Consider the following 57,671-nt stretch of genomic DNA (forward strand, 5'->3'; position numbering starts at 1 on the left):
CGGTTTTTCAAAGATATTTATTCCGATTGAAATGCCGAAGAAAAAAGACGAATCTGCAAAATGATGCAGATTCGTCTTTTTTATTTATCCCGTTATTCGTGGCCAGTAAGACTCCTACCTCAAAATTCGGCCGGAGAAAAGAAGTTAGGTGGGAGTCGGGCTGCCCGTAAATGCCCGATTGGTGTGGGCTAATAATCAGTGGGGGATGAACAAAACCCCATTGATTAAAGGTTCACTTTATAGAGTAATTGGAACTTCGGATACATTTTTTTCTACGAGACGCGCTCCTTTTTTTCGGGTATTTTCATCAATTGATGAAAATACAGATGAGGAAAGGATTGTATCCATTACTTGATTTACGACTTGTGGATCGACGGGTGTGATAGGCTTATCGATAGAAAAAACAACTGTTTTTCCATCTTGTTTCGCGAAAATTAATTCTAGTACTTGCATGCGTTATTCCCTCCTTTTCACTTATAGGTTAGAAAGATCTGAAGTGCTAACAAGTTGTACAGCGTGAAGTGATGATGCTTGTAAGGATGCAAGGGCACGAGCTACTTTGTGTACTTGCTCTAAATCTGCGTTTGTTTTAACGCGTTTGAATTGTTTGTTTTTGAAAATTGTTTTTCCGTTCTTATCTAATCCGTTGTTTAATACAAGACGTAAAGTTAAGTCCATTACGATTGTTTCAACTGCCATGTTTATCACCCCCTTTCACTTTATAAATAGGGTGCAGATGTCATGTTTTGGCGTGAAATTTTTTCTTTTTTTTGGTACTCTTAAAAGATTAAGAGAGGAGTTTTCGGAAGAATGAATCGTAAATGGTTATTTTGGATTCCTGTATTACTATGGATGGGGATGATTTTCTATTCTTCAGCACAGCCATATAAAAAGCAGGATATGCGCTCGGATATTGAACAATATGTAAATGTTGAGTTTGTGAAAGAGCATTTTTCATGGGTATCTATCGATTATGGTGGAGGTACACCTGTTAGTATTGCAAATAAAGGTGTGGGCGGATTTATTGAGTTTTTCCTTCGTAAAGGTGCTCATTTTATGGTGTTCTTTATGCTTGGTTCATTGATATATTACGCTTTTCATCGATCGGGTTATTCGAGAAAAAGATGTTTTATATACGCCCTCCTTTTCGTTGCCGGATATGCAACATTTGACGAAATCCATCAATGGTTTACGGGAGACCGTACACCAATGTGGCAAGATTCATTACTTGATACGTGCGGCGGATTAACGGGGATTATAATAAGTAATTGGTTTTGGAATAGAAAAAGGAGCTAACCTCATTTCGAGATTTGCTCCTTTTGTTTATCCCACATTAACGGGCAGTAAAAGCCCGATTGGTTCAACTAATCATCAGTGGGGGGGACAAAACCTCTACTGATTAATTATACACCAAGTAATTCTTTTAGTTCGTCTGTTGAAAGTTCAGTCATCCAACTATCACTTGTAATGACAGCGTTGTTTAGTGATTGTTTTCGTTCTAACATTTCATCAATTTTCTCTTCCAATGTTCCTGTTGTAATGAGTTTATGAACATGAACGAATCGTTTTTGACCAATGCGATATGCACGGTCCGTTGCTTGATTTTCTACAGCTGGATTCCACCAACGATCGTAGTGAATGACATGGTTGGCAGCAGTTAAGTTTAATCCTGTTCCGCCAGCTTTTAATGATAGGATGAAAATATCATACGTTCCGTTTTGGAACTGCTCGATCATCTTGTCCCGCTCTTTCTTCGGTACACTACCATTTAAGAAGAGGACGCGCTGACCGAATGTCTCTTCTAATACACTTTTTAGCATGTTCCCCATGTCGATATATTGAGTAAAGATTAAACAGCTTTCGTTTTGATCCTTTATGTTTTCGATGAGTTCCATTAACGTTTTTGTTTTCATAGAACGTTCGACGATGTTTTTCGGTTCTGTTTCTTTTAAATAAAGAGCAGGGTGATTACAAATTTGCTTCAGTTTATTCAGCATAAGTAATATAAACCCGCGACGTTCAATCCCGCTTAATCCTTCTACATTTTGTAATGTATCTTGAACAAGTTGTTCGTATAAGGAAGCTTGTTCACCAGTCAGCGGACAGTAAGCTTTCTGTTCTTGCTTATCTGGCAAGTTTAATGCGACTGTTTGATCTTTCTTCGTTCGACGCAATAAAAATGGTGAGATAAAACGTTGAACCTGCTGGATTTTTCCTTCATCTCGATCTTTTTCAATCGGTGTGACGAAGCGGCGCTGGAATTGCCCTAAGCTGCCGAGATATCCATGATTAATAAAGTCGAAAATAGACCAAAGCTCGGCAAGTCGGTTTTCCATCGGTGTCCCGGTTAAAGCGATTTTGTGATTTGCCTGTAAGTTTCGTACTGCTTTCGACTGTTTCGTATGTGGGTTCTTAATATTTTGTGCCTCATCCAAAATAACAGCGTCCCAGCATAACGAAGTAAGTTCTTCCTCATCAAGCTGAGCTAATGCATAAGATGTTAATACAACATCTGCCGATTGAAGGAAGTCTTTAAATGCTTCTCCCTTGCTACGGTTGCCTCCGTAATGTAATTGGACACGTAAATTTGGTGCGAAACGCTCAAATTCTTTTTGCCAATTTCCAAGGACGGATGTCGGCGCCACAATTAATGCAGGGCCTGTTTTGAGGTTGTTTTCTTTTGCATAAAGTAAGTAAGTAATCGTTTGAATACTTTTCCCAAGCCCCATATCGTCGGCTAATAATGCTCCAAATCCAAGTTTTCGTAAATATAATAGCCACTCTATGCCATGTTGTTGATACGGACGGAGTGTTGCGTTTAGTGAAGAAGGGACATCTACTTTTGGGATATCTCCAATGTGCAATAGCTTTTGGAATAGCTCTTCATAATATCCGTCTAGTTCAATTTCAATATCAGTAAACGGACTATCTTCTTCTACAATCTCTGTTTCGGCCGTATTTGATAAATGTTGCTGAAGGACATCTTTCATCTCTAGTCCGTATTTATCGGCACGATTCATTAGTTTTCTTACTTCCTCAATAAAGGCTGGATCTAGTCGCATCCATTGACCGTTTATGTTGAATAGACGTTTGTTTTGTTCAACGAGTTCGAAAAATTCACTTTCTGATAAATCAATGCCGTTCGTTGAAATGCGCCAGTCAAAATTAACGAGCGTATTCATGCCGAAGAAAGATTGCGTTTGTGCTGCATTTTGCTTCAGCTGTACACGTAATTTCGGTTTTGTAGCTTTTAAATTTTGCCACCATGATGGTAATAAAATTGTAATACCTGCTGCGAGTAATTCGTTGCTTGCTTCTGTTAAGAAGTTCCACGCTTCCGTTTCAAAGAGTTCATTTCGGAACGTATCATCTTCTTTTAACCACGGTACGAGCTTACTAAATCCTTCTTGCGTTTCCATAATACGTTCTTCATAATCGTGCCATCTTTTCGGTAAGGAATCGATGTTTTCATATACATATATGCGATGTGCCCCGCGCTTTGGTGTCACAATGGTCTCAAGCTTCCACATTTCAAATTCTTCTTGCGGTTCTTGCAGTCTTAGGCCAATTGTAAACGGAAGGTCATCTTCAATGTAACCAATTTTTCGAAGCCAATCTTCTTCATGTAGCGCTGCTTCCAACTGTCTTTTCGTAAAGTCATAATGTTCATATAGCCTTTTAGCATCTTCCCATCCGTCATTTGAACGGTTATCTTGTAAGATACTTTCATTGACTGCGGTCGAGAAAAGGGATGCTAATGTGTCATCTTCGATTGGTGTATTTTGAACTTTCCAAGATGGTTGCTGAGACCAACGTTCCATATCGGGTACGAAGCTACCGGTTACAAATGCATCCCATAATTCATTTGCATCTTTCGTAAGTGCTGTAATAGGGCCATTCATTTGAATATGTGCAAAGGAGTTCATCGGTTTGTTTGCGATGTATTCAAATGCTTGTGCGTTTGTTAGCATAACACCTTGTTTCCCTTCAAAGGTTGCTTCTTTTAGAAACGTGCCGTAGAAGGAAGTGGAGTGCCATGTAAATGCATTTCGTTTCCAACTTGTTACGGATAATGGAGTACCGCTGTCATCTTCTCCCCAAAGGAACCAACCTTGACTAACATGCTGGAGCCTAATTGTTACTTCAGTTTGATTGATCATCGATTAATTTTCCTTTCCGTAATTCCTCTTGTAGTGCACGCAGACGTGAATGTAGATTGGCGATGTGAATAATGAAAGCATCCCATTCATCGGTGCGCTTTAATCGTTTATATAATGTACGTAATTTCTTTAAGTAACGAACTGCACGTCTATATGATTTGCGATTACGCTCTTCAATTGCTTGGACAGCAGCAAGATGATAGAGAGGAAGTACTGCTTCTGGCGCTTCTTTTTCAATATCTTTCAGTGGTTCTTTCAACAGTTCAATTGCTTCAAATCCATATAAGAGATGAAGTTCTGCCCATGTGCGATACTGTTTTTTCGCGAGTACGTATTGTTCATAGTTTGCGAAACTATATGGCAATAGTTCTTGCAAAATCATTTCGAATCCAGCTTGTTCATTTGTATGTGTTGCATATGTTTCGTACATGATTACAAATAACCGAACGATATCTTTTATGAAGATTGTATTTTCGTGCTCGTGTATCGTTTGCTTTACTTGTTTATACGTAAAGGAAAGCCAGTTTTTCCCGCGATCCCACTGCATTGCATTTAATAGTTCTTCTAACCAATAGAAGTAAAGACTTACAACAGAAGCAGGCTGTTTTTTTAGTAAGTCCATTGCTAGTAGGTCTTCGTCATTTAAAAAGAGTAGATGAGAAGATGCTAATGCTTTGGAAAGTGGATTGATTTTCGAATCGATTCGTTTTTCTTCTTCTTGCAGTTGCTTTTTATTGTTTAAGAGTTCACTCCATATGTGACGATAAATGAAAAATCGCTCTTGTGTATAGGCGTCGGTGGAGAAGAATACTTCGTGAACGAGACGAGCTGTTTCTTGTAAAATCTGCTCAGACTCTGAAGGGATTGCTTCTGATTGTAAGTCCCGAACGATTGCTTCAACTTTATCTACAAATAGGCGAACGACGTTAACCGGTTGGTGGTAAGAATACGTTTTGTTTACTTCGAATGCTTGAATTTCTTCTAATAATTTTTGAAAGCAATAAAGTGCCGCGTGTAGCTTAAACAATTCATGTATCGCAATAACACGAGGGGCTTTCCGCTCGAGTTTCGTATAGAAGTCTGTAAAGATACTCATAAGAAAATACATTTGTTTATAAGTAAGCCGAGCTTGTTCTTTTTTAAATGATTCATATTCGTTTTCAAAATACGATTGCCAACTTTTATAATCGGTTTCTTCAAAAGCTGATGATTGCAATACTTGTCTTGCAGTTCGAATAGGAGGAAGGGAAGGTTTCGTATTATTTTTAAATAAAGTTAATACATCTCCTACTTGCCCGAAACTAGACGCTGCAGATAATAACACAGCGAGCATATGCTCACACTGTGTTGGTGCGAAACAATCGCAATAGCTTTCAGCGACATTACGAATCGGGATATGAACGCTATATACACTGCCTTCCGCATCTACAGTTCCAGATAGCGTATAGCCATCGAAATCAACGTTATAAACAACACCACTACGATATAGGTGCCGAGCTGTAGCGACATGTTCCTGATCAGCTTCTTGCTGTGGATCTAGTCCTTGAACGAACTCATTCGCAATCATCATAATTTCATCTTTCGTAATTGAGTGTTGCAGCATAATATTCCTCCGTACACATATTTCTTTCCTTTACCATTATAAACAAAAAACGCTCAAAACAGAAAAAATGAAATTTAGATTACATTGCTTGAAAATCATGGTAATATATAAAATGTTAATTTTATATATTACCATATCCGTATAGGAGGAGAATTGATTTGTCAGATTTACAGACGAAATTAGGCAGTGGAATGAATAAGTTACAAGAAGGAATAGAGCAAGGGAAGATGAAGTTGCAAGTTGCACAAGAAATTGCTCAATTGAAAAAAGGTATGCAAGTGCAAATGCAGAAAAAAGCAGAGATTTTATTAGAGCTTGGACAGCAGGTGTACGTTCAGTTAAGAGGAAATGGAGTAAATGAAGAGAGCTTAAAAGAAATGATTGCTCCAGTTCAAGAGTTTGATGTGGCGATTTATCAAGCAAGAAAACGCATTGTTGAGTTGCAAAAACAGCAAGGTGAAAAAGCTACATGTGAATGTGGTGGATTTTTATCAATGAATGATAAGTTTTGTGGTTCATGTGGAAAGCCTAATCCGATGTTAGCAGTAGAAAATGACGGTGAAATGGCAAATTGTATTGCATGTAATGAGGATATCGATGAAAACTCTACTTACTGTCCGGTTTGTGGAATTAAGCAAAGTGGGGAGTGAATAGAATGTATTGTCGCACATGTGGAAAACAACATGGTGAAGAGGTAAATTATTGCCCGAATGAAGGGAGTATGGAGATTGCGGGAGCTATAGATGCCATAACACTAGAACAAGATGCTGCTACATACTGCAAAGGTTGTGGTAATGAAAATGCTCAGCAAAATTTATATTGTCAAAAGTGTGGGCATTCTTTATTTGTTGTGAAGAAAAAAGAACAAACTGTAAAATTACCTACGATGGATGGTGCTCCTAAAGTTGAATTTACAGCAGATAAAGCTGTTTTAAAAACAGGTGTTATTGGTGGTGCTGTTGCAAGTATTCTCATGCTAATTGCTGGCTGGATTGGTAGTGTATTATTTGCTTCTATATTAAGTGAGATGTTTAGTAAATTTGCGAAAGAGTTAGAAATGCTGCCAAGCTTTTATGCAAGTGCGACTTCTACGTTGTTAAGTTACCATTTACTTGGTTTTACAGCCGGTGACGATAGTGAATTGATATTATCTTTATCTTGGCATACTCCATTTACATTATTATTAATCATTCCATTTATCATTTTCGCTGGAACAGGAATATGGTTAGGAAAACAGCGTGTTGCAAAAACGATTAAAGATCAAATTTTTATAGCAGTAACGGTTGGTATTATTTATGGCGTCTTTTTATTTATTATAAGCTTTGTAGCATCACAATCTTTTGCAATTCCATTCTCAGATGCAGGTAAGATTACAGTTGGTTATTCAACGGTCAAGTGCTTATTGAGTGGTTTTGTATGCGGGACGTTATTTACTTTAATAGGATTTATTGCTCATACAAGCAAAAACAATATGGCAGCAGCATTTCAAGAGTTAATGCCATATGGAGCGTCTGTTTATTACGGTATTTCAGCCATGATAAAAGGACTTTTCGTAACAGCAGTAGTGGTTTGTATTATGGCGTTAGTAAGTAAGGAAGACAGTATTGAACCATTAAAAGAAATGACAACTTCAAAAACTGAAAGTACATTATTAGCATTAGAGTTAACACCTCAATTATGGAGTATGGCTCATTTTGCTCCGTTAGAAGTTTCTAGTCCAGCACTTAGTAGGGAACTTACTGGAATAGGTAAGAAATCATCTGAGAACACATTATCGTTTTCATTTATATCAGGCATCTCTGTAAATGACGTAGAAGTTAGAGAGATAATGATTTCAAAAGGAGCGAATCAGGAAAGCCTTGCTGCATTTGATGAAGTGAATAACGTATTCCATTATGGTTTATTACTGCTTATTATTCCATTGTTCCTTATGTTTAGAGCGGGAAGAAAATTAGCGAAATTACCAACAGCGAATATGTATATCTCGTTAGCGGTATGTAGTGGTTCTTACACAATTATGATGATTGTAATGAACATCATTTCTAAATTCCAAATTGATGTTTCAGGAAATGTTATGAATTTATTTGGAGCAAGCGGTACTGTACTATCTATGCAAAATTCATTTGTATATTTAACTTTGTTTAGTTTTATAGTGACATATGCAGCGGCATTCGCTGGAATGAAATTAGCTAAAAAATAGGGGGAGAGCATGTTGAAGTTTTGTGGAACATGTAATAGGCAGGTTGCAGATCATTTGAACTTTTGTCCTGAGTGTGGAAATAAAGTCGAAGAAATTGCCGATAACAATGCCGCTTCATACGTGGAAGTACAAAGTGAGACAAAACCAGTGAAAAGTAAGAAAAATTTATTTTTGATTATTGGTTTCGTCATAATTGCGGCTTTATTATTTGGGGCATATAAATTTGGAGCATATAAGTTTTCAAAAGAAAAGCAAGTGAATGTAATGATTGAAGCATTCCAAAAGAAAGATATCGATGCAATTGATATGTTTGTGAAAGCGGAAGATCCAAGTTTAAAGATTAAGACAGAAGATATTAAGGCGTACATACAGTATTTAAAAGAGAATCCGTCTTATAATAAAGAATTACTCTCTTATTTACAGAAAGAGACTGTAGATCAAAAGTTAACACAAGATAAAGCATCCTTTAAAGATGGGCAAATTGTAGAAGAGGGAAAAGAGTGGTTCTTATATCCGAAGTATAAGTTCAGCATGAAATCTTATTATATGAGCGTTAGCACAACTGCAAAGAATGCTGAAATATATGTGAATGATAAAAAAGAAACAGCACTTTCTAGCGATAAAACTTCGAAAGAACTAGGGCCATACTTCCCAGGTACGTATGCTGTAAAGGCAACGGCGAAGACAGAACTTACTGAATTAGAAACAGAGAAAGAAGTAGATTTAGCAGATGAAAAGAGTGGAAAAGTAGAAGTGGATTTATCACTTGAAGGAAAGTATGTAACCATTTCTTCTGATGAAAGTGACGCAACTGTATTTGTGAACGGTAAAAAACGTGGGAAATTAACTTACGGAAGTTATAATCTTGGTCCTGTATCGACAGATGAAACAGTAGAAGTGCATTTAGAGAAAACTACTGATTTTGGTGTAATGAAATCTGAAAGCATTAAAGTGGGGGATCAAAGCACATATTATTTAAAATTCCCGAAAGAAACATCAAGCTCGGCAGTTGGTGAATTTGTACGAAATCATATTTATGATAATGTGCGCGCGATTGCATTAAATGATTTTAGTCTAATTGAAAATAATTATGATAAGAGCGGAAAATCGTATAAAGAAGACCGTGATTACGTACAATATTTACACAAAAAAGGAATTACAGAAGACTTATTAACGATGGAAATTCGTAATGTAGAGCGTCAAAGTGAAACGAAATATAAAGTGACGACATATGAAGAGTACCACATTCGTTACGGTGATGGATCTGTGAAGTTCAAAAGCTTTAATAATGAACATATCGTAACTGTGAATGGAGATGGCAAGATGCTGTATCATTCTCTTGGTGCAAATAATACGTTGAAATCAGAGGATATATCTGGTCCAACTCGCTAATAAAAAAGGCTATCTCAATTATAGAGATAGCCTTTTTTCGATTAAAAGCGCGTTTCCTTTAATATCGCTTGTACATATGGATCATGTATTATTTGTTCTATCATTGGTAACATGTTTTGTTCAAATGGAATGTCGATAGGAAATGGCTTTTGGGATCCTGGTTTTATCCCGTATTGTACAATTTTGTAATGTGTATTTCCTTCAGAGTTGAGCACAATTAATTTATAGCGATTGTCATCGTTTGTGAGTGAAAAGTCAATGGAAGTAGCGTCATATGTTACTTCATCTTTGTATATGTACGGTTTGGGGGTACCAATCCAGTCTACTTTTGCTTGTATATTCATCGGCATAGCCTCCTTATAGCTATTATAAAAAAATAAAAGCCAGCTCTCAACAAAGAGAACTGGCTTGTCATTTAGCAGTCATTGGTTATTTTAAAATTTTCACTTTAATAGTTTTGCGTCCCCATTTTTGAGCAGCGCTATCTGATCCAAGCAGAACGTCGATACGGTTACCTTTAATTGCACCACCAGTATCTCCAGCGATAGCTTCTCCGTAACCTTCTACCCATACTTTAGATCCTAATGGGATTACTTTCGGGTCAACAGCGATCATTTTCATGTTTGGATTCGCTGTTAGGTCATGACCCATTGCAGTTAATACACGGCCACCATATGTGCCGCCATTTTCGCTCGGGTGAGCTGTATATGCTGTAGCTACAACTGTTAACTCACGACCATTAGATGGTTCGCTAGTTTCAGCAGCTTTCACAGCAGGCTTAGCAACTGGTTTTGCTTGTGCTGCAGGTGTTTGAGCCTTAGCTGGTGCTTCAGCTTTAGCAGGAGCAGTTGTTTCTTGTTTCTCAATAACAGGTGCTGTACCTGTTAAGAAAGGAACGTGAACGTAAGCTGTTTTCCCGTTATATTCAAATTGTAACCACTCATTTTGTACTTGGTTCGTTGTTTCAATCATATCGTCTTTCTTCAACGTTCCAAGAATTTCAGAGTTTGTATTCGCTTCAGCACGTACGTTTAATACGTTAGCTGTTACGTAGTAGATGCTTTTTGTAAATTCTGCACTTACGAATGCGTCTTTACCATTTAAATTGACCTTTGACCATCCGTTTTCTGTATTTTGAACATCTATTGTATTACCGTTTAGTAATTTACCGACAACTTTTGATTCAGTAGTAGGGTTTTCGCGTACGTTTAGTACGTCTGTTTTAACAACAGTTTCTGCGCTAGCAGATGATGTGAAAATCCCAAGACCAAAAACTGCTGCTGTTGCTATACCAATTAATTTTTTCATGATAGCCTCCATTGCGTTTGTTTTCGTGTCCTCATTATAGCAACAGATTTTTTCGGATTTGGGGAAAACACACAATTACAAACCATTCGTAATAAGTCGTTAATATCCTGTAATATAACCAAGAATATAGGAAAGCGTTTTTCATTCTATATGATTAGTAGGTTTCTACTTATATTCAAAATATTTAATACAACATATTTTTTTCGGCGTAAATAAAAATATTACGAGAATGTTACATGATGATTACTATACAGTTACATTCCTTGAGTATTTTACCGTTTTATGGGTAATATAGTTATATAAACATAAACATTTCGTTTGTGAATCTATAAACATGTGCTATATACTAGTAAAAAAACCGCATAATTGTTACAAGAAGAAAGGGTTGCAAGGAAGGAATTTGCCCTTTTTTACATATGTAACACATCCTTTTTTGGGAAAATACATTCCCATCCGCATTTTTCTCGCACAATTTGACAGCAGTATTTCTATCTCGTAGCTCTTGCAGAGTGAAAAGGTTATACGGAAGGTAAGGCTGTCCATAAGAATTCTAGTTGGTGAAGGTGAAAGTAAGAAAATCACTGCAAAGTTATAGTTTTCTATCCGATTTAACATATCGGAATTTGTGTTATTTACAAAGTGAAACCTACGAAGGGGGATTTGATGAGGAAACTGACAAAAACATTTATCGTTTCATTAACAATCTGTATTGCATTTACAATTTGGGGGATTATTCCCGAATCTATAATTGGAAAAGGTAGCCTAGGAAATGTAACAACTGCAATTCAAACTGCGCTGGTTAGCAAGTTTGGATGGTTTTATATTATTTCTGTTTCTATCATTTTAGGTGTGGCCATCTTTTTAATTGTTTCGAAATACGGTTCTATTCGTTTAGGTAAAGATGATGATGAACCTGATTATAGTTATATGACATGGTTTGCTATGTTATTTAGTGCTGGTATGGGTATAGGATTAGTTTTCTGGGGCGTTGCGGAACCATTAAACCATTTATACGCACCTCCGTTTGGAGATGGTGCAACTGAGGAAAGTGCACGTCTTGCACTGCGTTTTTCATTTTTCCACTGGGGATTACATCCTTGGGGACTATATGCGTTTGTAGCTTTATGTATTGCATATTTTACCTTTAGAAAAGGAAAAGCAAGTACAATTAGTGCGACAGTAGGTCCGTTATTTAAGAGCGGGGACCATGGGCGTGTTGCTCATTTATTTGATGTGTTAGCTGTTTTCGCGACTGTTTTTGGTGTTGCGACGTCATTGGGTCTTGGTGCGAAACAAATTGCAGGTGGTGTTAGTTATTTAACATCTATCCCGAATTCATTAACGACACAGTTAATTATTATTGCAATCGTAACAGTTCTTTTCATGTTATCTGCACAAACAGGTCTTGATAAAGGAATTAAATATTTAAGTAATGCGAACATTATTTTGGCATTTGCACTTATGATTATTGTATTATTTGCAGGTCCAACAAACTTTATTATGAATTACTTCACTTCAACAATTGGTTCTTATATTCAGGAATTGCCAAGTATGAGTTTCCGATTAAGTCCATTAGATGAAGGTGGAAATCAATGGATTCAGTCATGGACAATCTTCTATTGGGCATGGTGGATTGCATGGTCACCGTTTGTAGGTACATTTATTGCTCGTGTTTCACGAGGGCGTACGATTCGTGAGTTTGTTATTGGTGTGTTACTCGTACCGACCGTAATTGGTGCACTTTGGTTCTCTGTTTTCGGTGGAACTGGTATTCATATGGAGCTGTTTGGTGATGCACACCTCTTTGAAAAAGTGAAAGAGATGGGAACAGAAGTAGGATTATTTGCTATGTTTGATCAGATGGGTAGTTTTGGATCAATTTTATCAGTTTTAGGTATTCTACTTATTGCAACATTCTTTATTACATCAGCAGATTCTGCGACATTCGTTCTAGGAATGTTAACAACACACGGTAGTTTAAATCCACCAAATCGTATTAAGTTAGTTTGGGGTCTTGTGTTAGCTGCATTAGCTTCTATCCTATTATATGTTGGTGGATTGGAGGCACTACAAACGGCAGCGATTATTGCGGCATTCCCGTTCGTATTTGTTATTTTCTTTATGATGGCAGCATTATTTAAAGAGTTACAAAAAGAGGGACGTATGAAGCGTCATTAATAATAGAAGGAAAAGAGCTGATTTCATATCAGCTCTTTTTTATATAGAAGGAATTTGAAATGCAAGTAAGGGAAATAAAATATATTATTATATAAGTAGTATGCCTTTTATATAAAGAAAAAACGATGGATTTCGACAATGTTCGATATATTACAAATTCTATTCATATTTTTGACAAAAAATTGTCGGAAATGTGTTGTCACTTTTCTTTATATGTGCTATATTATTTCCTGTAAGCGATTTCAAATAGTTTTAAAGCGTATTCAAGGGGGACATCTAGAATAATGAAACGTTACGAAAGAAAGTGGAAGCATATTTGTTTGAAACGTGTGGCACATCGTAGTGTCCAAGAAAGCACGGAACCTAAGACTGAAACGCGCAAAGAGCAGCAAGAGAAGCAATTGGTTCTACAAAAATAGCAATCACTTTTTCGTATATAAATGAAGGTCGATCGTTCGTTGGGGGATGGACGTGAAATTACTTTCAGCTAAGGGGTATTGTCTGATATATAATTTATACGGCAATAAATAAGCACAGAGCTTACGGCGCTCTGTGCTTATTTTTATTCTGCAAAATAACAATCCGTGGGAGATGAAACCCCCAGACTGATTAAAGTGTTACTTTTCTTTTTTAAATCGAACTGTTTTGTCCCAGCCAATGACTTGTTTTTTGCTCTTTGCACGTAAATAAAGGATGAGGCTGCGAATAAATAAATACGTAAAGAGTTGTGCATATGTAAAGTACATAATGACACTAATGAAAATATTAGTCGGTGTAAAGGTTCGTTCAACACTTTGGGCACTAAATAATTGTGAAACGTATGTAATGTACGAAACGTACCACATAAATAGTAGCGGAATACTATATTGAATCTGGAATATCCCAAGTACCCCAATTACAAACCAAACGTTTGAAATGATTAGAAATAGCCAAAATACGATATACACTAAAACTTGCTGCAAGGAATGGACGAGAAGTTTCCCTTTAAAGAAACTTAATGAAGAAAACATTTTTTCTAAAATGTATAAGTTTCCTTGGAGCCAACGTGTACGTTGTTTAATAAGAATTTTTAAGTGTTCAGGTTCTTGTTCCCATGTAATCGATTCTGGAACAATTGGTAAGAGATATCCTTTTTGTGTAATTCGTAATGTTAATTCAGCATCTTCGGCAATTGCATAAGGATCATAGCCGCCAAGCTCTTCTAATGCGGAGCGACGAAGAAGCATGTTCGTTCCTGTCAGTGAGCCTGTTTGGAATAATAACCAGCGTCCTGATTGCATAAGAAGCTGAAAGATTTGGAATTCTAGTGAAATCATTCGTGTAAGCCAGTTTCTTTTTTCATTGACTGTACGAACGTGTCCAACAGCCCCAACAGCATCTTCAATTGTTTCAGCGTGTTCTACAAGCATTCGTAATGCCTGTGGTTCAGGTTGATTATCCGCATCGTAAACACAGAAATATTCACCATCCGAAATGCTAAGTCCGTAGTTTAATACACGTGATTTTCCTTTTGGTTCACCAGGAGGAACACGAATGTGACGAATATGAGCATAAGCTTTGTCAAAATCATCCCCGATTTCAGGTGTTTCATCTTGAGAATTATCGTTTAATAAATAAACGGTTAGTTTGCCTGGGTATTCAATCTTCGCCATCGCTTCTAAAGTATCTTTAATAACAACCCCTTCATTATGGGCAGGTATTAAAATATCGACGCTTGGATAATGTTCTAGTGTACGATTTTTTCGTTTACTATTTCGGTGAATTAAGCCTGCAAGTGTTAAGAGAGAATAGTAAACGAGTAAGCCAGAGAATAGAAAGGCTGTAAAAATAAGTACATATTTAATTGAAAATGTGATGCTGATCCAAAAAACGAGTACGCAAAACAGAAGGAATAAAAGAAGTATAACGAGTGTCATCATAATAATGTCTGTCCTTTGTTTCCGATTTGTTCTCGTGAAATTTTTATATCTTGAATTGCCTCAGCAGCAAGCCACTGCTCCATTTTGGGCTTTAGGCGGTTCATTACAATGTTAGCGCCGGCTTCATTTGTGTTTTGTAATAAAATAACTAGCGTATTGTTATCGTATTCAGCAGTAAGGTCGAATTCGTTTCTTACTGTTTCAACTAATAATGAAGCTACACGGTCCATAACGCTTTCCTTCGTATATTTACTAAAAGAAGTGAAATCAAAGTAAATAATAACGCCTGTTTCATTACGACGATTCATCGCCGTTACTAATAACGCTTGGCGTCTTTCAAATTCTTGTCTTGTTAATAATTTTGATTCTCCAATATATTGTTCTAACGTTCTCACGCGCTCAATTAACTCTTTGTTTTCATGAATAACTTTTTTTAATAAGTTAGTTGAGATGTATACAATGAAGAAGTTTGCTGCCATCAGGAAGTGGGTAATAATATATTTCCATTGATCTGTTGTACTCCATAAGTGAAGCCAAGCTTCGTAAAATAAGTAGAATACGGAAATGATGGTTCCGAGTATGAAGAACACGAATGCTGTTTTATCAGCTAAGAGTAAGAATAGTACGTTTACAACTACATATATAATTGTGAAAGTGAGCGCATGCTCATATTTCGTTACATGTACGGTAGTAAAATAAAATATAATTTGTAAAATCCAAATAGATAGGATTTTATAGAACTTATCTTTCACAAAACGTTCCTCCTTAAAGGTAATTCATGTAAGGACACTTGTAGTATGCACAATTATTAAGAATTAGACCATAAATTCTTTTAGTTAGAACAACAAGTATTATCCCTCTACTGCAAAAAAAATAAATAGACGTACAAATTATTGTATCATATTGTCTGTACATTCAGATATAGGATATATATAAATTGTATGTATATTATATAAAAAGCCCTCCTCTTTTAAAGAGGAGGACTTACATGAAATTATAGGAACATCATACCTGCAACTGCTGCATTTAAGAAGTTCGCTAATGTACCAGCGATAACTGCTTTAATCCCTAATTGTGCAATTTGTTTACGGCGGCTAGGAGCTAAAGTTCCTGTTACACCTAATTGAATTGCGATAGAAGAGAAGTTTGCGAATCCACAGATTGCGAATGTTAAAATTAGATTTGTTTTTGCAGAGAAATCTGCCATATGTGGCCCTAAGTTTGCGTATGCAACGAATTCGTTGATTGCAAGTTTTTGACCGATAAAGCTTGCTGCTTGTATAGCTTCACCAGGAGATACCCCGATTAAGATTGCAAATGGTGATAGTAAGTAACCGAAGATTAAATCAAGGCTAAGTTTAATATCGAACCAAGAACCAACCCATCCTAATAATCCATTTAATAAAGCGATTAATGCGATGAAGGCCATTAACATTGCCGCTACGTTAATAACAAGTTGCATACCTTCAGATGCACCACGTGCAGCTGCATCAATAACGTTTGCGTCTTCACGTTCTGTAGAAAGTTCGACGTTATTATCTACTTTTTCTGTTTCTGGCATAATTAATTTAGCAATTAATAAACTTGATGGAGATGCCATAATTGCAGCTGCTAATAAGTGCTCTAACGGAATGCCCATCGCTGCATAACCGACAAGAACTGATCCAGCAACAGCTGTCATACCGCTTACCATAATAGCGAAGAATTCACTATTCGTTAAACGTGCTAAGTAAGGTTTGATTAAGATTGGTGCTTCAGTTTGTCCTAAAAATACAGTTGTTACTGAGTTTAAACTTTCTGCTTTAGAAGTCCCAAGAAGTTTACTTAATGCACCACCAATGATACTAACGAATTTCTGCATAATACCGAAATGATATAAGATTGCAACTAATGAACTAATAAATACGATTGGAAGTAGTGCTTGAATAACGAAGATAAATCCCCAAGGTCCTTTTGCGTTGACTAAATCCCCAGCAACGAATTTAATTCCCTCGTAAGAAAAATTAATTAATCCTTGAACACCGTCAGCAGCGTGTTTTAAACCTGCTTTTCCAGCATCCCATCGTAATACGATAAATGAAAATGACATTTGTAATGCTAGCGCGATTAAAATTGTGCGCCAATTAATAGCTTTGCGGTTGGAAGATAGTAAGAAAGCGATTGCTAATACTCCAATCACGCCGCCAATTCCCCATAAAAGATTCATGCAGTGTATGCTCCTTCCTCATAGTAAAAAAGCGTATAAACCAGTTGTCTATACTTTTGCGAATATAACATCTTATGTAACTTATCATAATGGGCATCAGAGGTCAAACGTCTAACGAAAAGTTTAAATAAAAAGAAAATTCTTCAAAAAAACACATATAAAATGAATGGACATGCAATAGGTTATGTTTTTTATGGGAATTTATTCATTGTGATAACGTTATGGATTATTTTTATAGAATATAGTGTATGAAATGGAAGAATGGATGCATTATTTTTCGTAGAGGGAAGGTAGGTAAAGGGGGAGTGATGTGTTGAACGCGTTATAAAAAAGCCTTCTAGTAAACTAGAAGGCTTTGAAACTATTCATTAAGGTGCTTTCGTGTATCCTAAGAAGTGGCTCTTCCAATAAGAATTACTTAATGAAGCGATTGCTACACCGTTATCTCCAGCTTGGATAAACGATCCGCCCCCAAGGTAAATACCCATGTGAGAAGGACCTGATTTATAAGTGTTTTGGAAATAAATTAAGTCACCTGGTTGTGGATTTGAAGTTTGTGGTAGGCTACTCCAATATCCAGCAACACTTTGACGGCTAATATTATGACCGAATTTCTTAAATACGTGGTAGATGTAGCCACTGCAGTCCACACCGTTAGCAGAAGTTCCGCCCCAAACGTACGGTACACCTTGCATTGATTTCGCGTATGCAAGTATAGAAGAGCTGTCACCGCTGTTGTTGCCTGTATTATTATTGTTTTGATTGTTATTTTGATTGTTATTTTGGTTGTTATTAGGCTTATTATCTACTGCGCCTCCAACTGGTGTTTTAGATAGGAAACGTGTTCCGATATAACCATTTTGACCGTTGTAGTTAATTTTGCTCCATCCAGAGTTTTCAGAGATTACTTGAACCTTCTGTCCTTGTGGAAGTGCACCTATGATTCTATAATTTGTACCTTCGCCACTACGTACATTTAGTGCAGAAGCATTAATGTAGTAGTCACCAATTGCACCTTGATTAGGCTTTTCAGGTTGTTTCGGCTGTTCAGGAGTAGCCGTGCCTCCTTTAACGAATTTTACAAATTCGCTACTAACAAAGCCGGTTTTTCCTTGATAGTTCACTTTGAACCAGCCGTTTTCAGACCCAACTACGTTTAATGTTGTACCGTTTAACACGCCACCAATTACACTATGGTAAGTAGCAGGACCTGTACGGACACGTAGAGATGTTGTATTAACAACGTAAGTACCACCAGTTTGAACAGTTACATTATTGTTTTGTTCTTGCTTGTTATCTTCTTTGTTGCCTTGTACGACGTTCTCGTTAGAGCCGCCCTTTGTTACGTAGTCTTTACTTAAGTAAGCAGTTTGACCCGCATAATTGATTTTGAACCAATCTTGAACTTCACCAACAACTTGTACTACTTGTCCTTGTTTCACTGAACCTACAGTTGGATGAGAAGTGCTAGGGCCTGTACGAACACGAAGGGATGATACATTTACTGTATAGTTTCCGCTTGCTGGTTGTACAGTTTGTTGATTCGTATCGTTTGTAGATCCTGTATTTGCAGAAACGCCTGATACGAATTGGCCACTAACATAACCAGTTTGTCCGTTGTGGTTGATTTTCACCCAACCATTTTCTTGACCAATTACGTTTAATGTTTGTCCTTCATATACACGTCCTGAAACAGAACTAGAAGTGCTAGGAGCTGTACGTACACGTAACACATCGGCAGTAACTTTATTCTTTCCACCTGTTGTACTTACATTGGAATTACTTGCTCCATTTTTTGATACAAATTCGCCACTGACAAAGCCAGTTTTTCCATTATGATTGATTTTGAACCAACCATTTTCTTCGCCAATCACGTCTAATGATTGACCGTTATAAACGCGAGAGATAATGTCGTGAGAAGTACTTGATCCTGAACGAACGTGTAATACGTCCGCATTTACCGTATAAGATGAGTTGTTTGATGCAGAAGCTTGTACAGTCTGTGTAGCAGCTTTTTGTGTATTCTGTTCCGGGGCAGCTTGAACACTATCAAGTGTAGGGGCTGCTCCTCCTGCTACAGACACTGCTGCAAGACCGGCAAGATATTTTTTCATGATTTGTCGATTCCTTTCTGTCTGTAATGTAGTGAAGAAATATTTACCAACTATTAAAAATTCTAAAAGGCATGTCGATTACTGTCAAGACTTATGCGGGAAACTGAATGTGACAAAAAGATTACAAGAAAAAAATCAAGGCATGAATTCATACCTTGATTTCAATTTAAATACATATATTGGCTATAGAAAAATAGAGATTATTCGTATTTAAGAAGATGATATGTTGGATTTTAAAAGGCTTTGAGAAAAGGATCCTTGTAGTCTTTTCGTGATAGGACCAACTTGACCATCTTGAATCGCAGCTCCATCAAGGTGAGTCATTGGTAAGATTTCAATCGTTGTTCCTGTAAAGAAACATTCATCGGCTTGGTAAACGTCACGAATGCTAAAAAGTTCTTCTTGTACAGGAATCTGGAGAGTGTTAGCTAAAGAAAGGACATATTGACGAATAATCCCATTTAAAATAAGGTGATTGGCTGGATGGGTGTAGAGTGTTCCATTTTTGATTAGAAAGAAGTTAGATTGGCTACCTTCAGTTACAATACCATTTCGTATGAGAAGAGCTTCTTTACAACCTTTGCGTTCAGCTTTCGTAGCGGCTAATACATTCGGTAATAAATTTAATGATTTAATGTCACAGCGAAGCCAGCGAGTATCTGGTTCTGATATAGCACGTATCCCATATTCAATCCACAAAGCGGGTCTTTCCTTCTTTGTAATATAAGCATAGATTGTAGGAGGGATGTCATATGAAAATGCATGGGTACGAGCTTGTACACCGCGAGATACTTGCAAATAAATGGTTCCATCTTCGTGGAAACTATTACTTTCAATGAGTTTGTAAAGTAAGGTAATGAGTTCTGCCTTTGAGAAAGGGAGCGATAATTCTATTTCTTCCATGGAGCGATATAATCTTGTTATGTGTGGATCTAATAAGTGAAAGTTTCCATTATAGAGGCGAATCACTTCATAGACACCATCTCCAAATTGCAAACCCCTTTCTTCAAGTTCTATGTACGTTTTTTGTTTCGTTGTGTCAATAACTGCATCATTCCAAAGTACAAATCTTTCGTATGCCAATTTCCGTCCCATCCTTTCGTAAGTACTGAAGTAAAGTGAAACTTTGATTAATCGAGCTTTTACGGGTAGTGGATTTTCCGTATAACTTCTTTGATTCAGCCAAATTTTGAAGCGGGATTCCTATTGCCGGTTAACGAGGGATAAAGTCACTATAGTAATTTTTATGTAGGCAATTCTATACATATGACGTATATGTATTTGTAAATGATAGAGAAGTAATAGTGACTTATAGCATTTTGTATATACAAATTCGAAAATAAGAAATAAGAATCCTGCTTTTAAATAAAAAAAAGCAACATTCGCATGGAATGTTGCACAAGGAGGGTAGCTATCTTTCATAGGGATATTGTCTTATTGAATGTTTTGTGTATGGAAACAAAACGTTTTGAAAGACAATTATAAGAAAGTAAAAAACAAACGATTCGCATATTTCTTTAAGGGATCTGATTGAAGATGAGAGATAAGAAATATGTAGAACCTTGTTTACATATTTTATTATAGAAATGTTTCATTAATGTGGTGTGAATATTTGGTAAAGGTTATGTAATTTTAAAGTTAATGAATAGAAGAGGAAGGGTAGCGGAAAATAAAAAAAAGAGGCTGAGATTACTCAGCGCTCTTCTTTTCTTCTTTAATAGCTGTTTTTACTTCACCAGTTTTGATCTTATTACTTTTAGAAAAACGAAGTAAGTCGCCCTCAATGAGTTTGTCAGACATGTGCAATTCATTTTGTGCACGATCAATGAGTGGTTGAGATTCTTCTTTCGGTAATTGTACAACTTCACCAGTGTTACGGTCGTAGAATGTACTGTTTGTGTACATATACTTATCTGTAACAAAGCTACCGTCACGAAGAACAACGAATCCTTTATTATCTGGTGAGAATACGTCATGACCGAATCGAACGTCATCCGTAGAATCTACACCAAGTAAGTTTAGGATAGTTGGTTTAATGTCAATTTCACCAGTTGGTTTTGAAATTGTTTTGCCTTCTTTTTGACCTGGAACGTGAATAAACATCGGTGTTTTTTGTAAGTTCATATGGTCAAATGTAGTGATTTCTTCTTTTCCTAAGAACTGTGCCATTGCACGGTTATGGTTTTCAGAAATACCGTAGTGGTCACCGTAGAATACGATAACAGAGTTGTCATAAATACCTTCTGCTTTTAGACGCTCAATAAAGTGTTTCATTGCTTCGTCTAAATAACGAGCAGTTACCATGTAACGGTCAAATACGCCATCACCAGAATTGTATTCGTCGATTAATTTCGTACTGTCATCATAAGTGAATGGGTAATGGTTCGTTAAAGTAAGGAAGCGAGTGTAGAATGGTTGCTTCACTTGTTTTAACATATCGATAGACTGATCGAAGTATTCGATATCTTTTAATCCCCAGTTTAATTTTGTTTCTGGCGTAATCTTGTAGTCAAGCTCGTTGTAGTAACGGTCATAACCAAGTGCCGGATACATAATGTTACGGTTCCAGAATGTTGCGTTGTTTGCGTGGAATACTGCAGTGTAGTATCCTTGCTGACGTAAAATTTCTGGAGTTGCTGTGTATTCATTGTTACCGTGTGTGAAGAATACAGCACCACGGTCTAGTGGATATAAAGAAGTATCTACTAAGAATTCAGCATCAGATGTTTTCCCTTGTCCAGTTTGATGGAAGAAGTTATCAAAGTAATAACTTTCTTTCGTAAATTGGTTTAAGAACGGTGTAACTTCTTGTCCGTTCACTGTTGCACCGATTAAGAATGTTTGTAATGATTCAAGAGAGACAACGATTACGTTTTTCCCTTTTGCAGTACCAAACATATTTGGATCAGGTTTGCTTTGTGTTGCTTTCACGTAGTTTTCTGTTTCTTGCAATTTACTACCGTCGGCAAATGCTTTTTGTGAACTTGATTTTGCTTGTAAGCCAAGATCGTATGCTTGGTGTACATATAATCCTAAGTTTTTAACAAGCATAACGCGGTCGAATGAACGTGTTAATAGTTCTGGACGCTCAGCTTCTGCAAATCCTAGGTTTACGAAGAAAATAGCAATTGTTGACACGAAGTATAGGGAACGCATCGGACGTGATACACGCTCTGTCGGTGCAAATTCTTTCTTCTTCTTCAATAGAACGAAGAATACAATAATATCCACAAATGCAAGGATAACCTTGTAGTTAAATAATTCTTTCACACTTGAACCTAAACTTCCGAAGTTAGATGTTTGTCCTAGTACTGGTAAAGTAACGAAGTCATTGTAGAATCCGTAGAACATTACGTTACCTACAAGAATGAACGTTAAGACAAAATTAATTCCAAGTGCTATATAGTTACGTTTTTTTCCTTTTGCAAATAATGCAAGTCCCACAAACAGTAATGATGCTGCTAATGGACTAATGAATAAAATGAATTCTTGCATGAAAGATTCAAGTTTTAAATCAAAGCTTGTGCGTGTAATAATGTAGGTTTTCAGCCACACGGCCAAAGCTACGAATAAAGTGAAACGCACATTTTGAAATTGTGATTTCAAGGTTTCTTTCATTCACTTCCACCCTTTCTCTATCAGGCTTGGTCGATTTTGGAGCGATAAAATAAAAAATACATAGTTTTCTTGGCCATAATTAGAGGTTCTATATTCACCCATATACGACTATAACTATGCATACCCTTTTGGTTTCTTGTGTTGCTCATAAGCATAACGTCATTTCTGTATTATACAACAAAATTCATTTCTGAGAAACACTATAACATTTTACATTTTTTGTATGTGATTTGTCACTACCAGAGAAAACTTTAACATTCGTTTATATGTCCGTCAACTAGAAAATATAACAAAGATAGAGTGGAATGTTAAGTGAAAACGAAAATACCCAAGGTTGAGAAATAAGAAATGAAGATGTGTAAGTGGTTGTCTAGAAACCTATTATATGAAAGAAAGTGTGCAAAAATTAACGAACACTTGTTCTTTTAAGCTTTGTTTGTTACAATAAAAATTCATTGATAGATTATGTGTAATTTTGATGAACTTTTACTGATAACATATTGTAGCTTATTTCTTTAAAAAAATAGGGAGGCTTTTACATGAAACAAAAATTTTCAGTTGAAGCGTTTTGGAAGAAAGTGAAACATGTTGCAAAACAAGCGGGACAGTCGGTCATTTATGCAAGTTTATTACTGTTTTACGTTTTGCAAAGACCTGATGTTCCAAAACGAGTGAAAATTATTGTAATTGGAGCACTTGCTTATTTTATTGCACCGATTGATGCAATCCCAGATTTTATTGCTGGAATTGGTTATACGGATGATTTAGGGGCATTAACGGCCGCGCTAATACAAGCGTCGTTATACGTCAATGCAGATGTGAAAGATAAGGCGCGAGTGAAGTTGGCAGAATGGTTTGATTCGGATGTTGACACATCATTTATCGATCAGAAATTAGATCAATAGGTGAGAACTGTCATATAGTGACAGGGCGAACGTAAGCGAGGAAGTGCATTATGCCATCAGGAAGAACGCATACGAAAATAAACTTAATATCCCTTCCGGTTGTTTTGTTTCTGCTCTTTTCGTATGGATTAACAAATTTTGATTTTTTATTAACTTTTGCAATTGGCTTTTTAGTAGGTACTTCATTTTTAACACCGGATTTAGATACGTACAGTAATGCGTATAATAAATGGGGATTCCTACGCATATTTTGGTATCCGTATAAGAGGGTAATGCCGCATCGTTCCTTTTTTACACATACGATTATAATCGGTGATGTAATTCGTATTGCATACATGTTAATCGTGTTTTCTCCATTTTTATTCCTATTAAACGTAATCGCACTGGACGGGAATTTAATAGAAATGACGAAGGAATATGAGGTTGAAATTGTAACGTTCGTAATGGGAATTGTTGTGGCGAGTACGCTCCACATTATAGCGGATAAAGTGAATACGCGCCGAAAGAAAATGATGAGAAAAAAGAAGAAACGTAGAAGATAAAGTGAAACTTTAATCAGTGGGGGCTTCCCCCACTGATTATCAGCCCTCACCAATCGGGCGTTTACGGGCAGCTCGACTCCCACCTAACTTCTTTGCTCCAGCCGAATTTTGAGGTGGGAGTCTTACTGCCCGCAAATAGCGGGAAAAAGGACACTTGCAATTTGCAAGTGTCCTTTTTTAATTAAACGTTTGTTTAAAATTAAGCTTTCAGTACTTTAATACCTTTTACGATGTTCCAAATGAAGTAGTATAAGCTAATGATTCCGCAAATACATAAAACAATCATTGCTCCAATTCCAAGTGTTACATCTGGCTGGTCAGATCCGATACCCATGATTCCTACAATAATTACGCCAATCAATGTAGCGATACTTGGGATGATGTGTGTCCATAACGCACGTTTTGCATGTGGTTTCGTTTCAGAATCGCCCACAATCCAAACGATAATAGGGAATAAGATAGGGGCAAATAGTACACTAAAGTATGATAAAGCAGCTAGTATTTTGTTTCCGTTCATATATATCACCTCATGAATAATGTCAGTTGTTATACTTATTATTATGCAATAATTTTGGTAAGCTTACTATCGATGAACATTACAAGAACGTGACGTTTTTGTAAGATTTTTATATTAAATAATAAAATTTTCAAAAAAATCTTTTGTAAGGGAAATGGTTGTGATAAAGTATAAATGAAAGTTATTGAAAACGTTTTCTTAAACGTTTTTTATTTTTAGGCTTAAAGGTATGATGACCTGATAGTCTATTGATAAGGTGATATTTATTTAAAAGGGGATTCTTTAGGGGGAGAGAACAATGAACACATGGACACAAGTTTACGATCCGTTCGGTAACATTTGGATTTCGGCAGCAGTCGCACTTATTCCGATCATCTTTTTTTTCTTGGCTTTAGCAGTTTTCCGTATGAAGGGGTATGTGGCAGGACTTATTACAGTTGTACTTACAATTTTAGTAGCATTATTCGCTTATAAAATGCCGTTCACGATGGCAATGGCAGCAACCGGATACGGTTTCTTATACGGATTATGGCCAATTGCTTGGATTATCATTATGTCGGTATTTTTATATAAAATTTCTGTAAAAACAGGTCAATTCGATGTGATTCGTGCGTCTGTATTATCTATTACAAACGATCATCGTTTACTCGTTATTTTAATTGGATTTTCATTCGGAGCGTTTTTAGAAGGAGCAGCAGGATTTGGTGCACCAGTAGCAATCACGGCAGCGCTTCTTGCAGGTCTTGGGTTAAATCCTTTATATGCAGCAGGTCTTTGTTTAATCGCAAATACTGCACCGGTAGCGTTCGGAGCGATGGGAATTCCAATTACAGTTGCTGGACAAGTAACAGGTATTGATCCACATAAAATTGGACAAATGGCAGGGCATCAATTACCGTTTCTATCATTATTTGTTCCGTTCTTTATCGTATTTTTAATGGATGGATTTAAAGGGGTAAGACAGACGTGGCCTGCTTTACTCGTAGCGGGTAGTTCGTTTGCAATTACGCAGTTCATTACAGCGACATTCTTAGGGCCAGAACTTCCGGATATTACATCAGCACTTGTAAGTTTAGTAAGTTTATCACTGTTCTTAAAAGTATGGCAGCCGAAAGAGATTTATCAATCTAAACAAGCAAATAGTGAAGTAGCAGCAACAACGACATCTATGCCAAAGCTAACGGTAGGAAAAGTAGTGAAAGCATGGTCTCCGTTCATTATTTTAACGGTGATGGTTGTGATTTGGAGTCAAAACTTTTTTAAAGCATTATTCGCTCCAGGAGGCGCTTTAGAGAGTCTCGTATTTAAGTTTGAAATTCCAGGCTTGCACAATTTAGTCATGAAAGCAGAGCCAATTGTAAATAAACCAACGCCTTATGAGGCAGTTCTGAAATTAGATATTTTATCAGCGACTGGAACAGCAATTTTAATTGCGTGTATCATTTCTATCTTTATTTTGAAGATGAGTGCAAAAGACGCAGTAGTGACATTTAAAGAAACGTTAAATGAATTAAAAATGCCAATTCTATCAATTGGATTCGTATTAGGATTCGCATTTATTGCAAACTATTCTGGTTTATCTTCTACATTAGCGTTAGCGTTAGCAGGAACCGGCGCACTATTCCCGTTCTTCTCACCATTCTTAGGGTGGATTGGCGTATTCTTAACTGGATCTGATACGTCAGCGAACGCATTGTTCTCGAATTTACAAGCAATTACAGCACAGCAAGTTGGTGTATCTGAAGTACTTCTCGTTGCGGCAAATACAACAGGTGGTGTAACGGGTAAAATGATTTCTCCACAATCGATTGCGATCGCTTGTGCGGCAGTTGGACTTGCGGGAAAAGAATCGGATCTGTTCCGCTTTACGGTGAAACATAGTTTATTCTTCGTTATAATTGTTGGAATTATGACGTATGTGCAGGCTTATTATTTAACTTGGATGATTCCGTAATTGAAAAAGAAATAACCTTTCCATTTTTCAGATTATCGTGTATGATTGGAAAGTATTGAAAATTAAATCAGTGATAAACTAGGGGTGCCTAACGTATGCGTAGGCTGAGAGAGAAGCGCGTGAACTTCTTAACCCTTTGGACCTGATCTGGCTCGTACCAGCGTAGGGAAGTTAACGGCTTTACATAATGATGTCTTTATGAGCCAGGTCCTTATTTTTTTATGGACCTGGCTCTTTTTATTTTGGCATGCGCTGGCCATATCTCGTCCTTGTCACGTACAGGGGGGCAATAAAGGTTATGAAACAGTCTGTTTCAGCTGAGCAAATCGAATTGAAATCGAGTTTACCAGGGAGTAAGAAAGTGTATGTGGATGGACCACGTGAAGGTATGAAAGTGCCGATGCGTGAGATTGAACAAAGTGATACAAATGGTGTTTCGAATCCGCCGATTCGTGTATATGATACGAGTGGTCCTTATACGGATCCCGCGTATAAAGTGGAGCTGGAAAAGGGGATTCCGACGCCGCGTCACTCTTGGATCGTTGAGCGCGGAGATGTAGAAGCATACGAAGGGCGTGAAGTGAAACCAGAGGATGACGGTGTAAAAGTGGCTTCGAAACATACACCTGTTTTCCCACAAATGGATCGTAAGCCGCTTAGAGCGAAGCAAGGGGGAAACGTTACGCAAATGCATTATGCACGTAACGGTATGATTACGTCTGAGATGGAATATGTTGCAATTCGTGAAGGGGTAGAGCCTGAGTTTGTTCGTAAGGAAATTGCGGAAGGTCGTGCCATTTTACCAGCGAATATTAATCATCCGGAAGCAGAACCGATGATTATCGGACGTAACTTCCACGTGAAGGTAAATGCAAATATCGGAAACTCTGCTGTATCTTCTTCGATTGCAGAAGAAGTAGAGAAGATGACGTGGGCAACGCGCTGGGGTGCAGATACGATTATGGATTTATCTACAGGTAAAAACATTCATACGACGCGTGAGTGGATCATTCGTAATGCACCTGTACCAGTTGGAACAGTGCCAATTTATCAAGCGCTTGAAAAAGTAAACGGAATTGCAGAAGATTTAACGTGGGAAGTATATCGTGATACGTTAATTGAGCAAGCGGAGCAAGGTGTTGATTATTTTACCATTCACGCTGGTGTATTACTTCGCTACATTCCAATTACTGCAAAGCGGACGACAGGTATCGTTTCGCGCGGGGGGTCAATTATGGCGCAGTGGTGTTTATTCCATCATAAAGAAAACTTCCTATATACTCATTTTGAAGAGATTTGTGAAATTATGAAACAGTACGATGTATCGTTCTCTCTTGGAGATGGATTACGTCCAGGTTCGATTGCAGATGCAAATGATGAAGCGCAGTTCTCTGAGCTTGAGACACTTGGTGAATTGACGAAAATTGCTTGGAAACATGATGTGCAAGTTATGATTGAAGGACCCGGTCATGTACCGATGCACTTAATTAAAGAGAATATGGAGAAAGAACTTGATATTTGTCAGGGTGCGCCGTTCTATACACTTGGACCGTTAACGACAGATATTGCACCAGGTTATGACCATATTACATCTGCAATTGGGGCTGCGATGATTGGTTGGTTTGGAACTGCGATGCTTTGTTATGTAACACCGAAAGAACATTTAGGTTTACCGAATAAAGATGATGTTCGTGAAGGTGTTATTACGTACAAAATTGCAGCGCATGCGGCTGATCTTGCGAAAGGTCATAAAACGGCTCATCAGCGTGATGATGCACTTTCAAAAGCACGCTTTGAATTCCGCTGGCGCGATCAATTTAATTTATCTTTAGATCCTGAACGCGCGATGGAGTATCATGATGAAACATTACCAGCAGAAGGAGCGAAAACGGCTCATTTCTGTTCCATGTGTGGGCCGAAGTTTTGTAGTATGAGAATTTCACACGATATTCGTGAATATGCGAAAGAAAATGATTTAGAAACGACAGAAGCAATTGAAAAAGGAATGAAAGAGAAAGCGAAAGAATTTAAAGACACTGGTAGTCATTTATACCAATAACACGTTACACCTCTTTACTCGATTGATCACACTGTAGTACCTAACTTAAATATAGAAGAAGCCCCCTTTGCTAAGACGGTAGCAAAGAGGGCTTCTGTTTTCTTTATAAGGCAAAGAAGAGGTGTACCCAGTAGTATAAGAGGAATAATGTGACGACTGTTGTGAGAGGAATAACGATGAGAGATACACTTAAATAATCTTTCCATTTTACTTTAATTTTGTTTTGTTTCAGAATATACATCCAGATGAGGGAAGCTAACGTACCGATTGGTAATAATAGTGAACCGATGTCACTACCAATAATGTTTGCGAGGTAGATTGTTTTTAATGTGACTGGGTCTAGTCCCATTTCTGTTAATGTAATTGTACCAATCATAAGTGCAGGGTGGTTATTGAAGACGTTAGAGAGGATGGATACAAGTCCGCCCATTGCAAAGCTAGCATAGAGTAAATGCTGACTTACAACTGGCTCGAGCCATTGCACAAGTGCGGCTGTTAACCCTGCGTTGTGGAGTCCGTAAATAATGACGTACATAGAGAAGGCGAAAATTAAAATATGCCACGGTGTCTTTTTCAAAATATCGATAGGGTTTGTTCGTAAGTAGTACCATCTCCAGATGAGGAGAACGAGGGAACCGAGTACTGCAACAATTTCGATTGGGATAGATAAGAAGGATGCAACGAACAGAAGACAGCGCATAAGGAAGACGAAACCTAATACTTTTAACATGAATCTTGTACGTTTTTGTTTCGTATCAACAGAGTTTTTTCCTTTTAACGGATGGAAGTTTTTCGTGAAGAAAATTTCTTCAATATCATATGAAGAAACAGGTAATTTTTTTGGGAGTTTTTTCTTTAAAACTGTATACATGAGCCATGACATAAACAATAACCCTAATGTTGCAGGTACAAACATCATAGCAGTATGCATATAAAGAGTCATATGGACGATGTTTAATGCAATTAAGTTTACGATATTACTTACACCAATTGGTGCACTAGATGCAGTAGCGATTAAAGCACCACTTAATAAATAAGGGATTTGTTGATGAGGTTTTAATTGAAGGTTTTTCAGAAGTAGAATTAAAATTGGAGTTGTAATTAAAATACTACCGTCATTATTAAATAAAAGAGTCATAAGGAAACATAGTAATTGAATGTACCAGTATAGGCGGTGGCCGGAACCTTTCGCTAGATTTGCGAGTTTTGCTGCAGCCCAATGGAAGAAGCCGAAGCTTTCTAATATAACTGCCATAACGATGGTCGCTAATATCGTTATGGAGGCACCTCCGATTTTACTGATAATGTCCATGACGTCTGGCTTTGATACAAGGCCAGTAATTAGGATAATACCAGCGCCGATTGCTGCTGGCCACGCTTCGTTTAAGCCACGGGGCCGCCAAAAGATAACAATCATCGTTAAGAAGAATACAATAATAGTAATCCATATTTCAATGCTCATATTTTGCCTACCTTTCTATTTTTTCTTGAACAAATGTAGCTTGTCTCAAGTTAGTATATTCGGCGGAAAATAAGAAGAACTAGACGGATAATGGAATAAAGTGAATATGTGTTTTTTAAGCTATGGGAAAAGTGTCTCTAGTAGTGGAATAACTATTGTGAGAGGCGTCTATAAATTTTTGGGAGAACGGGAAAATAGTAAATGAAATTTATATTAGCGGTTATTTGAATATTGACCGCAACTCAAAATATATCAGCGATTTTTGAAATATATCGATTTACCGACAAAACATGACAAAGAATAATAAGAGAAGCCTATCCCAAAATGTCTTTTGGAATAGACTTCCCACTTTATTATTTTTCCTTCAAAAAAGTTCGATCCTTCAAGAATAAATTCCAGAAGAAAATAAATCCAGGAAGTAAAATTGCGATTCCAATTGCATATAGAATCAGTAGTGCATAGAATGTTTCGGGCGTCGTAAAGCTTGTAAATACAGTTACGTCAGGATAAATAATATATGGTAAATGTGCAACACCGTAAGCGTAGCTTGCAAATGCATATTGAGCGATGACAGCTAAAACGGCAATACGAGGATATCCTAGTGTACTGTACTTCTTGTTTGTCCACCAAAGAGAAGAGTACCCGATAATGAATAAAGCGATAGAAACTGTAAACCATGGGAATTGCTTTACTAGCCCTTGCATAAGCCAGTGTGTTTCTGGATCCATTACAACGAGGGCGATAATCGCAGTAACGAGCGTTGCAGGTCCAAGGATAATGGCATTTCTTCTATAAATTTTATACGTATCTTCTGAACTTTGTTCTCTAGCAAAATCAGCAAGGAAGAGAGATGATAGAAAGAGTTCCGAGGTTAGTCCAAAGAGCATATAACAATAGATAACAGGGCTAGAAAGAAGCTTTCCGTAAAGGAGGACTTCTTTTCCTTCAGACATTGTAATATAGGCTCCCTCTGTAACAGGTAAAACGGTAATTAATAGGGCTGGAATTAAGAGCCCCGTAATGCCTGAAATAATCCGCAGGAGGTGCTGGTACTTTGGCAGGGAGTAAGCAAATACCATAAATGTACTGCGAATCGCAATAAGTACTAAAATTAACATAACTGGTACGAACATCACTGTGGCGAGAGTAAAAGCAGCTTTTGGAAAGAAGCCGAGAAAAGCGACCACGACAAAGACAAGAAACGTATTTGTTACTTCCCAAGTTGGTGATAAGTATCGATTGGCAAGCTTGGCAGCGAGTGTTGGATGTTTCGCGTATACCATGCCCCAAAAACCCGCTCCAAAATCAATGGACCCTAATATACTGTATACGAAAATAAGAGCCCATAAGATGATAATTGCAATACTTTCCTCATGCACGAGAATCGCCTCCTTGGTGATGTAAATCATTCTTTAACGGATGTCTCTTAAAGAATGTCCGTAGTACAAAGACTGTTAAAATAGCAAGTCCGATATATAAAATGATGAATAGAATAAATAAAGGACCGACGAAATCAGCGCGTGTAGAAGCATCGACTGTACGTTGCATACCATAAATTGTCCACGGTTGACGACCGCTACAGCTGAAAATCCATCCGAATTCAATACCGAGCATCATAACTGGTCCACATGCGGCAGCACCCCAAAGAAGCCATTTCGGTAATTCCGTGCCTTTTTTTCGGTAAATAAAGTACCAATATAAGAGAGCAATTGCTGCAACTGCAAAGGTAAAGGCAGCGGTGCCGACCATTAAGTTGAACAGTGTATGTGTATAAAATGGTGGCCATGTTTCTTGCGGAAATTCCTTTAGCCCTTTTACGACAGTGCTAGGGTCTAGTCCCACTAATAAGCTAAGCATGTTCGGAATTTCCAGTGCATAGTTTAGTTCGAGAGTGTTAGGATCCACAACCCCGCCGAGTGATAACGGTGCATGTGATGTCGTTTCAAATAAAGCTTCAGCAGATGCAAGTTTTTCAGGTGAATGCTTATGTAAGGCAATCGCCGATTCGTGTCCCGAAAGCCACATCGTAGCACCTGTAATAAATGTCACGACAAGTCCTAGCAGCAATCCTTTTTTGTGGTAAGCAATTTCACGTGTACTTACATTCTTCTTTAATAATTTGAATCCAGCGATAGAAGCAATGACAGCAGCTCCGGTTGCATAGGCTGTAATAACGACGTGGAATGCGCTAGTGCCAAAGCTCGGATTAAAGAAAGCTTTCCACGGATCGACGTTAAAGACTGAGCCATCTGGTCCCATTGAAAAGCCTGCTGGTGTATTCATCCACGTATTTGCTGATGTAATAAGCACGGCGGATGCCGTGGCACCAATCATAACGAAAAAGAGAGAGATTAATCTCATAAATGGAGGTAGTTTATCAGCTGCATATACGTAAATGGACATGAATAAAGCTTCTAAAAAGAAGGCGAAAATCTCAATTTGAAAGGGAACAGAAATAACTTGCCCAACAATTTTGGCGAAACCAGGCCAAAGAAGTGAGATTTGCACACCAACAATTGTTCCAGTTGGAATGGCTACACCGAGAAGGATGGCAAACGCCTTTGTCCATCTTTTCGCCATAATGGCATAGTCGGAATCTTTCTTCCAGTGATACAGTATTTCACTTATAAAAATCATCAATGAAAGCCCGACTCCAAGTGTCGCAAAGATAATGTGGAATGCTAATGAAGAACCAAAAAATGCTCTTGCTAATGTTACGGTATCCATATGTATACTCCTCTTCTTTTTTGCCATTATTTTCTGATTGAATTGGAAGATTTATTCAAAAAACTGCCAAAAATATATGTGTATTTAAAAAGTGAATATGGTAATATTGTGTTTGAATATTTAGAATAGGTAGAAATTAATATTTGATCATATTTTGTTTGTTTTTTAGTAAGGAATCTTTTATAATCTTTTATGCGAACATAAGTTCTATTTTATGGAAGAAAGAAGTTTATGTGAAATGGAGAGGGTGTTTTATGTATCCTGAAGTCATTAAAAAGATGGCATTTTCAAAAGAGCATAGAGATTTATTATTAAAGTTGTACAATAAAGAAATTACGCGTCGTGAATATGATCGACTTGTGGAATCGCTATATAGACCTTCTAAAGAGGCTTGTGAGGGATAGAAGCGCGGGAGACAATCTATTAGATTGTCTTTTTTTAATTTACGTATGTTCTGGTAAAATTAAGGTTAGCCTTATTAGGGAGGTGAAAAGTTTGCGGAAACGTTTCTATATAGGGGTTGGAGTTATTCTCTTACTTGCTTTAGGTGGAATTGTGTATTGGTCAGCTTTACAAGGAAACCGTACGGAACATTTTATTTTAAGACATATGGTGAATGAAAATGGGACGCTTGCCACATATCGTTTAGCAGATACAAAGGCAGGTACGGGGGAAGCGAAAGGCCGTGAAGCTTTATCAGAATCGGCAGGACTATGGTTACAATATACACTGGATAAAGATGACCAAGCGTTATTTGATGAGCAAGTAAAGGTTATTCAAAATAACTTTGTACATAAGGATTGTATCGTTTTATGGAAAATTTCTGAAAAGGGAGAAATGCAGTCAGCTACAAATGCACTTATAGATGATCTTCGTATTATAGAACAATTATATCGTGCTTATGAAATGTATAAGGAAGATCGCTATAAAAACCTTGCAGATCAATTGAGTGATGCTGTACTTCGTTATAATAAGAAAGATAATTATTACGTTGATTATTATGATGCAGATGCAGGTAAACAAAATAATTTTGCAACAACATCATACATAAATCCACATGCATTTTCTTATATGAAAAAGTACGGAAAAGTTTCTGCTCAGCAGTATCAAGAAGTAGTTCAGTTTTTAGCTGATTATCCAAGGCGTGGCTGGGCATTCCCGAAAGAGTATAAAGAAGATGGTACATTTACGTACGATCAAGAAGTGAATCTTATTGATCAATCGTATGTTGCATATCATCGTAGTTTAGGCGGTCTTTCATCAGATGCATATTTGGAATTCATAAAGAAAAAATTCCAAGAGGATGGAAAATTATACGGTCGTTATCATTTAGAAACGGGAAAACGAGCTGTGAATTATGAATCGCCAGCCGCTTACGGATTAACGATTTTGTACGTACTACAAACAGGTGATACAAAGTTTGCGAAGGAATTGTATGATCATATGGCCACATTCCGAAATGATAATGTATTTAGTAGATATTATGGTGGATACGTGACAGGCGAAAATAATAATACGCATATTTTCGATAACGTACTACCGCTTTTAGCTGAAATGGAATTAGAGAAGCGTAACAAATAGAAGGTGCCACCTTATAGGGATGGCACCTTCTATTTGTGTTAAATCGATATTCCTTGTCGAAACGTCGATATATTGAAAAAATCGTTGATATAATTTTACGTCCTAATATTGGAGAAGTAATCAATCACAAATTCACGGAATTGCTGGGCGGTTTTTGATAAGTAACGTTTCTTCGACCAACTTAAGCCGATGGTTCGCTCGCAATTAGGTTCAATAATACGTAACTTATTTGATGCTAAAGTAGAGTTTTTTAATAAAGTTAAACTTGGGACAAATGCGACGCCGAGACCTTGCTTAATGAGATCGCTAATAACGGTTGGTTCATCTACTTCAAAAGCGATATGTGGAGTGAAACCAGCTTCTTTACAAAATTCATCTGTTAAGTGCCGAAATCCGTAACCAGTGTTCATACTAATAAACGGTTCGTCCCTTACTTCATGCAGATGTATACTTTCGCGGCTAGATAACCGATGTCCTGAAGGAACGACTAAGAAAATTTCTTCTGTAATAAGTGGCTCCCAAACAATTTCCTCGCCTTCAATCGGCACCGAGGAGATACAAAAATCAATTTCTATATTATCTAGTTGTCGTTTCATAGAAGGAGTAGACGCGAGAAATTGCTGGAATCGAACGTTAGGATGCTCTAGTAAAAAAGAACCGAGTAGTTCTGGTAATATTCTCGGAATAGAAACGGCCAGTGTAATAGAGCCTTGTTGTAATTCAGATAAATCTTTAATTTCTCGTTCCCCTTCACTTAATTCATGAAAAATACGTTCTACTCGTTTTAAAAATACTTTTCCGAAAGAGTTTAATGTAATTTGTCGACCTTGGCGATCAAATAACGGGACGCCTAAGTCCTTTTCTAGTCTAGCGATTGTTTTACTGAGTGAAGGCTGCGCGATATGCAATTCTTCAGCTGCTTTTGTCATATGTTCTAGTCGTGCGACTGTTTGAAAGTATTTTAATTGAAGAAGTTCCATTTTCAATCTCCTTTCTATAGACCAGAAGGAATGAATTTATAATTAAAGATGTATTATACAGTATGAAAAGTGACGTGTATAGTAAATCTGTTAAACCATTCGAAGGGTGTTAAATTAGAAGAAGGAGTATGTTTCATGAAGGGAATTCAACTCATATTTAAAGATTGGAAGGCGATGTGGCACCATAAACATGGACGTATCGCTTTAATTTTTTTATTAATCGTTCCTTTAATTTATTCAGGATTCTTTTTAGCTGGATATTGGGATCCGTACGGACGATTAGATAAATTACCTGTTGCGGTTGTGAATTTAGATAAGGGTGCTGCGATGGATGAAAAAACAATTCATGCAGGAGACGATTTTGTTAAAAATTTAAAAGAGAATAAGGAACTGGCTTTTCATTTCGTATCAGAAAAGAATGCTAATGAAGGGCTAAAAGAAGATAAGTATTATATGGTTGTTACGATTCCAGAGGATTTCTCTAAAAAGGTAAGTACACTTATGTATGAGAAACCAGAGCCGGCGCAACTGCAATACAAAGTAAACCCAGGTAAAAACTTTGTAGCAGCTCAAATTGGAACGACAGCTGTTGAAAATATGAAAACAAAAATCTCAAATAGTATTACAAAATCTTATACAGAAGTTGTCTTTTCAAAGTTTCAAGATTTGGCACAAGGGTTAAGTGATGCAAGTAATGGTGCTGAGAAGTTACATGAAGGAACGACGGATGCAAAAAATGGGGCGAATCAGCTTGCAGATGGTATTCATCGTTTAAGTGACGGGACATCGAAAGTAAAAGAGGGAAGTGACAAGCTTGCATCTAGCCAATCTGCCTTAACTGGGGGAGCAAATGGGCTAAGTCAAGGAGCGACATCACTTCATAGTGGTATGGAGTTACTAGCGCAAGGTGAAAAAACGTTACAATCAGGAGTTAGTGAATTAAGCGCTGGTACAAATGAATGGGTGAGCGGAAGTGAGAAACTTGCTGAGGGGCAAGTGAAAGCGGATGATGCAGCCAATAGTGTAAAACAACAATTAGAAGAGTACGTGAAGAATCATCCAGAGGCACAGCAAGATCCTGCTTTTCAAAAAATCGTTGCTACGTCTAATGGACTAGCTAAAGCAACAAATACTTTAAATAATAGCCAACAACAATTGACACAAGGTGCAAAGAAGCTTGCTGATGGTCAGCATAAGGTTGAAGAAGGCATGAATACGTTCGGAGTTAAGTTAAGTGAAGCTACTGCTGGAACGAAAAAGGTAGCAGATGGTGCAGCAAATTTAGCTGATGGATTTACGAAGTGGGGAAATGGATTTACTTCCCTGCAAGAAGGTGTAAATCAGCTTGCAAGTGGTGGAACGGAGTTAAATAACGGTGCTGGGAAGTTAACGAACGGACTTGTTAAGCTTGACGGCGGTGCGAAAGAACTTTCTACGAAATTAGGAGAGGGTGCAGAGACGATAGCGGATGTTCGCAATGATGATGCACGCAATACGATGTTCTCAGAGCCGGTTCAATTAGTGAAGTCAACAGTTTCTGACGTGCCTAACTACGGTTCAGGTATTGCACCATATTTCTTATCACTTGCATTTTATGTCGGCGGAATTATGGCATCGAATATTTTACCGCTTGGCCGTAGGCAAAATATGAAGGTAAGCGGAACAGTACATTTTGTTAATAAACTAGGATTAGTATACTTAATTGGACTCATTCAAGCACTACTTGTAGATGTGGTTGTGTTAGGAGTTATGAAGTTAGAAGTTGCAAGTGTGCCGCTCTTTATTTTATCAAGTATTGTTATTTCCTTTACATTCATGACGTTTATTCTTATGTTAGTAACGGTATTCGGTCTTGTTGGGAAGTTTGCAGCGGTAACGCTTCTCGTTCTGCAATTAGCGACGAGCGGTGGTACTTTCCCAGGGGAATTAAACATAGATGTTCTTAGCGAAATTGGAAAGTTTCTCCCAATGTCTCATTCTCTTAGAGGATTACAAGATGTTATCTCTTTAGGAGATTGGTCGCAATTACAAATGCAAATTTTAATATTGTTATGCTACCTCGTTGTTGCCGGAGGAATTGCTTGGATTACGAGCCATATACAGCATAGAGAAACGAATGCAGAGCAAGTTTCTTAAAATGAAAGAAGCTATCCGATTTTTCCGGATAGCTTCTTTTTATTCCGCTATTTGCGGGCAGTAAGACTTCCGCCTTGAATTAGGCTGAAGCAAAGAAGTTAGGTGGGAGTCGGGCTGCCCGTAAAAGCCCGATTAGTTGAACCTTATTTGCGTTCCATTACAGCAAAGTAATTATTTTCATTATCTGCAAAGTTGAATGCTCTACCAGTAGGTAAATCTACAACTTGTCCAACTGTAACATTTTTCTCAGAAAGATCTTTATAAAGTTGATCTAAGTTGTTAGAGAAGAACATAAGTGATGGTGTATGTAAGTTTAATTCAGGTTGCATCTTCGCGATTAACGCTTTATCGTGAAGGACGATGCTTGTTCCTGCTTCTTTTGTTGGAGCGATTTCAATCCAACGGAATCCTTTTCCGTTATTTTCTTCAGCAATGATTTGGAACCCTACTTTTTCTGTCCAAAATTGTACTGTTTCGTCCTGGTTATTTACATATAGCATAATTTGTCCAACTTGATTAATCATAGATGTCTCCTGCTTTCTTTTTTTATATGTGTATGATTATATCAAATATATGGTTTGAATAGTTTTTCATGATTTTTTCGAAGTGCAATCTTCGCCCATTTCAAACTTGGTGTAGGAGAAGAACCTGTAATCCACGTATGAAATGGCATTGTGCTACAAATGACCATTGTTGAAATAGAGATGGCTGCTGTTAATACAAATAGTAATAGGCTATATAGTATAGTATTTTCTTGCAATGTGAATAAGGAAAGAAGTTTTGTACACAGTTGCAAGAAGAAAAAATGTGCTAAATAAGCGCCATACGTGTAATTCCCGATAAATCGTAAAGCTTTATATAAGAAACCGCGTCGCTGTACAATTGTAATAGATAACACGTACAGTATGATAATTTCGCATACAATATATAAAAACATAGACGGTTTTAAATAGGTAGAAACGGTTAAATGAATAGAGTTTGCTCCGTAAAAGCTAAATAACTCATAATTGATGAATAAAAATAAGATGAAAAATAATATTGTGATAAGCGGGATATGTTTCATAACGAATAGACGCCAAGTTTTTAATGCCACAGCAGCTATTCCTCCCATAACGAAATAGAATGAGTAGAATAGAAATGATCGATCTGTATAATGTAAAATGGTCGAACTCGTTAATTTTTCTCCATTAAAAATATAGTGAGAAGAGAACCACATTAAAAGGAAATATAGACACGCAAACATGGACATATATTTATATATGTCTTTTTTATTTTCTGTTCGTTTTTGAAACCAATAAAATAGTGTACATAGTAAAGGGAACAATAAATGAATTTGGAACATCATAATAACATACCAAAGATGAGGTGCGGCTGTTCCGAGTAGTAAACTTTTTATTCCACCTTGTAATGTAATCATGTCGTTTGTTGTTAATAAGTAAAGAATAGACCAAAAGAAATAAGGAATGAGTAAGTGTGTGGCTTTTTCAGAAATATATTCTTTGTATACTAATTGCTTTGTATAGTGACGAATTAAATGAAATCCAACGATAAATATGAATGCAGGTGCTGAAAATTTTGCGAGATTAAATAACATCCCCATAATGAGGGATTGTTCAAGTAAGACATTTCCTTGATTCATTGTATATAATAAGGAACTTTGCAAAACGACAGCAAGAAATGCAATGCTTTGCAAAACTTTAAATTCTGGTGCGCTTTGTGTCATTGTTTCCATCTCCTTTTCCATACATGATTATAGTACGGAGAATGGATGAGAGGTGTGGAATATTTGTGAAGATTTTAACAAATTTGTGGCGATAGGAAATAAATAATAACAACGATTTTTTCAATATATCAATTTACCAATTCATAACGATAAAAAAAGGATGCTCAAAACGAGCATCCTTTTTTTATCTATTAAGCAAACTTGTTCTTGATCCAGTTCTTACCTTCTACAAGACGAGCTGTCATTACGGCACAAGCGTTATCTCCTGTTACGTTTAACATCGTTGCAGGAGGGTCAATGATTGTACTAATTGCTGCGATAATTGGCAGTGCTTCTGGCGGGAAGCCGTATAGAGAAACGATTAACATTTCACCAATCATACCGCCGCCTGGAATAGCACCCATTACTGTTCCTACTAATAGAGAAACAACAAGTGCAATAGCTAATGTTTTTGGTCCTTCAAATTCCATGTTGAAAATACCGAATAAGAAAGCAATTTTTAATACCCCGCCTAAAACAGATCCGTCTTTATGAAGTGTAGAACCAAGAAGGACAACTGTTTCACGAACGTCAGAAGAAATACCCATTTTCTTCGTTGCTTCTAAGTTCGCTGGAATACTTGCGGCACTACTACAAGTTGCAAGAGATGTAACTGTAGGGGAGACCATGTTCTTCCAAAATACTTGAACACCTTGTTTGCGACCTGCAAGGTACGCATAGAATGTGAAGAATACAAAGAAGTAAATAAGAGACGCTGGATAGTATACCATTGCAGCTCGGAAGTAAGTTCCAAGAAGCTGTGGTCCGAATTCACCAACTAACGCTGCGAAGTAAGCAGCAAGTCCAATTGGAGCGTAGTACATAATGAAAGATACGACTTTCATTGAAATTTCTGCACCAGCTTGTAGGAATGTAGCAAATGGTTTTCCTTTCTCACCAACTGCTGAAGTTGCAATCCCCATTAAGATAGAGAAGAAAATAAGAGCTAACATATTTTCACGAGATAGTAACTTCGAGAAGTCTGATACTGTTAGAATACCAACGATTTGATCCGCAACGCTAACAGCTTTTTCAGCTTTGTCAGGTTGTGTTAGTTCTAGTACAACGCCTTGTGCTGGCGGGAATACTTTCACGACAATAATCATAAAAATAGCAGCTAAAATACTTGTAAATAAGAAAGTCCCAGCCATACTAGACATAATTTTACCGAAACGTTTTAATCCATCCATATTAGCAATAGAAGACGCGATGCTAAAGAACACAAGAGGAACAACAATCGTAAACATTAAGTTTAGAAAAATGTCACCAAGCGGCTTTAAAGCAACTGCATCGGCACCCATGAAATAACCAATGAAACCACCAATTAGGATAGAAGATAATAAAATAAGTGGAAAGCGATACGCTTTCATAAATATACCCTCCTATCGATTATAAAAAATCATACTGAATCATTATAGCGAGTTAGAGTCTTATTTGCTAGGAGAATACTGATAGATAGAATAGCGCGAAAACCGAGAAATTTTTATTTTTAAGCTCGGCATACAGTTAGAAATCTAGACATATATATTTGTAACCTAGTGGTGGCAAGGGGTGCACCATAATTTAGGTTTAGAAAAAGGGGAGGGAAGCGGGATGAATATTTTACTTTGCTGTGCAGCGGGAATGTCTTCCAGTTTGATTGTTACAAAAATGGAGAAAGCAGCAGAGGCAAGAGGGATAGAGGTAAAGATTTGGGCAGTATCGGGTTCTGAAGTGAATAGCCACATTGATAAAGCAGATGTACTTTTACTTGGACCGCAAGTACGTTATTTATTACCGAAAATGAAAGAATTATGTAAGGAGAAAGGGATACCTGTTGATGTCATTCAATCCGTCCATTATGGGCTATGTAATGGGGAAGCTATCTTGCAAGCAGCTTTGTCAATGAAACCATGAGGAGAGTGGGATAGATGATGCGGTTTTTAGAGAAATATGTGATGCCAGTAGCAGGAAAGGTTGCAGAGCAGAGGCATTTGCTAGCAATTCGTGATGGACTTGTCTTGACGATGCCTTTCTTAATTATCGGATCAGTTTTTCTTATTATTAGTACATTACCAATCCCAGGGTATAATGAATTTATGGCAGGTTTGTTTGGAGATAATTGGCAGAAAGCTTTAGGGTACCCAGTTAGTGCAACTTTTAATATAATGGCTTTAATAGCTGTTTTTGGAATCGCTTACAGACTTGGCGAGTATTATAAAGTGGACGCTTTAGCATCCGGTGCATTATCACTTGTAACGTTTTTACTCGCAACTCCATTTCAAGTTGCATATATCGTGCCGGGTACGAAAGAAAGTATACTGGTAGATGGAGTAATCCCAGCGGCATTAATGGGAAGCCAAGGGTTATTTGTAGCGATGATTATTGCAATTATATCTACTGAAATATACCGATATATTGTGCAGAAAAAGATGATTATAAAGATGCCTGAGACAGTTCCCCCAGCAGTAACGCGTTCATTTGCAGCCCTTATTCCAGGATTTATTGTTGTGACAGTTGTTTGGATCATTAGATTAATTTTTGAACACACAACTTTCGGAAGTATTCATAATGTTGTAGGGAAGCTGTTGCAAGAACCACTTAGTGTACTTGGTGCTAGTCTTTGGGGTGCAGTCATAGCGGTTATTCTTGTTCATGTCCTTTGGGCGTGCGGAATTCATGGAGCTACAATTGTAGGGGGGGTTATGAGTCCGATTTGGTTATCGTTAATGGATCAAAATCGAATTGCTTTTCAGGCTGGGCAAGACGTACCGAATACAATTACCGCACAGTTTTTTGATTTATGGATTTATATGGGCGGTTCTGGTGCAACACTTGCTTTAGTTGTAGGAATGTTATTATTTGCACGAAGTCAGCAATTAAAAAGTTTAGGGCGATTGTCAATTGCACCTGGTATTTTTAATATTAATGAAATGGTGACTTTCGGTATGCCAATTGTCATGAACCCGCTTTTACTTATTCCATTTATATTGGTTCCAGTTGTATTAACGATTGTTTCTTATTTTGCAATGGAATGGGGATGGGTGGCTCGACCAAGTGGTGCTGCTGTAACATGGACTACACCAATTCTATTTAGTGGATATTTAGGATCGGGTGGTAAATTCTCGGGAGTTGTGTTGCAAATCGTTAACTTTGCATTAGCATTCTTTATTTACTTACCGTTCTTAAAAATATGGGATAAACAAAAATTGGCGGAAGAAAAGGGGGAGTAGCAAGTTAAAATGGAGACAAAAGTGTTTCACTTAATTTTGCATGGAGGTAATGCAAGAAGTTGTTCAATGGAAGCAATTGATTGCGCGAAGCGTGGAGACTTTGATGGAGCTGAGGCAAAGCTACAAGAAGCTCTACATGAATTGCAAGAGGCGCACCGTATACAAACGGAGCTCATACAGAAAGAAGCAGCTGGCGAAAAGACAGAAGTTACTCTTCTAATGGTACATGCGCAAGATCATTTAATGAATGCAATTACGGTGAAGGAATTAGCGAGTGAATTTGTAGAATTATATAGGAAGATGTCAGTGACTGAATGAACCTTGCGTATGCAAGGTTTTTTTATTTTATTAAATAGAGGGTTAAAATAATAAATTATTTTTCAGTGTTGTTTGTTTTAAACATAACTAGACAACTAAACACTAATCTATTTTCATACAGTTATGTGTTAAAAGCGTGTTGTTTTATAACACACTGTGTGTTTTTTGGTGACACACTAATTGAAAGCGTTAACACACAAAGAAAATACTCGAAAAAGTGCTGATTTTAGTGGTTTTAAAAAGTTGGCACGCTAATTGCATTAATAAATAGCGTAAAGAAAAATAAATAAACATAAATTTTTAATACTACACAAGGGGGATTTTCAAATGAATATTTTATTATGTTGCTCAGCAGGGATGTCTACAAGTTTACTAGTTACAAAAATGGAAGCGGCTGCAAAAGCTCGCGGCCTAGAAGGAAAGATTTGGGCTGTATCTGGGGATGCAGTAAAAACGAATATCGATCAAGCGGATGTATTATTACTAGGACCACAAGTTCGTTACATGCTTTCTTCAATGAAAACGCTTGCTGATGAGAAGAATGTTGGAATCGATGTTATCAATCCAATGCACTACGGCATGATGAATGGAGAAGCAGTTTTAGATCACGCGTTAACACTTAAAAAATAATTAGGGGGGAAGCAAAATGCAAAAGTTTATTGCATTTATGGAGAAATATATTGTTCCTGTCGCTGGTAAAATCGGATCGCAACGTCACTTAGCTGCAATCCGTGATGGATTTATTGCAGTTATGCCGCTTATTTTAGTTGGTGCACTTGCATCACTAATTAATGGCTTTCCATCTGAAGCTTTCCAAGATTTCATGAAAGGTTTGTTTGGTGAAACGTGGAAACAAGTTGGCGGTGGAATGTGGACTGGTTCTTTCGCAATTCTAGCACTAATCATAGCATTTACAACAAGTTATAACTTAGCAAAATCTTACGGCGTTGATGGTTTGTCAGCAGGTATTATTTCATTTGGTGCGTTAATTATTCTTACGCCAACAACACCGAAAGAAGGCGGATTGAACTTAGCTTGGACAGGTGCACAAGGGTTATTCGTAGCAATTATCGTGGCAATCCTTGTTACTGAAGTATTCCGTTTCTTTGTACAAAGAAACATTACTTTAAAAATGCCTGATGGAGTACCACCAGCAGTTTTAAGATCTTTCGCAGCTATAGTTCCAGCATTTGTTATCTTAACAGTAGTTGCAGGTATTCAATTAGCAGTGAAATTAGCTGGTACAAGTGTTCATGAATTTATCTTTAATACGATTCAATCACCACTGCAAAGTTTAGCAGGGACATTACCAAGTGCAATTGTCATTGTACTCCTTGTTCATCTTCTTTGGTTCTTCGGCTTACATGGTCCAAATATCGTTGGTGGTATTATTGAGCCATTATACTTACCGGCATTAGAGAAAAACATGAAGTTATTCCAAGGTGGTACATCTGCATTTGATGTTCCAAACATTGTTACAAAACCATTCTTTGATACTTTCGTATATCTTGGTGGTTCTGGTGCAACATTAGCGTTCTTAGTAGTTGTATTACTTGTAGCAAAAAGTGCACAATTACGCGGTGTATCTCGTTTATCAATTGGTCCTGGTGCATTCAACATTAACGAACCAGTAATCTTTGGTACACCAATTATTTTAAATCCAATTTTATTCTTACCGTTTATCATAACACCAATTGTATTAGTAATTACTTCTTATACAGCTATATCTATTGGCTGGGTACCAAAAACAGTTGTGATGATTCCATGGGCAACACCACCAATTATTAGTGGCTATCTTGTAACAGGTGGGCATCTTTCAGGCGCAATTCTACAGTTATTCAACTTTGTGATTGCGATGGTAATCTATTATCCATTCGTTGTGTTATGTGACCGTTCAGTAGTTCGTACTGAAAAAGCAGCAGCGCAAGGAAATAACAACTCTGTACCTATGTAACATAAAGATTGTTCTCACAGACAATATTGTCTGTGAGAACAATCACCTTTATATCATGTTCAAAAAGATGAGACCCATCTATAAGAACACCAAACTATCATTCATAAAATAATAATTTAATAGAAATGTTCAAACTGAAGGGGTATTTCAATCGGTTGAACCATAATAGAGAGGGCGGTAATTATGATGACTACAGCAGAACAAATTCCATTCCAATTAATTTTAAATAGTGGTAATGCACGAAGCTTTGCAATGGAGGCACTTCAATTTGCCAGACAGGGGAAAATGGCGGAAGCAGATGAGGCGATGGTAAAGGCGAAAGAAGCGATTAATGAAGCGCATCATTTCCAAACAGAGCTCATACAATCAGAAGCAAGAGGAGAAAAAACAGAGATTAGTGTTCTTTTAATTCACGCGCAAGATCATTTAATGAATGCGATTACAGTGAAAGAGTTAGCAGCAGAATTTATCGATCTTTATAAAAAACTTGAAGCGAAAGGGGAATAAAGCATGACTGGAATTAAAATTGCTACAATCGGCGGTGGATCTAGTTATACACCAGAATTAATTGAAGGATTTATTAAACGTTATGATGAGCTTCCTGTTCGTGAAATTTGGTTAGTAGATATTGAGGCAGGAAAAGAAAAGTTAGAAATCGTTGGTAACTTAGCGAAACGTATGGTAAAGAAATCAGGTTTACCAATTGAGGTGCATTTAACACTTGATCGTCGTGAAGCATTAAAAGATGCTGACTTCGTAACAACGCAACTTCGCGTTGGTTTATTAGAAGCACGTGCAAAAGATGAAGCGATTCCATTAAAATATGATGTAATTGGTCAGGAAACGAATGGTCCTGGTGGTTTATTCAAGGCATTGAGAACGATTCCGGTTATTTTAGATATTTGTAAAGATATGGAGGAGCTTTGTCCGAATGCATGGTTAATTAACTTTGCAAACCCAGCTGGTATGGTAACAGAAGCTGTCCTTCGTTATACGAATATTCAAAGAGTAGTTGGTCTATGTAACGTTCCAATCGGAATTCGTATGGGTCTTGCAAGATTACTTGAAGTAGATGCAAGTCGTGTACACGTTGATTTCGCAGGTTTAAATCACATGGTATACGGACTAGATGTATATTTAGATGGCGTAAGTGTAATGGATCGTGTGTTAGAGCTTGTAACAGATCCGGAAAAGCAAATTACGATGGAAAATATCGCAGCGCTTAACTGGGAGCCAGACTTTATTCGCGGCCTTCGTGCAATTCCATGTCCATACCATCGTTACTACTACAAAACACGTGAAATGTTAGAAGAAGAGAAAGAAGCTTCAATTGAAAAAGGTACACGTGCAGAAGTAGTAAAACAATTAGAAGATGATTTATTCGAGTTATATAAAGACCCGAATTTAGATATTAAACCACCACAATTAGAAAAACGTGGCGGAGCTTATTATAGTGATGCAGCATGTAGCTTAATTACGTCTATTTATAATAATAAAGGTGATATTCAGCCTGTTAATACACGAAACAACGGTGCAATTGCAAGCTTACCACATGATTCTGCTGTTGAGGTGAACTGTATTATTACGAAAGAAGGTCCAAAACCAATTTCAGTTGGAGATCTTCCAGTACCAGTTCGCGGTTTAGTACAACAAATTAAATCATTTGAGCGCACAACAATTGAAGCTGCTATTACAGGTGATTATCATAAAGCGCTGCTTGCTATGACAATTAATCCACTTGTACCATCGGATAAAGTTGCAAAACAAATTTTAGATGAAATGTTGGAAGCACATAAAGAACATCTTCCACAATTCTTTAAAAAGGTAGGGAAATAAGAAGCGGCGCTATTTAGCCCGCTTTTTTTCTTATATTAGTAGGAGGGATGCAAGTGATTCAATTAATTGTAAATGCAGATGATTTCGGTCTTACAGAAGGAACAAATTACGGCATTATTGATGGGCATAGAAACGGACTTGTAAATTCAACGACGATGATGATGAACATGCCAGGAACAGAGCATGCGGTACGGTTAGCAAAAGAGTATAAAACGTTAGGAGTAGGAGTGCATCTCGTATTAACGGCAGGAGAACCACTATTAAAGAATGTACCATCACTTGTAGGAAAAGATGGAGCGTTTCATAAACAAAGTGTTGTAAGGGAAGGAAATATACATCCAGAAGAAGTTGAGAGAGAATGGACGGCTCAAATTGAGAAGTTCTTATCTTACGGATTAATACCAACTCATTTAGATAGTCATCATCACGTGCATGGATTACCAATTTTACACGATGTTCTTGAGAGATTAGCGGGTAAATATAATGTTCCAATTCGCCGTTGTGAGGAAGAGAGAGCGGTGCGCCCGTTTTCAGACGTGTTTTACAGTGATTTTTATGCAGATGGTGTGACAGAAGATTACTTTACGAAGTTAGGAGATTGTGTGAAAGATGGGCAATCGTTAGAAATTATGGTACATCCAGCGTATATTGATCCAGAACTTGTGAAACGCTCTTCTTACGTAATGGATCGTGTGAAAGAACTGCGTATTTTAAAGGAGAGTAAGTTGCCAGAAGGAATGGAGCTTGTGAAGTTTTAAAAGGAAAACGACGGCTAAGTGGCCGTCGTTTTTTATATTTATAAAATAGATATAACATATCCACCAACAGCCCCAAGTATAACGATAACCCAAGGTGATGTTTTCCAAAAAGCGAGTAAGCAAAATAGAAGAGAAGCAAAAACGAAATCTGAAGCATTCATAATTGTACTCGTCCAAATTGGATCGTAAAAAGCGGCAATTAAAATACCGACAACAGCTGCGTTAACACCGAGCAGTGCGCCTTGTATAGCGGGTACCTTTCTTAGACTGTCCCAAAATGGTAAAACGCCGATAACGAGAAGAAAGGCAGGAAGGAAGATAGCGATTGTTGCGATTACAGCCCCAAGAGTTCCGTTTAACAATGCGCCTATATAAGAGGCGAATGTAAAGAGGGGACCTGGCACTGCTTGTGTTAATCCATATCCAGCTAGAAATTGTTCTTTTGTCATCATTCCATTTTGTACGAACTCGCCCTCAAGAAGAGGGAGTACGACGTGTCCACCGCCAAATACGAGAGAACCAGAGCGGTAAAAACTATCAAATAATGCGATATAAGGAGAGAGCGGTCGCAGTATTGGTAGCAATAGTAATAGTCCGAAAAATAAAATGAGGCAAGAACTAGCCATCGTTTTAGAAATAGAAATTTGTATCTTATATGATTGAGCGCTCTGAGGGACTTTATATAAAATCCAACCGACAAGCCCTGAAAGTACAATGAGAATGATTTGTGTCCAGCTACTTGGCCATAACAAGACAATCGCAGCAGTTACAATAGCGATTGTTGCACGGTTTCGATCTGGTGTTAACTTTTGCGCCATTCCCCAAATGGCATGAGCGACAATTGCGACTGCGACGAGTTTTAGTCCGTGAATCCAGCCTGAACTTCCAAGTTCGAATTGATTAAGAAATGAAGCGAAAAAGACTAAAACGAGAACAGACGGGAGGGTGAATCCAATCCAGGAGATGATTGCTCCTAATAGTCCACCGCGTAATAATCCAACCCCCATACCGACTTGACTGCTAGCAGGACCCGGAAGGAATTGGCATAGTGCTACTAAGTCACCGTAACTTTTTTCATCCATCCATTTTCTTTTCTGTACGTATTCGTGGTGGAAATAGCCGAGATGGGCGACAGGACCACCAAATGAAGTAAGTCCTAATTTAAATGAGACGAGAAAAATTTCTAATAATGTGCGAAAAGTATATTTGTTATTTTTCAAAGGAACCCCCTATAATGTTTTTTCTATGTGCATTATACAAGAGACTGTAAATCAAAAGGAACGATTTCGATGTAAAGATTTTGTGAATCTTTTCTTCGTAATTAAAAGTTGAAAAAGTCATAAATGATTATGTGTAAACCATAAAGTAGTAGAAGAAGTGCTGGGAAATTTATATAAGGAGAATGCCTTATGACAACACACTTTTTTGCTAGGTTAACGGGGAAGAGGGAAGTGCCTCCTGTAAATACAGAAGCTTTTGGGGTAGCAGAGTTTATTTTTAGTGATGATTTAACGAAATTGCATTACAGAGTAATACTAAAAAATATAGAAAAGGTCACGTCATGTCAAATTCATTTAGGGGAGTCCAATCAAATTGGTCCTGTTGTTCTCTATTTATACGGTCCACTAAAACAAGGAATTAGTTTGAACGAGGGAAGCATTACTGGTGTAGTGAATGTGGAGGATTTCGAAGGGCCGTTACAAGGGAAATCATTTGTTCACCTTCTCCAAGAAATTATTCAAGCAAATGTATATGTAAATGTTCATACGAAATCACATAAAAAGGGAGAAATAAGAGGGCGAATTAGAAAAGTAAAGAAGTAGAGGAAAAGGCTGTCCATATTTTGGAACAGCCTTTTCTCCTTATATAAGGTGCTATTTTTTTGCGATTATTGTCAGTAAATCGATAATATAATTGCACGTATTACGCACGAGATACAATATCGCCTAGTTTAATTTTTAACAGGCTGATTTTTAATAAAGAAGTCCATGACATAAAATACTTCATCATCGGGTATTTGTATTTCAAATGTATTTTCAATCGGTTGCAATGCTTTTTTTACTTTCATATACATCCAGTACTCATCTTGTCTTCTTTTTTCTTTCTCAGGATGAGGGAGAAGGCTTTCTCCTTTTTGAAGACGGTCAACCATACAGCTCATATGCAAAATAACACCCATTAAGCTATCAGGGGTTAGCTGTAAAGAAATTAATTCTTGGATTGTATTTAATGCGTAACGAATTGTTTTGATGAGTAATGCTCCATCATTACGCTGCATTTGTTGTTCGAGAATATCAGCCATCTTCGCATATGTTTCTTCATACGTAAGTAATTCTTGAATTGGCTGAATTGCTGTGTAGTTCACAATATCTTGGAAATGATATGTTAAGCATGGTACTTGCACATCAAAATTCGTGACGATACAAATGATATTACGCTCTTTTTTAATATTCTCAATCATTTTCGTTAAATCTTTTTCATGGACGATACTAATCGGAATAATCTCAATTAAGTCTTTGTCAAAACGTAAATAATTCTCTAACATTTTTTGAATAGCTAAAGCACTTCCTTCGCCAGTTAAACAAGCTGTTAAAATAACAGATTTCATTGGAGAGAGTGGCTTTTTCTTTTCTTCTTGTACGTTTAAGTAAAACGGTGTTAAGTTCTTTACTGTTTCATATAGTGCGTCTAATGAATAACCGAGCTGTGCCTTTCGAGCTGCTTCTAGTGCATGTGGTGTGCTCGTCATCGAGAGAACACGTACAGGAATTTTGAACTCCGTCTCTAATATGTCACCGATATAAGCGAGCGATCCCATATCAACAAGCAAGAGAAGTCCATGTACATTTTGGAGCGTTTTCATATACACTTTCACACGTTCTAAAAAGTCTTTCGGTGATTCGTGTAACGGCATATCAATACCAGTTACTTCATCAATACCGAGAAGTTCATTCGCCACGTTTGCCATTTCTGTTGCGATGCCATTACCGTGCGCTAATATTAATACTTTTACTTCTGTTTGTGAGGCAGGAATTGGATCGACGACGAAGAACATTGTTAAAAAACCTGCTTCATCAATAGGCATTGTTATTTGTAATTCTTCCTCTAATAGCTGAATACATTGCATAGCTACAGAAAAAGCTTCTTTATATTTCGTACGAATTTGATTTAACTGTGGGTGATGAATTTGTTTTCCACCTTGCACACGTTGTAGAGTTGTCTGTACATGTAGACTTAAAGCGAGAAATACTTTTTCATCAAACGTCTTAGATAAATGTTTTTCAGCGAGTTCCGCAATTTTTTCACATACGGAAACGATATTACGATCCACAATTTTAAATACATTTTCATGACTTGTCTTTTGTGACATTTGGTTAAAATATTGTACGAAAAAGCTTTGGATATCATTTTCTATTAGTAGTTCTAATTCTTCTTCTTCAATACCGCGTGCTTGCAGTTCTTCATATTTATAATCAATATAGTCGTAAATAGAAGAACGTTTTTCATCTTCTGTTTTATGCTGACTCCAACCTTCGTCGCCTGTAAATACAAATGTTTCATTTGGTATTTGGTACAGGTGGCGGCTCTTTCTTTCAATAAACAGTCCTTCTTTCATATACCAAGGTAAATCTGTACTTGAAACATAGACAGAATCACGTTTTTTTGTCACAAAATCAGAATAAGCTTTCGCACAGGCAATTTGTACATCCGTTTTTAATTGACCGATGTTATTGGGACAATTGTAGAAGACGAAAGCACGCATTGCATTCGGGCTAACGTGAATTTCTTTTCGGAGACGAATTGCTTCATTTGTGAAAAATAGTTGTAGTAAAGCAAAGCGTTCTTTATGTGTACGCTCACGAAGTGGTGGAAGCGTGACAGTCATAGGTATACGTCTTGTAAATGTTTTTAATAAAAATGAATTTGGTTCTTCTGTTGTTGCAGTAATGATTAATACTTGTGCTTTACGTTCGTTCTCTGTTTCTCCAAGGCGGCGGTATACTCCGCGGTCAATAAAGGTGAAAAGCATTTCTTGCCCTTCTGGAGGAAGACGATGTACCTCATCTAAGAAAAGGATTCCTTCATTTGCTTTTTCAATTAGCCCTTTTTGATCACTTGCGCCTGTGTAAGCTCCTTTTTTAATCCCAAATAACTGTCCAAGTAGTAGCTGTGGATTGTTCGCATAATCAGCACAGTTAAATACGATAAATGGTGCGTTTTTTGGAAGTTGTTCAACTTCAATTGCATATTCGTGCATTAAGGAAGCAAACATAGACTTTCCGACCCCTGTTTCTCCTAGTAGTAAAGTATGCATACCGTTTGGAGGATAGAGGATAGAAGCTTTCGCTTTTTCAATTGCGATTTTAAGGCTTGTATTTTCAACTGCAAATGTATCTAATGAAGTAACGTCTTTTGAATGCGTTTCCAACGAAGGGTTCGTTTCTATGTAAAAACGAACAGGTCGCGTATTTGTTTTTAATAAACGTTTATCTTTTACAAGTTTGTTTAAGTCGCTACTTACATTGGCACGATCTAGTTGTAGAAGGGTTGCAAGTTCTGATGCGGTTACACCTTCTGTATAATTTCCTTCTTGTATTGCGTTAAAAATGAGATCTATTCGTTTCATTTCTATTCACCTCGAAACTTCATCACTATTTAAAATTTTACACAAAAATGGGAAGTGTGGGAAGAGAAAAATAAAACAGCTTTAGCACATAGGCACTAAAGCTGTTACAATCTTGTGTCTTTCCAAAAATTCACTTCGAGATGGGAAGATGGATTATAAGGAAGAAGTTTGTATCCTTGTGACTGCAAATAATCAATTACTTTTGGAAGCATTTGTACGGTGACACTTGAATCATGCATTAAAATAACCTCGACTTGTTCATTGCTTTGATTACGAACTCTTTCTAGTATAGCAGAAGGATTCTCAAAGCTTTTCCAATCATATGTATCAATAGTCCAATCCCACATTTTATATTGGGCCGATACGAGTGCGTCGCGGTAATTCTTTTTTAAGTAAGGCATACTACCATATGGGACGCGAACGAGATGTGTATTTAATTTCGTAATTTGCTGAACAATGTTTTGCGTTTGTTCCATTTCTGCAATTAAAGTTGAAGGATCACCAGTGTAAAGGCGTTTCACATCATGTGACATACTATGAAGCCCGATATAATGTCCTTCTTTAATTAATCGTTGCATTGTTTTTTGATAATGCGGCACTTTTCCGCCGATAACAAAGAAAGTTGCTTTTCCGTTCTTTTCTTTTAAAATGTTTAAAATTTGCGTAGTATATTTGTTTGGTCCGTCATCAAATGTTAAGTACGCAATCTTTTGTGTAGAAGAGGTCGTTTCAGTATTTGGATGATGTTCAGCAGGATTAACTGTAGTTGCTTCTGGATTAGATGACGCGTACATAGTAATTGTGAAAAATAAAATGATACATTGAAATACTCGCTTGATCATAACATTCACCCTCAGTTTGACAATCAAGATGTAAAAAAGAAAAATTGATACTTGTCTTATTATGTATATCTTTCTCCAATAGAGGAACTCTCAAACAATCTATATTTTGGAAATGTAAAATAAGGAGTGAAAAAATAAAAAATAGCATCCTCTTCGAAAAAAGAGGATGCTATTTGAATATTTCATAATTGTAAAGGCTATACTACAATTAGTCTTCTCGTCTTTTCACTTTTTTATAGAAGGAAATAATTGGTTTATAACGTTCGTGTACAAGTCCAATTATTTCAGCAATGATTTCTGTAAAGATGATTAAAGCGAAAAGAAGAATAACTGATAACCAGAGTGTTCTACTATTACTGAAGATAATAGCATTTACACTAAAGAAAATACCAAATGCGTATATAATTAGTACCGTTGTACGATGAGAGAATCCCATTGCAAGCAAGCGGTGATGTAAATGCGATTTATCTGGTGCTGAAATAGGCTTTTTATTTACGATACGGCGGATAATTGCAAACAACGTATCAAATACAGGTACACCTAAAATGATAATTGGAACGATAAAGCTGAATAGCGTTACGCTTTTGTATAATCCAAGTAACGATATAACAGAAATACAGTATCCCAAAAATAGTGCTCCCGTATCTCCCATGAAAATTTTTGCTGGATGGAAGTTGTAAAATAAAAATCCGATTGTACTTGCTAATGTAATTAATGCGAGTGGTAAGATAATAGCTGCTCCAGTGCCCCATGGGCTAGTGAAGGCCATATATGCCAGTGTCGCAAGTACGATAGAGGAAATTCCAGCAGATAATCCATCTAAACCATCTATCAAGTTGATGGCATTTGTGATACCTACAATCCAAAATACTGTAATTGGATAAGCAAGCCATCCAAGTTCAGTATCCCCGATAATTGGAATATATAATACTTGCACTAATAATCCACTTTTAACAATAAGAATGGCAACTAATAGTTGTCCACCGAATTTTACTTTTGCAGATAACTCGTACATATCATCTAAAATCCCGATGATTACAATGATAATCGCACCTAATGTTATCGTTAACATTCTTTGTTCATATAACCCGCCAACAACAAATCCTACAGCTACACCGATAAATATTGCTAACCCGCCCAGACGAGGCATAATCTTTTGATGTACTTTACGTGCGTTTGGCTTATCTGTTGCTCCTATTTTAAAAGCTAATTTGATAACTAAAGGAGTAACGACGAGTACAGTGATGAAAGATGCCAAAATGGCATAAATCACTTGTGAGTCCATTAATACCCCACCTTTTTATAGTCTAACATAATTTTTTGTGTATTTATCTGAAAATTATGATGTTTGTTTACAGGCTCATAACATATGGTATCACAAAAAGATTAGAATTCAATCTTTTTTTCTTTCCACTGTAAATGGAAGTGTGTAGAATATATGACAATTGTATACGGAATGTTTGGCCATTTAAGAAGGTTGATTGTTTTGTTATTTATAATAAGGCATTTTTGTTTTCTCCTGTAGTAAGTACTTTTATTTCAGTATTATAAGTGTTGCACGTAGAAATGAGTATGTTCCGTGTTAAAATGTGGGAATTTATATTATTTCATTTAACTTTACAAAAACTTAAAAAAGAATGGAAAAGGTAATTCATATAATAAAGAAGGCAAAGGGGTTTCTCATTTTTGTGAGAGGGGGAAGCACAGGGGAATTCTATGTATTCGTATATTTTCTATTGTATGTTCCTGTGCAAAAAGAAATGAAAATTACGATAATCGGTACTGGGTATGTTGGATTAATTACTGGAGTAGGTTTGGCGAGATTGGGACATTCAGTCACATGTTTTGATATAAATCATGAAAAAATTGAACGGATCAAACAAGGAAATTTGCCCGTTTATGAATGTGGCTTACATGAATTAATACATGATGCATATGAGCATACACATTTAACTTTTACAACAAGTAAATCAAAGGCATTTAACAATGCCGAGTTTATATTTATTGCGGTTGGAACACCATCATTAGCAGATGGGACAGCTGATTTAACGTATATTCAGCGCGCTTGTGATGACATTGGGACATACGTGAATAATGATATTATTGTTGTTACGAAAAGTACGGTTCCTGTAGGTACAAATGATGTTATGAAGGGATGGATTGAAGAGAAGTTACAAGGGAGGCATACATTACATATCGTATCGAATCCAGAGTTTTTACGAGAAGGTTCCGGTATTTATGATTTCTTCCATGGTGATCGTATTGTAATTGGAGCGGATGATGAGAAGGTTGCACGAAAAGTAGGGAGTTTGTACAGTGCATTATGCTTACAAACCTATATTACAGATATTAAAAGTGCAGAGATGATTAAATATGCGTCTAATGCATTCTTGGCTACAAAAATTAGCTTTATTAATGAGATTTCAAATATATGTGAAAAGGTAGGCGCAAATGTATTAGATGTAGCAAAAGGGATGGGGATGGATAAGAGAATCGGTGCTTATTTCTTAGAGGCAGGCATTGGATACGGGGGATCATGCTTTCCGAAAGATACGAAAGCACTCGTACAAATTGCAGGAAATGTTTCTCATGATTTTCGTTTGTTAAAAGCGGTCATTGAAGTGAATAATAAGCAACAATTGTTATTGATTGAAAAAGCGAAAAAAGTAATAAATATGAATAAGAAGCGGGTTGCAGTTCTTGGAGCAGCATTCAAACCAAATACGGACGATATTAGAGAGGCGCCGTCTCTTATTATAATACAGGAATTAATGAATATGGGGGCAGATGTAGTTGTATACGATCCAAAAGCCATTCAGCATGTGCAAAAAATATTTGGGAAGGCAATACAATATGCTGAATGTATAGATGAATCGATTAGGGGGGCGAGTGCAGTTTTTATCGTAACGGAATGGGAATCTATTCGAACGTATCCGTTAGAAAAGTATGTACAACTTATGGGGGAACCTATTCTATTTGATGGGAGAAATTGTTATACTAATGAGGATGCTAAGAAGCTAGGGATAGATTACTACTCAGTAGGACGAAAGAATGTTTGTAATAAACATATTTCTACTATTCTTTAAAAAAAGTATGTTCCTTGTTTATTCTTATATATCATAATAAAGATTGTAACTAGTGAAAGAAAAGGGGCAATAAAATGACTGAACGTTTAAAAGTAATGACAATTTTCGGGACACGTCCAGAAGCAATTAAAATGGCACCTCTTGTATTAGAGTTGCAAAAGCATCCTGAAAAAATCGAGTCGATTGTGACTGTAACAGCGCAACATCGTCAAATGTTAGATCAAGTATTAAGTATTTTTGGAATTACGCCAGATTTCGATTTGAATATTATGAAAGACCGTCAAACTTTAATTGATATTACAACGCGTGGTTTAGAAGGCTTGGACAAAGTAATGAAAGAAGCGAAGCCTGACATTGTACTTGTACATGGTGATACAACAACAACATTTATTGCTAGCTTAGCTGCTTTTTATAATCAAATTCCAGTAGGTCATGTTGAAGCTGGACTTCGTACATGGGATAAGTATTCTCCATATCCAGAAGAGATGAATCGTCAATTAACAGGTGTAATGGCAGATCTTCATTTCTCACCTACAGCAAAATCAGCAACGAACTTACAGAAAGAAAATAAAGATGAGTCACGCATTTTCATCACAGGAAATACAGCGATTGACGCATTGAAAACGACTGTAAAAGAAACATATAGTCATCCTGTACTAGAGAAACTTGGAAATGATCGTCTTGTACTAATGACAGCGCATCGCCGTGAAAACTTAGGTGAGCCGATGCGTAATATGTTCCGTGCAATTAAGCGCCTTGTTGATAAACATGAAGATGTTCAAGTTGTGTACCCTGTTCATATGAACCCTGTTGTTCGTGAAACAGCAAATGATATTTTAGGCGAACATAATCGTATTCATTTAATTGAGCCACTAGATGTAATTGATTTCCATAATGTTGCAGCTCGTTCATACTTAATGTTAACTGATTCTGGCGGTGTACAAGAAGAAGCGCCATCACTTGGCGTACCAGTTCTTGTTCTTCGTGATACAACGGAGCGTCCAGAAGGCATTGAAGCAGGTACATTGAAATTAGCAGGAACAGACGAAGAGACAATCTTTGGTCTTGCTGATGAGTTGTTATCAAATAAAGAAGCTCATGATAAGATGGCGAAAGCATCTAATCCTTACGGTGATGGTCATGCATCAGAGCGAATTGTAGAAGCAATTTTACAACACTTTAATAAATAAATAAAAAAGAGCCAAATCGCATATGATTTGGCTCTTTTTGTTATTGCTGATTTCTCATAATCCACTCTGCATGAGCATTTGTAGAAGGAGGCGGCTCAGTAGGTGTTTTGTTCTGGCTCGTTTCTTTCTTTGCTTTTTCGTTAGAGTTAGAATTTGAATCAGGATTTGGTTCGGTTTTTGTAGCTGGATTTGTTGGAGTTTTTGTTTTTTCCCCTAGTTCTTTTTCAATTTCGTTACGTACCGTCTCTACACTGATTGGATCCGGAAGGAAGTAATAAATACCGCCTATTTTTCGGTCTTCTCCTTCAAGCTTTAACGTTTGCATTGTAGAAGGATCAAATCCAGAGAGTTTATTGTAAAGAGCAAGTCCGTCTGAAATAGGAATGTCGGTTTTTATATATTTTCCAACGACAGCCGTTAAATCTTTAATTTTAAATACAGTAGAGGCGGAATTTAGTTTTTGAGCAACAGCGGCTAGTAATTGTCTTTGTCTAGCAGCTCGACCATAATCGCCGTTTGGATCCT

At 37.1% G+C, this 57,671-nt stretch carries 49 protein-coding genes, 1 pseudogene and 1 riboswitch (2 of these 51 running past the window's edge); of the genes and pseudogenes, 25 read left to right on the plus strand and 25 right to left on the minus strand.

Annotated features, from left to right (window positions below; genetic code table 11):
* Positions 1-64: the 3' portion of a DUF4359 domain-containing protein gene (locus tag ACQKNR_RS12350; RefSeq protein ID WP_427318157.1), read on the plus strand. 335 nt of this gene lie to the left of the window's left edge; the window shows 64 of its 399 coding nt (coding positions 336-399); the start codon falls outside the window, past its left edge; it ends in the stop codon at positions 62-64.
* 173 nt (positions 65-237) lie between these two features.
* Here the strand turns inward: ACQKNR_RS12350 and ACQKNR_RS12355 are convergent, their stop codons facing one another.
* Positions 238-453, minus strand: a complete 216-nt coding sequence (locus ACQKNR_RS12355) for a DUF2922 domain-containing protein (RefSeq protein WP_427318159.1) — start codon at positions 451-453, stop codon at positions 238-240.
* Positions 454-474: 21 nt separating this feature from the next.
* The gene (locus tag ACQKNR_RS12360; RefSeq protein WP_427318160.1) at positions 475-699 is read right to left on the minus strand and encodes a DUF1659 domain-containing protein; all 225 of its coding nucleotides are present in this window, start codon (positions 697-699) and stop codon (positions 475-477) included.
* A gap of 111 nt (positions 700-810) precedes the next feature.
* Here ACQKNR_RS12360 and ACQKNR_RS12365 point away from each other — a divergent pair, with 111 nt between their 5' ends.
* Positions 811-1,296, plus strand: a complete 486-nt coding sequence (locus ACQKNR_RS12365) for a VanZ family protein (RefSeq protein ID WP_427318162.1) — start codon at positions 811-813, stop codon at positions 1,294-1,296.
* Between the two features lie 107 nt (positions 1,297-1,403).
* On the opposite strand, the gene ACQKNR_RS12370 is transcribed toward ACQKNR_RS12365, so the two are convergent.
* The gene (locus tag ACQKNR_RS12370) at positions 1,404-4,160 is read right to left on the minus strand and encodes a DEAD/DEAH box helicase (RefSeq protein ID WP_427318163.1); all 2,757 of its coding nucleotides are present in this window, start codon (positions 4,158-4,160) and stop codon (positions 1,404-1,406) included.
* A complete protein-coding gene (locus ACQKNR_RS12375) occupies positions 4,144-5,763 on the minus strand; it encodes an SWIM zinc finger family protein (protein ID WP_427318165.1) in 1,620 nt (539 codons plus the stop codon). Before ACQKNR_RS12375 ends, ACQKNR_RS12370 begins: the two co-directional genes overlap by 17 nt.
* Before the next feature lie 158 nt (positions 5,764-5,921).
* Between ACQKNR_RS12375 and ACQKNR_RS12380 the strand changes: the two genes are divergently transcribed.
* The 3 genes from ACQKNR_RS12380 to ACQKNR_RS12390 are packed head-to-tail and all read left to right on the plus strand — an operon-like array spanning position 5,922 to position 9,355.
* Complete coding sequence (locus ACQKNR_RS12380) at positions 5,922-6,413, plus strand: double zinc ribbon domain-containing protein (protein ID WP_427318167.1); 492 nt, start codon at positions 5,922-5,924, stop codon at positions 6,411-6,413.
* 5 nt (positions 6,414-6,418) lie between these two features.
* Positions 6,419-7,963, plus strand: a complete 1,545-nt coding sequence (locus tag ACQKNR_RS12385) for a zinc ribbon domain-containing protein (protein ID WP_427318169.1) — start codon at positions 6,419-6,421, stop codon at positions 7,961-7,963.
* 12 nt (positions 7,964-7,975) lie between these two features.
* Positions 7,976-9,355 (plus strand): zinc ribbon domain-containing protein, encoded by a 1,380-nt coding sequence (locus ACQKNR_RS12390; RefSeq protein ID WP_427318434.1) that lies wholly within the window; start codon positions 7,976-7,978, stop codon positions 9,353-9,355.
* Between the two features lie 41 nt (positions 9,356-9,396).
* Here ACQKNR_RS12390 and ACQKNR_RS12395 read toward each other — a convergent pair whose 3' ends face one another.
* Together ACQKNR_RS12395 and ACQKNR_RS12400 are read right to left on the minus strand one after the other, a co-directional pair.
* On the minus strand, positions 9,397-9,699 hold the full coding sequence (locus tag ACQKNR_RS12395; protein WP_427318171.1) for a DUF3910 family protein: 303 nt from the start codon (positions 9,697-9,699) through the stop codon (positions 9,397-9,399).
* Between the two features lie 85 nt (positions 9,700-9,784).
* On the minus strand, positions 9,785-10,663 hold the full coding sequence (locus ACQKNR_RS12400; RefSeq protein ID WP_427318173.1) for a cell wall-binding protein EntA: 879 nt from the start codon (positions 10,661-10,663) through the stop codon (positions 9,785-9,787).
* 663 nt (positions 10,664-11,326) lie between these two features.
* Here ACQKNR_RS12400 and opuD point away from each other — a divergent pair.
* Positions 11,327-12,841 (plus strand): glycine betaine transporter OpuD, encoded by a 1,515-nt coding sequence (gene opuD, locus ACQKNR_RS12405; RefSeq protein WP_427318175.1) that lies wholly within the window; start codon positions 11,327-11,329, stop codon positions 12,839-12,841.
* 284 nt (positions 12,842-13,125) lie between these two features.
* Positions 13,126-13,260: a hypothetical protein gene (locus ACQKNR_RS12410; RefSeq protein ID WP_000833067.1), complete on the plus strand. Its 135-nt coding sequence runs from the start codon at positions 13,126-13,128 to the stop codon at positions 13,258-13,260.
* 198 nt (positions 13,261-13,458) lie between these two features.
* On the opposite strand, the gene ACQKNR_RS12415 is transcribed toward ACQKNR_RS12410, so the two are convergent.
* The 6 genes from ACQKNR_RS12415 to ACQKNR_RS12440 form a co-directional block, all read right to left on the minus strand.
* The gene (locus tag ACQKNR_RS12415; protein WP_427318177.1) at positions 13,459-14,760 is read right to left on the minus strand and encodes a glycosyltransferase family 2 protein; all 1,302 of its coding nucleotides are present in this window, start codon (positions 14,758-14,760) and stop codon (positions 13,459-13,461) included.
* The gene (locus ACQKNR_RS12420; protein WP_427318179.1) at positions 14,757-15,512 is read right to left on the minus strand and encodes a dGTP triphosphohydrolase; all 756 of its coding nucleotides are present in this window, start codon (positions 15,510-15,512) and stop codon (positions 14,757-14,759) included. Before ACQKNR_RS12420 ends, ACQKNR_RS12415 begins: the two co-directional genes overlap by 4 nt.
* Before the next feature lie 242 nt (positions 15,513-15,754).
* Positions 15,755-16,966, minus strand: coding sequence for a NupC/NupG family nucleoside CNT transporter (locus tag ACQKNR_RS12425; protein WP_427318181.1), 1,212 nt, complete (start codon positions 16,964-16,966; stop codon positions 15,755-15,757).
* A gap of 368 nt (positions 16,967-17,334) precedes the next feature.
* On the minus strand, positions 17,335-19,080 hold the full coding sequence (locus tag ACQKNR_RS12430) for an SH3 domain-containing protein (RefSeq protein WP_427318183.1): 1,746 nt from the start codon (positions 19,078-19,080) through the stop codon (positions 17,335-17,337).
* 210 nt (positions 19,081-19,290) lie between these two features.
* Positions 19,291-20,175, minus strand: a complete 885-nt coding sequence (locus ACQKNR_RS12435) for a D-amino-acid transaminase (RefSeq protein WP_427318185.1) — start codon at positions 20,173-20,175, stop codon at positions 19,291-19,293.
* A 594-nt stretch (positions 20,176-20,769) separates the two neighbouring features.
* Entirely contained in the window at positions 20,770-22,698 is a 1,929-nt protein-coding gene (locus ACQKNR_RS12440; RefSeq protein WP_427318186.1) for an LTA synthase family protein, read from the minus strand.
* Between the two features lie 539 nt (positions 22,699-23,237).
* Between ACQKNR_RS12440 and ACQKNR_RS12445 the strand changes: the two genes are divergently transcribed.
* Positions 23,238-23,603 (plus strand): YkvA family protein, encoded by a 366-nt coding sequence (locus ACQKNR_RS12445; protein ID WP_427318188.1) that lies wholly within the window; start codon positions 23,238-23,240, stop codon positions 23,601-23,603.
* 50 nt (positions 23,604-23,653) lie between these two features.
* Positions 23,654-24,145 (plus strand): metal-binding protein, encoded by a 492-nt coding sequence (locus tag ACQKNR_RS12450; protein ID WP_427318190.1) that lies wholly within the window; start codon positions 23,654-23,656, stop codon positions 24,143-24,145.
* 199 nt (positions 24,146-24,344) lie between these two features.
* Here the strand turns inward: ACQKNR_RS12450 and ACQKNR_RS12455 are convergent, their stop codons facing one another.
* Positions 24,345-24,662 carry a DUF4870 domain-containing protein gene (locus ACQKNR_RS12455; RefSeq protein WP_427318192.1) on the minus strand — a complete coding sequence of 106 codons (318 nt, stop codon included), beginning with the start codon at positions 24,660-24,662 and terminating at the stop codon, positions 24,345-24,347.
* Between the two features lie 298 nt (positions 24,663-24,960).
* Between ACQKNR_RS12455 and lldP the strand changes: the two genes are divergently transcribed.
* Both lldP and thiC read left to right on the plus strand, forming a co-directional pair.
* The gene (gene lldP, locus ACQKNR_RS12460; RefSeq protein WP_427318194.1) at positions 24,961-26,616 is read left to right on the plus strand and encodes an L-lactate permease; all 1,656 of its coding nucleotides are present in this window, start codon (positions 24,961-24,963) and stop codon (positions 26,614-26,616) included.
* 70 nt (positions 26,617-26,686) lie between these two features.
* Positions 26,687-26,802: riboswitch (TPP riboswitch) on the plus strand.
* A 112-nt stretch (positions 26,803-26,914) separates the two neighbouring features.
* A complete protein-coding gene (gene thiC, locus ACQKNR_RS12465) occupies positions 26,915-28,675 on the plus strand; it encodes a phosphomethylpyrimidine synthase ThiC (RefSeq protein WP_427318196.1) in 1,761 nt (586 codons plus the stop codon).
* 103 nt (positions 28,676-28,778) lie between these two features.
* On the opposite strand, the gene ACQKNR_RS12470 is transcribed toward thiC, so the two are convergent.
* From ACQKNR_RS12470 to cydA, 3 genes are all read right to left on the minus strand, one after another.
* Positions 28,779-30,137: an arsenic transporter gene (locus ACQKNR_RS12470; protein ID WP_427318198.1), complete on the minus strand. Its 1,359-nt coding sequence runs from the start codon at positions 30,135-30,137 to the stop codon at positions 28,779-28,781.
* A 353-nt stretch (positions 30,138-30,490) separates the two neighbouring features.
* Positions 30,491-31,516, minus strand: coding sequence for a cytochrome d ubiquinol oxidase subunit II (locus ACQKNR_RS12475; RefSeq protein ID WP_427318200.1), 1,026 nt, complete (start codon positions 31,514-31,516; stop codon positions 30,491-30,493).
* Complete coding sequence (gene cydA / locus ACQKNR_RS12480) at positions 31,509-32,864, minus strand: cytochrome ubiquinol oxidase subunit I (protein ID WP_427318201.1); 1,356 nt, start codon at positions 32,862-32,864, stop codon at positions 31,509-31,511. Before cydA ends, ACQKNR_RS12475 begins: the two co-directional genes overlap by 8 nt.
* Positions 32,865-33,118: 254 nt before the next feature.
* Between cydA and ACQKNR_RS12485 the strand changes: the two genes are divergently transcribed.
* Positions 33,119-33,268, plus strand: coding sequence for a hypothetical protein (locus ACQKNR_RS12485; protein WP_002174240.1), 150 nt, complete (start codon positions 33,119-33,121; stop codon positions 33,266-33,268).
* Between the two features lie 91 nt (positions 33,269-33,359).
* Complete coding sequence (locus tag ACQKNR_RS12490; RefSeq protein ID WP_427318203.1) at positions 33,360-34,445, plus strand: transcriptional regulator; 1,086 nt, start codon at positions 33,360-33,362, stop codon at positions 34,443-34,445.
* 95 nt (positions 34,446-34,540) lie between these two features.
* Here the strand turns inward: ACQKNR_RS12490 and ACQKNR_RS12495 are convergent, their stop codons facing one another.
* The gene (locus tag ACQKNR_RS12495; RefSeq protein WP_427318205.1) at positions 34,541-35,425 is read right to left on the minus strand and encodes a LysR family transcriptional regulator; all 885 of its coding nucleotides are present in this window, start codon (positions 35,423-35,425) and stop codon (positions 34,541-34,543) included.
* 135 nt (positions 35,426-35,560) lie between these two features.
* Between ACQKNR_RS12495 and ACQKNR_RS12500 the strand changes: the two genes are divergently transcribed.
* A complete protein-coding gene (locus tag ACQKNR_RS12500; protein ID WP_427318207.1) occupies positions 35,561-37,561 on the plus strand; it encodes a YhgE/Pip family protein in 2,001 nt (666 codons plus the stop codon).
* 143 nt (positions 37,562-37,704) lie between these two features.
* On the opposite strand, the gene ACQKNR_RS12505 is transcribed toward ACQKNR_RS12500, so the two are convergent.
* From ACQKNR_RS12505 to ACQKNR_RS12515, 3 genes are all read right to left on the minus strand, one after another.
* Positions 37,705-38,085 carry a VOC family protein gene (locus ACQKNR_RS12505; RefSeq protein ID WP_427318209.1) on the minus strand — a complete coding sequence of 127 codons (381 nt, stop codon included), beginning with the start codon at positions 38,083-38,085 and terminating at the stop codon, positions 37,705-37,707.
* A 41-nt stretch (positions 38,086-38,126) separates the two neighbouring features.
* A complete protein-coding gene (locus ACQKNR_RS12510) occupies positions 38,127-39,284 on the minus strand; it encodes an acyltransferase (RefSeq protein ID WP_427318211.1) in 1,158 nt (385 codons plus the stop codon).
* Positions 39,285-39,475: 191 nt separating this feature from the next.
* Positions 39,476-40,693, minus strand: coding sequence for a dicarboxylate/amino acid:cation symporter (locus ACQKNR_RS12515; RefSeq protein WP_427318213.1), 1,218 nt, complete (start codon positions 40,691-40,693; stop codon positions 39,476-39,478).
* Positions 40,694-40,916: 223 nt separating this feature from the next.
* Between ACQKNR_RS12515 and ACQKNR_RS12520 the strand changes: the two genes are divergently transcribed.
* The 8 genes from ACQKNR_RS12520 (at position 40,917) to chbG (ending at position 47,401) form a co-directional block, all read left to right on the plus strand.
* Positions 40,917-41,219, plus strand: a complete 303-nt coding sequence (locus ACQKNR_RS12520) for a PTS sugar transporter subunit IIB (RefSeq protein ID WP_016079717.1) — start codon at positions 40,917-40,919, stop codon at positions 41,217-41,219.
* Positions 41,220-41,233: 14 nt separating this feature from the next.
* On the plus strand, positions 41,234-42,535 hold the full coding sequence (gene celB / locus ACQKNR_RS12525; protein WP_427318215.1) for a PTS cellobiose transporter subunit IIC: 1,302 nt from the start codon (positions 41,234-41,236) through the stop codon (positions 42,533-42,535).
* Between the two features lie 9 nt (positions 42,536-42,544).
* Positions 42,545-42,853: a PTS lactose/cellobiose transporter subunit IIA gene (locus ACQKNR_RS12530; protein WP_427318217.1), complete on the plus strand. Its 309-nt coding sequence runs from the start codon at positions 42,545-42,547 to the stop codon at positions 42,851-42,853.
* 327 nt (positions 42,854-43,180) lie between these two features.
* Positions 43,181-43,483, plus strand: a complete 303-nt coding sequence (locus ACQKNR_RS12535) for a PTS sugar transporter subunit IIB (RefSeq protein ID WP_001023567.1) — start codon at positions 43,181-43,183, stop codon at positions 43,481-43,483.
* A gap of 16 nt (positions 43,484-43,499) precedes the next feature.
* A complete protein-coding gene (gene celB / locus ACQKNR_RS12540; protein ID WP_427318219.1) occupies positions 43,500-44,807 on the plus strand; it encodes a PTS cellobiose transporter subunit IIC in 1,308 nt (435 codons plus the stop codon).
* A 183-nt stretch (positions 44,808-44,990) separates the two neighbouring features.
* The gene (locus tag ACQKNR_RS12545; protein ID WP_193412791.1) at positions 44,991-45,314 is read left to right on the plus strand and encodes a PTS lactose/cellobiose transporter subunit IIA; all 324 of its coding nucleotides are present in this window, start codon (positions 44,991-44,993) and stop codon (positions 45,312-45,314) included.
* A gap of 3 nt (positions 45,315-45,317) precedes the next feature.
* Positions 45,318-46,643, plus strand: coding sequence for a 6-phospho-beta-glucosidase (gene celF, locus ACQKNR_RS12550; protein WP_427318221.1), 1,326 nt, complete (start codon positions 45,318-45,320; stop codon positions 46,641-46,643).
* A 53-nt stretch (positions 46,644-46,696) separates the two neighbouring features.
* Positions 46,697-47,401 carry a chitin disaccharide deacetylase gene (gene chbG / locus ACQKNR_RS12555; RefSeq protein WP_427318223.1) on the plus strand — a complete coding sequence of 235 codons (705 nt, stop codon included), beginning with the start codon at positions 46,697-46,699 and terminating at the stop codon, positions 47,399-47,401.
* 38 nt (positions 47,402-47,439) lie between these two features.
* Here chbG and ACQKNR_RS12560 read toward each other — a convergent pair whose 3' ends face one another.
* On the minus strand, positions 47,440-48,621 hold the full coding sequence (locus tag ACQKNR_RS12560; RefSeq protein WP_427318225.1) for a chromate transporter: 1,182 nt from the start codon (positions 48,619-48,621) through the stop codon (positions 47,440-47,442).
* A gap of 189 nt (positions 48,622-48,810) precedes the next feature.
* Between ACQKNR_RS12560 and exsM the strand changes: the two genes are divergently transcribed.
* The gene (exsM, locus tag ACQKNR_RS12565) at positions 48,811-49,224 is read left to right on the plus strand and encodes an exosporium regulatory protein ExsM (RefSeq protein WP_427318227.1); all 414 of its coding nucleotides are present in this window, start codon (positions 48,811-48,813) and stop codon (positions 49,222-49,224) included.
* Positions 49,225-49,352: 128 nt separating this feature from the next.
* Here the strand turns inward: exsM and ACQKNR_RS12570 are convergent, their stop codons facing one another.
* The 3 genes from ACQKNR_RS12570 to ACQKNR_RS12580 form a co-directional block, all read right to left on the minus strand.
* A complete protein-coding gene (locus tag ACQKNR_RS12570) occupies positions 49,353-52,028 on the minus strand; it encodes a PRD domain-containing protein (RefSeq protein WP_427318229.1) in 2,676 nt (891 codons plus the stop codon).
* Between the two features lie 104 nt (positions 52,029-52,132).
* Positions 52,133-52,870, minus strand: a complete 738-nt coding sequence (locus ACQKNR_RS12575; RefSeq protein WP_427318230.1) for a polysaccharide deacetylase family protein — start codon at positions 52,868-52,870, stop codon at positions 52,133-52,135.
* 208 nt (positions 52,871-53,078) lie between these two features.
* Positions 53,079-54,155 carry a glycosyltransferase family 4 protein gene (locus tag ACQKNR_RS12580; protein WP_427318231.1) on the minus strand — a complete coding sequence of 359 codons (1,077 nt, stop codon included), beginning with the start codon at positions 54,153-54,155 and terminating at the stop codon, positions 53,079-53,081.
* Between the two features lie 431 nt (positions 54,156-54,586).
* Here ACQKNR_RS12580 and ACQKNR_RS12585 point away from each other — a divergent pair.
* Both ACQKNR_RS12585 and wecB read left to right on the plus strand, forming a co-directional pair.
* Positions 54,587-55,956 (plus strand): annotated as a pseudogene (locus ACQKNR_RS12585) (UDP-glucose dehydrogenase family protein).
* Between the two features lie 74 nt (positions 55,957-56,030).
* Positions 56,031-57,146 (plus strand): non-hydrolyzing UDP-N-acetylglucosamine 2-epimerase, encoded by a 1,116-nt coding sequence (gene wecB / locus ACQKNR_RS12590; protein WP_193412800.1) that lies wholly within the window; start codon positions 56,031-56,033, stop codon positions 57,144-57,146.
* 40 nt (positions 57,147-57,186) lie between these two features.
* On the opposite strand, the gene ACQKNR_RS12595 is transcribed toward wecB, so the two are convergent.
* Positions 57,187-57,671, minus strand: the end of a protein-coding gene (locus ACQKNR_RS12595; protein ID WP_427318232.1) for an LCP family protein. 643 nt of this gene lie beyond the right edge of the window; the window shows 485 of its 1,128 coding nt (coding positions 644-1,128); its start codon lies off the right edge, out of view; it ends in the stop codon at positions 57,187-57,189.

Source organism: Bacillus sp. NPDC094077, from assembly GCF_050279465.1.
Classification (GTDB): Bacteria; Bacillota; Bacilli; order Bacillales; family Bacillaceae_G; genus Bacillus_A.

Coding starts and splice junctions, on each gene's coding strand:
- ACQKNR_RS12355 (WP_427318159.1), bottom strand. CDS start 453: ATGCAAGTACTAGAATTAATTTTCGCGAAACAAGATGGAAAAACAGTT.
- ACQKNR_RS12360 (WP_427318160.1), bottom strand. CDS start 699: ATGGCAGTTGAAACAATCGTAATGGACTTAACTTTACGTCTTGTATTA.
- ACQKNR_RS12365 (WP_427318162.1), top strand. CDS start 811: ATGAATCGTAAATGGTTATTTTGGATTCCTGTATTACTATGGATGGGG.
- ACQKNR_RS12370 (WP_427318163.1), bottom strand. CDS start 4,160: ATGATCAATCAAACTGAAGTAACAATTAGGCTCCAGCATGTTAGTCAA.
- ACQKNR_RS12375 (WP_427318165.1), bottom strand. CDS start 5,763: ATGCTGCAACACTCAATTACGAAAGATGAAATTATGATGATTGCGAAT.
- ACQKNR_RS12385 (WP_427318169.1), top strand. CDS start 6,419: ATGTATTGTCGCACATGTGGAAAACAACATGGTGAAGAGGTAAATTAT.
- ACQKNR_RS12395 (WP_427318171.1), bottom strand. CDS start 9,699: ATGAATATACAAGCAAAAGTAGACTGGATTGGTACCCCCAAACCGTAC.
- ACQKNR_RS12400 (WP_427318173.1), bottom strand. CDS start 10,663: ATGAAAAAATTAATTGGTATAGCAACAGCAGCAGTTTTTGGTCTTGGG.
- opuD (WP_427318175.1), top strand. CDS start 11,327: ATGAGGAAACTGACAAAAACATTTATCGTTTCATTAACAATCTGTATT.
- ACQKNR_RS12410 (WP_000833067.1), top strand. CDS start 13,126: ATGAAACGTTACGAAAGAAAGTGGAAGCATATTTGTTTGAAACGTGTG.
- ACQKNR_RS12415 (WP_427318177.1), bottom strand. CDS start 14,760: ATGATGACACTCGTTATACTTCTTTTATTCCTTCTGTTTTGCGTACTC.
- ACQKNR_RS12425 (WP_427318181.1), bottom strand. CDS start 16,966: ATGAATCTTTTATGGGGAATTGGCGGCGTGATTGGAGTATTAGCAATC.
- ACQKNR_RS12430 (WP_427318183.1), bottom strand. CDS start 19,080: ATGAAAAAATATCTTGCCGGTCTTGCAGCAGTGTCTGTAGCAGGAGGA.
- ACQKNR_RS12435 (WP_427318185.1), bottom strand. CDS start 20,175: ATGGGACGGAAATTGGCATACGAAAGATTTGTACTTTGGAATGATGCA.
- ACQKNR_RS12440 (WP_427318186.1), bottom strand. CDS start 22,698: ATGAAAGAAACCTTGAAATCACAATTTCAAAATGTGCGTTTCACTTTA.
- ACQKNR_RS12445 (WP_427318188.1), top strand. CDS start 23,238: ATGAAACAAAAATTTTCAGTTGAAGCGTTTTGGAAGAAAGTGAAACAT.
- ACQKNR_RS12450 (WP_427318190.1), top strand. CDS start 23,654: ATGCCATCAGGAAGAACGCATACGAAAATAAACTTAATATCCCTTCCG.
- ACQKNR_RS12455 (WP_427318192.1), bottom strand. CDS start 24,662: ATGAACGGAAACAAAATACTAGCTGCTTTATCATACTTTAGTGTACTA.
- lldP (WP_427318194.1), top strand. CDS start 24,961: ATGAACACATGGACACAAGTTTACGATCCGTTCGGTAACATTTGGATT.
- thiC (WP_427318196.1), top strand. CDS start 26,915: ATGAAACAGTCTGTTTCAGCTGAGCAAATCGAATTGAAATCGAGTTTA.
- ACQKNR_RS12470 (WP_427318198.1), bottom strand. CDS start 30,137: ATGAGCATTGAAATATGGATTACTATTATTGTATTCTTCTTAACGATG.
- cydA (WP_427318201.1), bottom strand. CDS start 32,864: ATGGATACCGTAACATTAGCAAGAGCATTTTTTGGTTCTTCATTAGCA.
- ACQKNR_RS12485 (WP_002174240.1), top strand. CDS start 33,119: ATGTATCCTGAAGTCATTAAAAAGATGGCATTTTCAAAAGAGCATAGA.
- ACQKNR_RS12495 (WP_427318205.1), bottom strand. CDS start 35,425: ATGGAACTTCTTCAATTAAAATACTTTCAAACAGTCGCACGACTAGAA.
- ACQKNR_RS12500 (WP_427318207.1), top strand. CDS start 35,561: ATGAAGGGAATTCAACTCATATTTAAAGATTGGAAGGCGATGTGGCAC.
- ACQKNR_RS12505 (WP_427318209.1), bottom strand. CDS start 38,085: ATGATTAATCAAGTTGGACAAATTATGCTATATGTAAATAACCAGGAC.
- ACQKNR_RS12510 (WP_427318211.1), bottom strand. CDS start 39,284: ATGACACAAAGCGCACCAGAATTTAAAGTTTTGCAAAGCATTGCATTT.
- ACQKNR_RS12515 (WP_427318213.1), bottom strand. CDS start 40,693: ATGAAAGCGTATCGCTTTCCACTTATTTTATTATCTTCTATCCTAATT.
- ACQKNR_RS12520 (WP_016079717.1), top strand. CDS start 40,917: ATGAATATTTTACTTTGCTGTGCAGCGGGAATGTCTTCCAGTTTGATT.
- celB (WP_427318215.1), top strand. CDS start 41,234: ATGATGCGGTTTTTAGAGAAATATGTGATGCCAGTAGCAGGAAAGGTT.
- ACQKNR_RS12530 (WP_427318217.1), top strand. CDS start 42,545: ATGGAGACAAAAGTGTTTCACTTAATTTTGCATGGAGGTAATGCAAGA.
- ACQKNR_RS12535 (WP_001023567.1), top strand. CDS start 43,181: ATGAATATTTTATTATGTTGCTCAGCAGGGATGTCTACAAGTTTACTA.
- celB (WP_427318219.1), top strand. CDS start 43,500: ATGCAAAAGTTTATTGCATTTATGGAGAAATATATTGTTCCTGTCGCT.
- ACQKNR_RS12545 (WP_193412791.1), top strand. CDS start 44,991: ATGATGACTACAGCAGAACAAATTCCATTCCAATTAATTTTAAATAGT.
- celF (WP_427318221.1), top strand. CDS start 45,318: ATGACTGGAATTAAAATTGCTACAATCGGCGGTGGATCTAGTTATACA.
- exsM (WP_427318227.1), top strand. CDS start 48,811: ATGACAACACACTTTTTTGCTAGGTTAACGGGGAAGAGGGAAGTGCCT.
- ACQKNR_RS12570 (WP_427318229.1), bottom strand. CDS start 52,028: ATGAAACGAATAGATCTCATTTTTAACGCAATACAAGAAGGAAATTAT.
- ACQKNR_RS12575 (WP_427318230.1), bottom strand. CDS start 52,870: ATGATCAAGCGAGTATTTCAATGTATCATTTTATTTTTCACAATTACT.
- ACQKNR_RS12580 (WP_427318231.1), bottom strand. CDS start 54,155: ATGGACTCACAAGTGATTTATGCCATTTTGGCATCTTTCATCACTGTA.
- wecB (WP_193412800.1), top strand. CDS start 56,031: ATGACTGAACGTTTAAAAGTAATGACAATTTTCGGGACACGTCCAGAA.